The 57671-nt window shown below is 71.6% G+C and carries 45 protein-coding genes (1 of these 45 running past the window's edge); 20 read left to right on the top strand and 25 right to left on the bottom strand.

The features are described 5' to 3' along the window. From ACIBCK_RS18945 to ACIBCK_RS18930, 4 genes are all read right to left on the bottom strand, one after another. Positions 1-236, bottom strand: the 5' portion of a protein-coding gene (locus tag ACIBCK_RS18945; RefSeq protein WP_030360404.1) for an RNA polymerase-binding protein RbpA. Its footprint begins 139 nt before the window's first position; the window shows 236 of its 375 coding nt (coding positions 1-236); it begins with the start codon at positions 234-236; its stop codon lies beyond the left edge, outside the window. Between the two features lie 256 nt (positions 237-492). Further along, positions 493-1845, bottom strand: a complete 1353-nt coding sequence (locus ACIBCK_RS18940) for an MFS transporter (RefSeq protein WP_399391626.1) — start codon at positions 1843-1845, stop codon at positions 493-495. A gap of 49 nt (positions 1846-1894) precedes the next feature. Next, entirely contained in the window at positions 1895-2662 is a 768-nt protein-coding gene (locus ACIBCK_RS18935) for a glycerophosphodiester phosphodiesterase (RefSeq protein WP_399391624.1), read from the bottom strand. Continuing rightward, a complete protein-coding gene (locus ACIBCK_RS18930; protein ID WP_399391622.1) occupies positions 2659-3378 on the bottom strand; it encodes a YitT family protein in 720 nt (239 codons plus the stop codon). The genes ACIBCK_RS18935 and ACIBCK_RS18930 overlap by 4 nt, the downstream gene beginning before the upstream one ends. A 64-nt stretch (positions 3379-3442) precedes the next feature. On the opposite strand from ACIBCK_RS18930, the gene ACIBCK_RS18925 reads away from it, so the two are divergent. Then, the gene (locus ACIBCK_RS18925) at positions 3443-4942 is read left to right on the top strand and encodes a PLP-dependent aminotransferase family protein (RefSeq protein WP_399391620.1); all 1500 of its coding nucleotides are present in this window, start codon (positions 3443-3445) and stop codon (positions 4940-4942) included. Positions 4943-5107: 165 nt separating this feature from the next. Here the strand turns inward: ACIBCK_RS18925 and ACIBCK_RS18920 are convergent, their stop codons facing one another. Both ACIBCK_RS18920 and ACIBCK_RS18915 read right to left on the bottom strand, forming a co-directional pair. Next, on the bottom strand, positions 5108-6739 hold the full coding sequence (locus ACIBCK_RS18920; RefSeq protein ID WP_399391618.1) for a hypothetical protein: 1632 nt from the start codon (positions 6737-6739) through the stop codon (positions 5108-5110). Between the two features lie 45 nt (positions 6740-6784). Next, complete coding sequence (locus ACIBCK_RS18915) at positions 6785-6979, bottom strand: hypothetical protein (protein ID WP_160503705.1); 195 nt, start codon at positions 6977-6979, stop codon at positions 6785-6787. A 295-nt stretch (positions 6980-7274) separates the two neighbouring features. On the opposite strand from ACIBCK_RS18915, the gene ACIBCK_RS18910 reads away from it, so the two are divergent. From ACIBCK_RS18910 to ACIBCK_RS18890, 5 genes are all read left to right on the top strand, one after another. Beyond that, positions 7275-7667 (top strand): ankyrin repeat domain-containing protein, encoded by a 393-nt coding sequence (locus ACIBCK_RS18910; RefSeq protein WP_399391616.1) that lies wholly within the window; start codon positions 7275-7277, stop codon positions 7665-7667. Between the two features lie 302 nt (positions 7668-7969). After that, a complete protein-coding gene (locus ACIBCK_RS18905) occupies positions 7970-9388 on the top strand; it encodes a HEAT repeat domain-containing protein (RefSeq protein WP_399391614.1) in 1419 nt (472 codons plus the stop codon). A gap of 110 nt (positions 9389-9498) precedes the next feature. Next, entirely contained in the window at positions 9499-10629 is a 1131-nt protein-coding gene (locus tag ACIBCK_RS18900) for a glycosyltransferase family 4 protein (protein WP_399391612.1), read from the top strand. Then, complete coding sequence (locus ACIBCK_RS18895) at positions 10626-11963, top strand: glycosyltransferase (protein WP_399391610.1); 1338 nt, start codon at positions 10626-10628, stop codon at positions 11961-11963. The genes ACIBCK_RS18900 and ACIBCK_RS18895 overlap by 4 nt, the downstream gene beginning before the upstream one ends. After that, entirely contained in the window at positions 11960-12814 is an 855-nt protein-coding gene (locus tag ACIBCK_RS18890; RefSeq protein WP_399391608.1) for an SGNH/GDSL hydrolase family protein, read from the top strand. Before ACIBCK_RS18895 ends, ACIBCK_RS18890 begins: the two co-directional genes overlap by 4 nt. Positions 12815-12835: 21 nt before the next feature. Here ACIBCK_RS18890 and ACIBCK_RS18885 read toward each other — a convergent pair whose 3' ends face one another. The 5 genes from ACIBCK_RS18885 to ACIBCK_RS18865 are packed head-to-tail and all read right to left on the bottom strand — an operon-like array spanning position 12836 to position 17234. Then, positions 12836-13705, bottom strand: coding sequence for a biotin-dependent carboxyltransferase family protein (locus ACIBCK_RS18885; protein ID WP_399391606.1), 870 nt, complete (start codon positions 13703-13705; stop codon positions 12836-12838). Further along, positions 13702-14337 (bottom strand): allophanate hydrolase subunit 1, encoded by a 636-nt coding sequence (locus ACIBCK_RS18880; protein ID WP_399391604.1) that lies wholly within the window; start codon positions 14335-14337, stop codon positions 13702-13704. The genes ACIBCK_RS18885 and ACIBCK_RS18880 overlap by 4 nt, the downstream gene beginning before the upstream one ends. Further along, the gene (locus ACIBCK_RS18875) at positions 14334-15110 is read right to left on the bottom strand and encodes a LamB/YcsF family protein (protein ID WP_399391602.1); all 777 of its coding nucleotides are present in this window, start codon (positions 15108-15110) and stop codon (positions 14334-14336) included. Before ACIBCK_RS18875 ends, ACIBCK_RS18880 begins: the two co-directional genes overlap by 4 nt. A 34-nt stretch (positions 15111-15144) precedes the next feature. Beyond that, positions 15145-15921, bottom strand: coding sequence for a putative hydro-lyase (locus ACIBCK_RS18870; protein ID WP_399392274.1), 777 nt, complete (start codon positions 15919-15921; stop codon positions 15145-15147). An 11-nt stretch (positions 15922-15932) separates the two neighbouring features. Further along, positions 15933-17234 (bottom strand): MFS transporter, encoded by a 1302-nt coding sequence (locus ACIBCK_RS18865; protein WP_399391600.1) that lies wholly within the window; start codon positions 17232-17234, stop codon positions 15933-15935. A gap of 194 nt (positions 17235-17428) precedes the next feature. Between ACIBCK_RS18865 and ACIBCK_RS18860 the strand changes: the two genes are divergently transcribed. The 4 genes from ACIBCK_RS18860 (at position 17429) to ACIBCK_RS18845 (ending at position 25613) form a co-directional block, all read left to right on the top strand. Then, positions 17429-18133 (top strand): GntR family transcriptional regulator, encoded by a 705-nt coding sequence (locus ACIBCK_RS18860; protein WP_399392273.1) that lies wholly within the window; start codon positions 17429-17431, stop codon positions 18131-18133. 80 nt (positions 18134-18213) lie between these two features. Continuing rightward, complete coding sequence (locus ACIBCK_RS18855) at positions 18214-19740, top strand: hypothetical protein (RefSeq protein ID WP_399391598.1); 1527 nt, start codon at positions 18214-18216, stop codon at positions 19738-19740. Between the two features lie 55 nt (positions 19741-19795). Further along, complete coding sequence (locus tag ACIBCK_RS18850; protein WP_367039777.1) at positions 19796-20689, top strand: hypothetical protein; 894 nt, start codon at positions 19796-19798, stop codon at positions 20687-20689. An 85-nt stretch (positions 20690-20774) separates the two neighbouring features. Beyond that, a complete protein-coding gene (locus ACIBCK_RS18845) occupies positions 20775-25613 on the top strand; it encodes a hypothetical protein (RefSeq protein ID WP_399391596.1) in 4839 nt (1612 codons plus the stop codon). 3 nt (positions 25614-25616) lie between these two features. Here ACIBCK_RS18845 and ACIBCK_RS18840 read toward each other — a convergent pair whose 3' ends face one another. The 5 genes from ACIBCK_RS18840 to ACIBCK_RS18820 all read right to left on the bottom strand — a co-directional run bounded on the left by ACIBCK_RS18840 (position 25617) and on the right by ACIBCK_RS18820 (position 32575). Then, the gene (locus ACIBCK_RS18840) at positions 25617-26744 is read right to left on the bottom strand and encodes an aromatic ring-hydroxylating dioxygenase subunit alpha (RefSeq protein ID WP_399391594.1); all 1128 of its coding nucleotides are present in this window, start codon (positions 26742-26744) and stop codon (positions 25617-25619) included. 13 nt (positions 26745-26757) lie between these two features. After that, positions 26758-27912, bottom strand: coding sequence for an N-methyl-L-tryptophan oxidase (solA, locus tag ACIBCK_RS18835; RefSeq protein ID WP_399391592.1), 1155 nt, complete (start codon positions 27910-27912; stop codon positions 26758-26760). Between the two features lie 37 nt (positions 27913-27949). Then, positions 27950-30424, bottom strand: a complete 2475-nt coding sequence (locus tag ACIBCK_RS18830) for an FAD-dependent oxidoreductase (RefSeq protein ID WP_399391590.1) — start codon at positions 30422-30424, stop codon at positions 27950-27952. Beyond that, positions 30421-31506: an S-(hydroxymethyl)mycothiol dehydrogenase gene (locus ACIBCK_RS18825; RefSeq protein ID WP_399391588.1), complete on the bottom strand. Its 1086-nt coding sequence runs from the start codon at positions 31504-31506 to the stop codon at positions 30421-30423. The genes ACIBCK_RS18830 and ACIBCK_RS18825 overlap by 4 nt, the downstream gene beginning before the upstream one ends. Before the next feature lie 214 nt (positions 31507-31720). Further along, the gene (locus tag ACIBCK_RS18820) at positions 31721-32575 is read right to left on the bottom strand and encodes an IclR family transcriptional regulator (RefSeq protein ID WP_399391586.1); all 855 of its coding nucleotides are present in this window, start codon (positions 32573-32575) and stop codon (positions 31721-31723) included. Between the two features lie 190 nt (positions 32576-32765). On the opposite strand from ACIBCK_RS18820, the gene ACIBCK_RS18815 reads away from it, so the two are divergent. Together ACIBCK_RS18815 and ACIBCK_RS18810 are read left to right on the top strand one after the other, a co-directional pair. After that, on the top strand, positions 32766-33086 hold the full coding sequence (locus ACIBCK_RS18815) for a bifunctional 3-phenylpropionate/cinnamic acid dioxygenase ferredoxin subunit (protein WP_399391584.1): 321 nt from the start codon (positions 32766-32768) through the stop codon (positions 33084-33086). Beyond that, entirely contained in the window at positions 33083-34240 is a 1158-nt protein-coding gene (locus ACIBCK_RS18810) for an NAD(P)/FAD-dependent oxidoreductase (RefSeq protein WP_399391582.1), read from the top strand. Before ACIBCK_RS18815 ends, ACIBCK_RS18810 begins: the two co-directional genes overlap by 4 nt. A 136-nt stretch (positions 34241-34376) precedes the next feature. On the opposite strand, the gene ACIBCK_RS18805 is transcribed toward ACIBCK_RS18810, so the two are convergent. Next, positions 34377-34838 carry a hypothetical protein gene (locus ACIBCK_RS18805; RefSeq protein ID WP_399391580.1) on the bottom strand — a complete coding sequence of 154 codons (462 nt, stop codon included), beginning with the start codon at positions 34836-34838 and terminating at the stop codon, positions 34377-34379. Positions 34839-35291: 453 nt separating this feature from the next. On the opposite strand from ACIBCK_RS18805, the gene ACIBCK_RS18800 reads away from it, so the two are divergent. The 5 genes from ACIBCK_RS18800 to ACIBCK_RS18780 are packed head-to-tail and all read left to right on the top strand — an operon-like array spanning position 35292 to position 43446. After that, on the top strand, positions 35292-38300 hold the full coding sequence (locus ACIBCK_RS18800; protein WP_399391578.1) for a nitrate- and nitrite sensing domain-containing protein: 3009 nt from the start codon (positions 35292-35294) through the stop codon (positions 38298-38300). Continuing rightward, entirely contained in the window at positions 38297-38737 is a 441-nt protein-coding gene (locus ACIBCK_RS18795; protein ID WP_399391576.1) for a roadblock/LC7 domain-containing protein, read from the top strand. The genes ACIBCK_RS18800 and ACIBCK_RS18795 overlap by 4 nt, the downstream gene beginning before the upstream one ends. 9 nt (positions 38738-38746) lie before the next feature. After that, positions 38747-39151, top strand: a complete 405-nt coding sequence (locus tag ACIBCK_RS18790) for a DUF742 domain-containing protein (RefSeq protein WP_399391574.1) — start codon at positions 38747-38749, stop codon at positions 39149-39151. Positions 39152-39176: 25 nt separating this feature from the next. Then, on the top strand, positions 39177-42860 hold the full coding sequence (locus ACIBCK_RS18785; RefSeq protein ID WP_399391572.1) for a hydantoinase B/oxoprolinase family protein: 3684 nt from the start codon (positions 39177-39179) through the stop codon (positions 42858-42860). Then, positions 42841-43446, top strand: a complete 606-nt coding sequence (locus ACIBCK_RS18780; RefSeq protein WP_399391570.1) for a GTP-binding protein — start codon at positions 42841-42843, stop codon at positions 43444-43446. Before ACIBCK_RS18785 ends, ACIBCK_RS18780 begins: the two co-directional genes overlap by 20 nt. 83 nt (positions 43447-43529) lie before the next feature. On the opposite strand, the gene glpK is transcribed toward ACIBCK_RS18780, so the two are convergent. The 5 genes from glpK to ACIBCK_RS18755 all read right to left on the bottom strand — a co-directional run bounded on the left by glpK (position 43530) and on the right by ACIBCK_RS18755 (position 48763). After that, complete coding sequence (glpK, locus tag ACIBCK_RS18775; protein ID WP_399391568.1) at positions 43530-45050, bottom strand: glycerol kinase GlpK; 1521 nt, start codon at positions 45048-45050, stop codon at positions 43530-43532. 14 nt (positions 45051-45064) lie between these two features. Continuing rightward, positions 45065-45820: an MIP/aquaporin family protein gene (locus tag ACIBCK_RS18770; RefSeq protein ID WP_399391567.1), complete on the bottom strand. Its 756-nt coding sequence runs from the start codon at positions 45818-45820 to the stop codon at positions 45065-45067. A gap of 403 nt (positions 45821-46223) precedes the next feature. Beyond that, on the bottom strand, positions 46224-47414 hold the full coding sequence (locus tag ACIBCK_RS18765) for a lipid-transfer protein (RefSeq protein ID WP_399391566.1): 1191 nt from the start codon (positions 47412-47414) through the stop codon (positions 46224-46226). Further along, positions 47411-47875, bottom strand: a complete 465-nt coding sequence (locus tag ACIBCK_RS18760) for a Zn-ribbon domain-containing OB-fold protein (protein WP_399391564.1) — start codon at positions 47873-47875, stop codon at positions 47411-47413. Before ACIBCK_RS18760 ends, ACIBCK_RS18765 begins: the two co-directional genes overlap by 4 nt. Positions 47876-47956: 81 nt before the next feature. Further along, positions 47957-48763 (bottom strand): M15 family metallopeptidase, encoded by an 807-nt coding sequence (locus tag ACIBCK_RS18755; RefSeq protein WP_399391563.1) that lies wholly within the window; start codon positions 48761-48763, stop codon positions 47957-47959. 85 nt (positions 48764-48848) lie between these two features. Here ACIBCK_RS18755 and ACIBCK_RS18750 point away from each other — a divergent pair, with 85 nt between their 5' ends. Next, on the top strand, positions 48849-49382 hold the full coding sequence (locus ACIBCK_RS18750; protein ID WP_399391561.1) for an NUDIX domain-containing protein: 534 nt from the start codon (positions 48849-48851) through the stop codon (positions 49380-49382). On the opposite strand, the gene ACIBCK_RS18745 is transcribed toward ACIBCK_RS18750, so the two are convergent. Beyond that, positions 49373-51739, bottom strand: a complete 2367-nt coding sequence (locus ACIBCK_RS18745) for a glycoside hydrolase family 31 protein (protein WP_399391560.1) — start codon at positions 51737-51739, stop codon at positions 49373-49375. The two genes, ACIBCK_RS18750 and ACIBCK_RS18745, sit on opposite strands and share 10 nt — an antisense overlap. A 214-nt stretch (positions 51740-51953) precedes the next feature. Here ACIBCK_RS18745 and ACIBCK_RS18740 point away from each other — a divergent pair, with 214 nt between their 5' ends. Together ACIBCK_RS18740 and ACIBCK_RS18735 are read left to right on the top strand one after the other, a co-directional pair. Beyond that, positions 51954-53936 carry an acetoacetate--CoA ligase gene (locus ACIBCK_RS18740; RefSeq protein ID WP_399391558.1) on the top strand — a complete coding sequence of 661 codons (1983 nt, stop codon included), beginning with the start codon at positions 51954-51956 and terminating at the stop codon, positions 53934-53936. Between the two features lie 75 nt (positions 53937-54011). After that, positions 54012-54902 carry a hypothetical protein gene (locus ACIBCK_RS18735; protein WP_399391556.1) on the top strand — a complete coding sequence of 297 codons (891 nt, stop codon included), beginning with the start codon at positions 54012-54014 and terminating at the stop codon, positions 54900-54902. A 58-nt stretch (positions 54903-54960) separates the two neighbouring features. Here ACIBCK_RS18735 and ptsP read toward each other — a convergent pair whose 3' ends face one another. Beyond that, a complete protein-coding gene (gene ptsP / locus ACIBCK_RS18730; RefSeq protein WP_399391554.1) occupies positions 54961-56631 on the bottom strand; it encodes a phosphoenolpyruvate--protein phosphotransferase in 1671 nt (556 codons plus the stop codon). A gap of 76 nt (positions 56632-56707) precedes the next feature. Further along, positions 56708-57157 (bottom strand): PTS glucose transporter subunit IIA, encoded by a 450-nt coding sequence (locus ACIBCK_RS18725; RefSeq protein ID WP_399391552.1) that lies wholly within the window; start codon positions 57155-57157, stop codon positions 56708-56710. Positions 57158-57671: the final 514 nt, after the last annotated feature.

The following is a 57671-nucleotide window of genomic DNA, read 5'->3' as shown; positions in this document are numbered from 1 at the left end:
GCAGGCTTCCCCTTCTTCTCTTCAGGTCCGTCGCCGTCTACGAGGAGTGCCTGGGCCCCGCAGACCTTGCACTCCCACTCCGGCGGAATTTCCGCCTCTACCGAGAAGGGCATCTCAAAACGATGTCCGTTCTGGCATGCGTACTCCACGGCCTGGCGCGGAGCCAAGTCGATGCCGCGGTCGGTCTCGTAGCTGGTCACCACGAGGCGCGTGCCGCGAAGAGCTCGCTCACTCATGAATCGTGCCTCCCGGGCTTGTCGCCCACAGGACAGGTGTCGCTGTCGTCGTCATCCGGTCAACGTCCGGTCGGCGGTAAAGATTCCCGTTAAGGGTCATGCGTCGCCGTCGTATGCCGCCCCTTGTTGTACCCACCAGCGCCCGGTATGTCACATCTGACAGAGGATGTCACCCTGCGTTTCTGAATCTTCAGCGCGCAGTAACGGTCCGCCTGGTAAGCCAAACGCGTACACTACCGCCCTTTGGCTTCAGTTGCTAAATCCTGACGGGTACGGAATTTCCCGCGTCGCGGATCGCGCGCCGTACGGGTACCCGCGCGAGCAGGACGAAACCGATCACGAAGAAGGCCACGAGCGAGACAATCGCGTCCCGGTAGCTTCCCGTGAGCTGGTACGTGAGGCCGAAGATCAGCGGCCCGAGCCAGGCCATGCCGCGATCGCTGATCTCGTACGCCGAGAAGTACTCGGCCTCCTTGCCCGCGGGCACCAGATGCGAGAACAGGGAACGCGAGAGCGCCTGCGAACCGCCGAGCACCAGACCGATCCCCGCGGCGAGCACGAAGAACCACACCGGCGCGCCTGCGGGCAGGAAGAACCCGGCCCCGATCGTCACCGTCCACGCCACCAGCGAGCCGAGGATGGTCCGTTTGGCGCCGTACGTCCGTGCGAGGCGCCCCATGGCGAGCGCGCCCGCCACCGCGAGCACCTGTACGAGGAGGACCGCGACGATCAGCGTGGACTGGTCGAGGCCGAGTTCCTCGGAGCCGTAGACGGACGCCTGGGAGATCACCGTCTGCACGCCGTCGTTGTAGACGAGGTAGGCGAGCAGGAAAGACAGGGTGTGCGGATGGCGGCGCATGTCGCGCACGGTCGCCGCAAGCTGCCGCAAGCCGCGGGCCGACGCCTCCGAAGGCGGCGCCTTGCGGTCACGGAGCCGCCGTAGCGGTACGAGCGTGAACGCGCCCCACCACACGCCGGCCGACGCCAGACAGATGCGCACGGCGGTCGACTCCGAGACACCGAAGGTGTCATGGCCCAGGAACAGGACCAGATTCGCCACCAGGACGAGCGCGCCCGACGCGTAACCGAACGCCCATCCGCGCGAGGAGACCGCGTCGCGCTCCTCAGGAGGGGCGATCTGCGGCAGATAGGAGTTGTAGAGCACCATCGAGACGGCGAGCGAGGCGTTGGCGACGATCAGCAGGAAGCCACCGAGGAGATAGCGGTCGCCGTCCAGGAAGAACATGCCCGCCGTCGCCGCGGACCCCAGGTACGCGGCCACCGCGAGCAGCGGCTTCTTGCGGCCCGTGCGGTCGGCGGCGGCGGCCGCGAGCGGCATGACGAAGACCGACATGAGCACCGACGCGGACACCGCGTACGCGAAGAAGGACCCGGCGCTGACCGGGATGCCCAGCGGGTGGACGTATCCGTCGCCGTCCGCGGCCGACTTGGCGATCTCCGTCAGGTACGGGCCGAGGAACACCGTCAGGACGCTCGTCGAGTAGACCGAGCACGCCCAGTCGTAGACGTACCAGCCACGCTGCTCCCGCCGTCGCCCGGCGGTGCTCTCGTCGGCCGGTCGCGCTGCCCGCACGGTGTCGGTGCCCACCCGTGCCCCCTTGCTGGTTCCCCGTGGTCCGCTGCCGCCCCGGAGGCGGTCAGGCCCAGGCTCCCCGGTCCTTCAGCACGTCGCGCAGCGTCTCGATGTGATCAGAGATGATGCCATCTACACCGAGATCGAGAAGAGCGGCCATGCGTTCGGCGTCGTTGACGGTCCATACGTGCACCTGAAGCCCGCGCGCGTGGGCCGCGCGGACGAAGCGGTGGTCCACCACCCTGATGCCGCCGTGCCTCTCGGGCACCTGCGCGCACACCGCGGAGCGGCGTACGACGGCGGGGACGCCGTACGAGTGCAGGCGCAGGGCCGCCACGCCCCGCGTACCGAACGAGGTGGCAAGGCGCGGGCCCGCGAGTCGCTGGGCGCGAGCCACGCGGGCCTCGGAGAACGAGCCGACGCACACGCGGTCCCAGGCGCCGGAGCGGCGCAGCAGGTCCAGGAGCGGGAGCAGGGCGGGCTCGGCCTTCACGTCCACGTTCCAGCGGACGTCGGGGAAGGACTCCAGGAGCTCTTCGAAGAGGGGCACCGGCTCACTGCCCGCCACGCGCGCGTGGCGCACGTCGCTCCACGGGAGGTCGGCGATCTGCCCGGCCATGTCCGTCACCCGGTCGAGCGTCGCGTCGTGGAAGGCCACGAGGCGGCCGTCCGACGTGGCGTGCACATCCGTCTCGATGTAGCGGTACCCCAGGCCGACCGCGCGCCGGAACGCGGCGGCGGTGTTCTCCAGGCCCTCCGCCGCCCCGCCCCGATGGGCGAAGGCGAGCGGGCCGGGGTGATCGAGATAGGGATGGCGTACGCGCGTGGTCACCGCTGCAGTATCGCCTGCTCCGGTTGACCGCCGGCGGCCACGATGCCTCCCCCGGATGGAGCGGGGGCGGCGAAGAAGCGCAGGAAGAACTGGGCCAGTGGGCCGATCGCCAGCGCGTAGAGGACCGTTCCGATGCCCACCGTGCCGCCGAACGCGAAGCCGGTGGCCACCACGGCCACCTCGACCAGCGTCCGCATCATCCGGATCGAGCGGCCGGTGCGCTGATGCAGGCCCGTCATCAGGCCGTCCCGGGGTCCTGGCCCGAACTTCGCCGCGATGTAGAGCCCGGTCGCCAGGCCGTTCAGGACGATGCCCGCCATGAGGAGCGGGATGCGGGCGCCGAGTCCGTGCGCCTCCGGCATCAGCGCGAGGGTGCCGTCCATCGCCAGGCCGACGACGAAGACATTGGAGACCGTGCCCAGGCCGGGGCGCTGCCGCAGTGGGATCCACAGCAGCAGGACCGCGGCGCCGATGAAGATCGAGACGACGCCGATGGACATCCCCGTCAGCTCGGCGAGGCCTTGATGCAGCACGTTCCACGGTTCGAGGCCGAGCCCGGCGACCACCAGGAGCCCGGAGCTCGCGCCGTAGAGCGCCAGGCCGGCGTACAGCTGGATCAGCCTGCGGGTGAGGTGCGGCCTGGACGGCTTCGGCGGCTTCGGCGGCTTCGGTATGGACAAGGTGTGCCCCCCTGCTGGTGATGTGGCCTGACGCATGACACTCTGTGGCTCGTAAAGGGATGCCAACCATGGCCAATTCCAGGAAGGTGGACTGGGAATCGTGGCTCAGTGGACTTCGGCGATGGGCGCCACACAGCTCGCCCGGCTGCTCGCCTCTCAGCAGACGCGCCCCGCGGGGCCCGGCTCTCGCCGCCCGCCCGCCTACCGCGCCCTCGCCGACGGTATCCGCATGCTCGTCCTCGAAGGCCGCGTCCCGGTCGCCGCGCGGCTGCCCGCCGAGCGCGAGCTGGCGGTGGCGCTCGCCGTCAGCCGGACCACGGTCGCGGCCGCGTACGAGGCGCTGCGGAGCGAAGGCTTCCTGGAGTCGCGTAGGGGAGCGGGCAGTTGGACCGCCGTCCCGGCGGGCAATCCCCTTCCCGCGCGCGGGCTCGAACCCCTTCCGCCCGAGGCGCTCGGCTCCATGATCGACCTGGGCTGCGCGGCGCTGCCCGCGCCGGAGCCCTGGCTCACCCGCGCCGTGCAGGGCGCCCTGGAGGAACTCCCTCCGTACGCGCACACACACGGCGACTTCCCTGCCGGGCTGCCCGCGCTGCGTCAGATGCTCGCCGAGCGCTACACCGCGCGCGGCATCCCGACGATGCCCGAACAGATCATGGTCACCACCGGCGCGATGGGCGCCATCGACGCGATCTGCCACCTGTTCGCACCGCGCGGTGAGCGCATCGCCGTCGAGTCCCCGTCGTACGCCAACATCCTTCAGCTGATGCGCGAGACGGGCGCCCGTCTCGTCCCCGTCGCCATGTCCGAGGGGCTCGAGGGCTGGGACATGGACCGCTGGCGCCAGGTGCTGCGCGACGCGGCGCCCCGGCTCGCCTACGTGGTCGCGGACTTCCACAACCCCACGGGCGCCCTCGCCTCCGAGGACCAGCGACGCAAGCTCGTCGACGCCGCGCGCTCCGCGGGCACGGTCCTCGTCGTCGACGAGACCATGATCGAGCTGCAGCTCGACGACGACCTGGCGATGCCGCGCCCCGTCTGCGGCTTCGACCCGGCCGGCTCGACCGTCATCACCGTCGGCTCGGCGAGCAAGGCCTTCTGGGCGGGCATGCGCATCGGCTGGGTACGGGCCGCGCCCGACGTGATCCGCAGCCTGGTGTCCGCCCGCGCGTACGCCGACATGGGCACCCCCGTACTGGAACAGCTCGCCGTGAACTGGCTCCTGTCCACCGGCGGCTGGGAGTCCGCCGTGCAGGTGCGCAGGGCCCAGGCCCGCGAGAACCGCGACGCACTGGTCGACGCCGTCCGCCGCGAGCTGCCGGACTGGGAGTTCGCCGTACCGGCGGGCGGCCTCACCCTGTGGGCGCGGGCCGGCGGCCTCTCCGGCTCCCGCATCGCCGAGGTGGGCGAGCGGGTCGGCGTCAGGGTCCCGTCAGGGCCGCGCTTCGGCGTGGACGGAGCCTTCGAGGGGTACGTGCGGCTGCCGTTCACCGTGGGAGGCGCGGTGGCCGAAGAAGCGGCGGCGCGCCTGGCCGCGGCTGCCCGTCTGGTGGAGACGGGCGCGGGCACGGGGGTGGAGACGCCGCGGGCCTTTGTGGCCTGAGTGCTGGGGGGTGCGGGAGGCGTCAGCTCTCGGTGGGGACGGGCTCTGGTTGTGCGCCCGGTTTGGTGGCTGGGGAGGAGTTCCGTCGCCTGGCCGCGGCTGCCCGTCTGGTGGAGACGGGTGCGGGCCTTTGTGGCCTGAGTGCTGGGGCGGGTGCGGGAGGTGTCAGCCTTCGGCGGGGACGGGCTCCGGTTGCGCGCTCGGTTTCGTCGGCGCGGTCTCGGCGTCCGTGTCGGTCTGGGTGGGTGGCTCGGTCTCGGTGCCGGTGCTCGTTTCGGCGTCGGCCGGGGTGCTTCGCGCGGGGAGGAGATCCGTCACCGCCTGCCGGTGCGCCTCGCTCGTCGCGTCGTCGTACGGGTCGGGCGTCGCGGGTACCTGGAGCCGGTGCACCTGGCCCGTGCCGAGGCGGGCGTACCCGCGGCCGGGCGGGACGTCGGACGTGGGCGTCGTGCGGGGCGGCACCCCGAGGATGTCCTCGACCTGGTCGAGCGTCGTGGGGCCGAGGACCACGCGCGCGCGTGTGTGCTGACGCACGGGGTCGCTCAGGGAGTCCAGGCTGTCGAACTGGTCGGCCACGACGACCGTGACGTTGGCTGCCCTGCCGTGCCGCAGGGGCACCTGGAGGAGCGACTGCGGGTCCTTGCGGCCGTCCGCCGCCGCAAGGTGACCGAGCACGCTGGGGCGGTCCATGAGAATCCACAGGGGGCGCTTGGTGTCCTCCGGAGCGGGGTGGCCCGCCTGCCGGGCGCGGTTGGCGGAGATCAGGCGCCGCTCCGTCTCGTGCGCCGCCCACTCCAGGCTGGCCAGGGCGCCGGCGAGCCCGCACTCGATGGCCAGGACGCCGTCACGTCCGGTCAGGCAGGCGTAGTCGCCGATGCCGCTGCCCTCGATGATCAGGACGTCGCCGTGCAGGAGAGCTTGCAGGGCGATGGAGCGCAGCAGGGTGGTGGTGCCGCTGCCGGGTTCACCGACCACCAAGAGGTGCGGTTCGGTGGAGCGGGGGCCGGTGCGCCAGACGACGGGGGGTACGTCGCGCTGTGCGTCGCCGTCCGCCACCGGGAGGGTGCGCTGGACGCCGGTGGGGTCGGTGAAGCCGAGCACGGTCTCGCCGGGGGCCGTGACGAACCGCTGGGCGGCGATGTCGGTGGGCAGCGGGGGCAGCACGTTCACCGTGAGCTGGTTGCCCTCCTCGTCCCACTCGAAGTGGTACTCGCGGCCGCGGCCCGCCTTGGCGTGCAGCAGCTGCTCGATCCGGGTGCGGGACTCGGCCTCGCCGTCCGTGAAGTACGCGGGGTAGCGCACCACCAGATGGGAGACACGGCCGTCGTCGTCGAACTCGTACGACGTGAGGGCCTTGTCCCACTCGCCGCCGTGCGCGAAGAGCGGCGCCGGGTCCTCGGGGACCGAGAAGTACGGCACCAGCGCTTCGTAGAGGGACTGCAGCCGTCCGGTCTGCGCCTCGTCGGGGCCGGTGGGGGCCGGCTCCGTGCGTTCCCGGCCGGTCCACGCGGCGGCCGCCATCAGGCAGATGGCGGCGAGCAGCATGCCGTACGGCATGAGGGCCACGACCAGGACGACGGAGGCCACGAGGAACAGGAAGGGCCCGCGCTTGTCCTTGGGGGTGTCGACCCACTTGCGCCGCCCGGCCGCTGCCAGCCGGCGCAGTCCACGAGTGATCGTGATCAGTGGGTGGAGGACGTCGGTGGCGCTGTCGGCGGCCGACCGCGCGAACTCCCGGCTGCGGGCGATCGAGGCGGTGCCGTTGCTCAGGATGCGGGGGAGGGGGCGCCGGGCCACGTCAGTCTCCAGTTGGTGCGAACGTACGACAGGGAGGAGGGGGCGTCAGAACTTGATCCCGCCGAGGAGGCTCGCCAGGCTCGCGCTGCCGGCCTTGATGCTCGGGGCGATGGCGGTGCCCGCCATGAAGAAGCCGAAGAGCGCGCAGACCACCGCGTGGGACGCCTTGAGGCCGTCCTTGCGGAAGAACAGGAAGACGATGATGCCGAGCAGCACGACGCCCGAGATGGAAAGGATCATGACGGTTCTCCTGGTTGGTGGGGACAGTCACCATGAGTTGTTCCAGGTTCACAGCATGTATCCATACGATAAAAGGTGCAAATGGGGGAATTTTCCAGAATTTCCCTCGAATGGAGCAGGCTACTGAGCCGCCCGAGCACGGGTTCGGAGTGCGTCCGGGCCCCTTCGTGATCTTTGCCGCGGGCGCGCCCCGTCATGTACCCGCACGGGCAGTACCCTGTCGATTCACTCGTACGGCTGCACTCGGCGCCGTACGACCCCCGAGTCACCCCGCAGTCGAAAGGCGGTCTGGTCCATGAGCGAAGCCCCCGACCCGGAAGTCGTGGAGCTGGCGACCAAGATCTTCGATCTGGCGCGCCAGGGCGACACCGCGGCCCTCGCCGCGTATGTGGACGCAGGCGTTCCGGCCAATCTCACGAACGACAGCGGCGACTCGCTCGTGATGCTCGCCGCCTACCACGGGCACGCGGACGCCGTCCGGGCCCTCCTGGAGCGGGGCGGTGACGCCAACCGTGCCAACGACCGGGGGCAGACACCGCTCGCCGGTGCGGTCTTCAAGGGCGAGGAAGCGGTGATCCGGGCGCTCCTCGACGGAGGAGCGGATCCGGCCGCGGGCACGCCGTCGGCGGTGGACACCGCCCGGATGTTTGCCAAGACGGAGCTGCTCGAGCTGTTCGGGGCGCCCTGAGCCGGGTACCTGACCAGCAACAACGGGGGCGCTGGAAATGTGGTCGCGGCGGATTGAACCGCTGGGTCATCATGACGACGTGATTCACGGACGCGACGGCGGGGCAGGAGTTGCCGCACCGCGTGGACCGTGAGCGGCCCGCCCCCGGACCTCCCGTCCGGGATCCCTACGGGCCACCGACGAGAGGCAGAGGAAGATGGTCTACAGCAAGCAAGAGACGGCGGGCGGCCCGACGTGTTGGCGCACGGCCAGGTAATTCACGATTCCCGGTTGCGTCGACGCTTGATGTGAGGCTGTTTCCCATGTTCGATCCGGTCATAGCGCCCAGCGGTACGCTGCTCGGCCTGCTGCAGCGGGGCCGCGGCGACGGCACGCTGCACGCACTCACCGCACCCCGCTCCGAGGCGCTCGCCGCCCTCGAGACCTGCGTGCTCCACGATCCACGCCACGACTGGCAGGTGGAGAACCGCTCCCTGTACTACGCCAGGCTCTACCTCGATCTCCGCGGCGGGATCGAGGAGATCGAGCGGCATCTATTCGATGCCGAGGACGTCCTGAACACGGACGAGTCACGCACCGGCCTCGCCCTCGCCGTCCTTGGCCACCTCGCCTCGTACGGCAGGCACGACGCCCTCGAACTGCTGCGTCGGTACGCCGCGTTCGGCGCCAACTGGGCCTGGGCCCTGGACGAACTGGCGCTGCGAGACGACGACGCGGGCCTGCGAGCCCTCGCGGTGCCCGTGCTCGCCAGATTCTCCACGGACGCCGAGGGCGAGGCCGAACTGGCCGCCGCCGTGCGCGACGCCTACGAACCCCGGCCCTGGCGGCTGTGGGAAGAGGACCCGCGGGAGGGCATCGGAGCCCGTGTGCGCGCCGCGCGGGAGCAGGGTTCCTTCGACCGCTGGCAGCGACAGATGCGACCCTCGGGGCCGCGCCCCGGCTGGAGCGTCCAAGCCGTCTTCGACTGGGCACAGGAAGGGCTCGAACGCGGCGCCGTCCTGCATGTGCCCGCCGCCCGCTGCCTGAGCGCGGTCGCCGGGCCCGACGACCGCGCCGAGATTGTCCGGGCCGCCCGCGACGGCTCCGACGGGGCACGCGGCACGGCCCTGCGCTACCTCGCCGATGCGCACGATCCCGAGGTGTTCGACCTGATCGAGCACGCGGCCCAGAGCCCCTCTCGGACCGCCGCGGACGCCGCGACCGAGGCCTTCGAACGGATGCGCAGCATCGCCGCCGTGGAACGGGCCCGCCGCGGGGCCCAGCGGCCCGACGCGCTCGGCGCCGCCGCGGGACGGGTGCTCGCCTGCAGGGGCGGCGCCCAGGACAGCAAGCTCGTACTGGCCGCACTCCGGGAAGCCGTCCGAGGCGAAGGCCCGGACGCGCCGACCCTCTGGACGCTCGTCGACGGCGCCGGACGGCTCGGCATCGCCTGCGCGGCCCCCGTCCTTCGCCACGTCTACCGCGAGACCGCCTCCTCCCACCTCCGTGGCCGCGCCGCCCGCGCGCTCGCCGCCACCGACCCCTCCTTCGCGGCCGGATTCGCCGTCGAGTGCCTGTGGGACTGCGAGGAGTCCACCCGCGAGGTCGCCGCACGGCACGCGGAGACCGGCGACGCGCGCGTGGTCACCCAGCTCAGAAGGCTCGCCGCGGACCCCGCCGAGGAGGACGAGGTACAGACCGCGGTCCGCAGCAGAATCGACCCCGACGCGGCCGAGGTGTAACCGGCGCGCCCCGGGGCGGGGCGCGTGCGGAGGGCAACGCTCATGGGACGTTCCTCGCCAGGAAAGATCCACGTTGACGTGACCACGCCCCGCACGACGACAACACGGGTATGCGTGTCGTCATCGTCACCGAATCCTTCCCTCCCGACGTCAACGGCGTGGCGCACTGCGCCCTGCAGACCGCCCGCCGGCTCGCGGCGCTAGGTCACGACCCCCTCGTCATCGCCCCGGCCCCCGCGGCCGGGGCGGACGCCGCAGCCGACGCCAGTGCGCCCTGCCCCGTCATCCGCGTCCCCTCCCTGCCCCTTCCCGGATACCCGCAGGTCAGGGTGGCACTGCCCAGCCGCCGTCTGTCGGCGGCACTGAGCGCGCACCGGGCCCAACTCGTCCACCTGGCCAGCCCGTTCGTCCTCGGCGCACGCGGCATGGCGGCCGCCGCGCGCCTCGGCGTACCCGCCGTCGCCGTCTACCAGACGGATCTGGGCGGTTACGCCCGTACGTACATGGGGATGGGCGAGGCCACCGCCTGGCGCCGCATCCGAGCCGTTCACGCCGCGGCCGACCGCACTCTCGCCCCCTCGTCCGCAGCCCTGCGCGATCTCGTGACGCACGGGGTGCCACGAGTGCGGCTGTGGCCGCGCGGTGTCGATACCGATCGCTTCGGGCCCGCCCTCAGGGACGAGGCCGTACGCCGTGAACTCGCGCCGAACGGTGAGCTGATCGTCGGCTACGTGGGGCGGCTCGCTCCCGAGAAGCAGGTCGAACTCCTCGCCGGAGTGAGCGCCCTGGAAGGCGTGCGGCTCGTCATCGTCGGCGACGGCCCCAGCGAGGGTTCGGTCCGGGCGGCGCTGCCCGGCGCCGTCATGCTGGGGCGCCGCACCGGGAGCGAACTCGCCCGGATCTTCGCCTCGTTGGACCTCTTCGTGCACACCGGCCCCTACGAGACGTTCTGCCAGACCGTGCAGGAGGCCATGGCCAGCGGAGTGCCGGTGATCGCCCCCGCCGCCGGCGGACCGCTCGACCTTGTCGTCCCCGGCCGCACCGGGGTCCTGGTACCGCCCCGGGACGCCCTGGCGGTGCGTGACGCGGTGTGGGCGCTTGCCGCTGATCCGGGGCTGCGTGCGGCGTACGGGAGGGCCGGGCGCGCGGCTGTCGAGGGGCGGACCTGGGGAGCGGTGGGCGAGCAACTGGTCGGCCACTATGCCGAGGTGCTCGCTGCGCGGACGGCGGTGGCGGCATGAGGGCGGCTCTGTACAGGGAGGCCACGATCCGGCCCGGCGGGCCGCGTTCCGAAGCGTTGCGCATCGTGCGGCTCGCGAACTTCGTCGCTCCCTCTTCGGGTGGACTGCGCACCGCGTTGCGGGAGTTGGGGCGCGGTTACCGCGCGGCCGGGCACGAGCCCGTGCTGATCGTGCCCGGTGAGCGGGCCGGGGTCCGCGACACCGACCAGGGCCGCGTCGTGACCCTGCCGGGCCCGATGCTGCCGGGAAGCGGCGGCTACCGCGTCCTCACGGACCGCCGCAGGGTGGCCCGGGTCCTCGAACGCCTCGCCCCCGACCGCATCGAGGTCTCCGACCGCACGACCCTGCGCTGGACCGGGGCGTGGGCCAGGCACCGCAGGATCCCGGCCGTGATGGTCTCCCACGAGACGGCACACGGTGTGCTCGGCTCCTGGGGCGTGCCGCAGCAGGCGGCCCTGCGTGCCGCCGATGCCCTCAACTCCCGTACCGCGCACGCCTACGCGCGCGTGGTGTGCACCACGGAGTGGGCCGAGCGCGAGTTCGTCCGTGTCGGGGCGCGCAACGTCGTCCGCGCACCCCTGGGCGTCGATCTCGTGGGCTGCCGGCCGGGGCTGCGTGATCCACGCGTGCGTGCCCGCCACGCGCGCGAGGGCGAGGTGCTCCTTGTGCTGTGCTCCCGGCTGTCGGTGGAGAAACGGCCGGGCATGGCGCTCGACGCCCTGGAGGCACTCCGTGGCCGTGGTGTTCCGGCGGTCCTTGTCGTGGCGGGTGACGGGCCGCTGCGGGCCCGTCTCGAACTGCGGGCGCGTGAGCGGCGGTTGCCGGTGACGTTCCTGGGGCACCTCACGGACCGCGCGGCGTTGGGCGCGCTGCAGGCCTCGGCTGACGTCTGTCTCGCGCCGGGCCCCTGCGAGACGTTCGGGCTTGCGGCCCTGGAGGCGCTGGCGTGCGGAACGCCGGTGGTGGCCAGCGCGTCGTCGGCGCTCCCGGAGATCGTGGGCGGCGCGGGCGCGGTGGCGGCGGACAGCGGCGCGGCGTTCGCGACCGCCGTCCAGGCTCTCCTGGCCCGCCCGGAGCAGACCCGCAGGGAGAGGGCACGCGCGCGTGCGGAGTGTTTCGGGTGGGAAGGGGCGGTCGCGGCGTTCCTCGGGGCGCATGAGGCATTCGTGGGTGATCCTGGCGGTGGGCAGGCGCCCCGCAGGGCGATCGGGGCCTCCCCTGCTGGATCGGAGCCGAGGCCTTGGGGAAGGGTGGGCACACCCCGGGTGCCGGGCGCCGATTCGCCAGGCGGAGGGGCTTTCGAGGCGGCGCCCCCCGAAGGGCGTGTCTCATGAAGCCGCTGAGTTTCGTAGCCCTTGGCGACTCCCTCACCGAAGGCATCGGGGACCCGGTGGAGCAGGAGTGGCGAGGCTGGGCCGCGCTCCTCGCCGCGGGGCTTGCCCCGCCTGAAGCGGGCGTCGGGTTCCACAATCTTGCTGTCAGCGGGTCCCAGACCGGAGACGTGCTGGAGCGTCAGCTCCCCGCGGCGCTGGAGCTGCGCCCCGATCTGGTCTCCGTGATCGTCGGCGTCAACGACACCCTTCGCTGCACGTTCGACATCCGCGCCGTGGCCGCGCGGCTCGACGAGATCTACGGCGCCTGCGCTCAGCAAGGCGCCCAGCTGCTCACCGCCTGTCTGCCCGACCCGGGGGCCATGCTCGGCCTCCCGGGCGCGCTGGCCCGCCCACTGGCCCGGCGGCAACGCACGGTCAACGCCGTCGTACACGCGCTGTCCGAGCGGTACGGCGCCGCCCATCTGCACCTCGCGCAGGACGAGTGGGTGGCCGACCGCACCCTGTGGAGCGCGGACCGGCTGCACCCCGGTGAACGGGGTCACCGCCTCGTCGCCGCCCGCTTCCACGCGCTGCTGGCGGCGCGGGGCCTGGCGGCGGGCAGTCCGCCGTCGTGCGAGCCCCAACTGCCTTCACCCACCCGGTCGGCGAGCCTGCTGTGGCTGGCCACCGCGGGGACCGGCTGGGTGGCGCGCCGGTGCACCGATCTGCTGCCCCAGCTGCTCACCCTCGCCGCCGACGAGGTACGGCATCAGGTACGGGGCAGCAGCGCCCGGCTCGACCTGAGCGCCACCCACGCGGTGACGGCGGCCCTCGCCGCGCTCACCGCGGCCGAGCAGCCGGAGGCCGCGTAGCAGAGGAGGCCCCGAGGGACATCAACGCCGTGCCGCCGGGACGAAGCGCACCGGCGTCCCCGGCACCGCCTGGGCCGCCCCGGCCAGATCCGCCTCCCTGACCACCGCGATCACCGGGTAGCCCCCGGTCGTCGGGTGGTCGGCGAGGAACACCACGGGCCGGCCGTCCGGAGGCACCTGGACGGCGCCGAGCACCATGCCCTCACTGGGCAGTTCATCGGTGAACGCCCGCTCCAGGGAGGGCCCTTCGGTGCGCAGTCCGATGCGGTTGCTCGCCGACGACACCCGGTACGCGCGCGTGGTCAGCGTGCGCAGGGCCGAGGGCGTGAACCAGTCGGCGCGCGGTCCCGGCGTCACCCGCAGGACCAGCTCGCGGGGTGGCGCGGGGTGCGGGACGGCGTCCACGCGCGCGTGGGGCGCACGATGCCGCCCCAGAGGGATGACGGTTCCGTCCGCGAGCGGCGGTGGGCCGAGCCCGGAGAGCAGGTCCGTGGAGCGGCTGGCGAGCACCGGTTCGACGGCCACTCCGCCGCCGAACGCGACATAACCGCGTACCCCGGAGACGGCCGCTCCGACGTCGAGCAGCGCACCCGCAGGGACCCGCACGGGGGCGCCCCACGCCACCGGGCGGCCGTCGACCGTCACCGGACAGGGCGCCCCGACGACCGTCACCGTCACCGCGCAACGCGGCCGCACGGAGCAGCCGTTGAGCGTGGTCTCCAGGACGGCCGCGTCGGGAGAGTTGCCGACGAGGCGGTTGGCGAGACGGGCCGCGGCCGGGTCCAGGGCCCCGGAGCGCGGCACTCCCAGGTGGGCGTGCCCGGGGCGGCCCTGGTCCTGCACGGTGGTCAGGGCCCCGGCCCGCACGACGGCGAAGGCACGGTCCGTCATCGTTCCTCCGGCCCGTGGGCTTCGGGCAGCGGAACGAAGCGCACCCGCACCCCGGGGGTGAGCAGCGCGGCGGGCACGCGCGCGTGGTCCCACAGCACGGCATCGGTCGTGCCGATCAGCTGCCAGCCACCGGGCGAGGAGCGCGGGTACATCCCGGTGTACGACCCCGCCAGAGCGACGCTGCCGGCCGGGACACTCGTACGGGGTGTGGCCCGGCGAGGCACGTCGTAGCGCTCAGGCAGCCCGGTGAGATAGCCGAAGCCGGGCGCGAACCCGCAGAACGCGACCCGGAATTCGGCCGCCGAGTGAATGCGCGCCACCTCCGTCACCGGCACACCCCAGTGCGCTGCCACGTCCGCCAGATCAGGCCCGTCGTAGCGGACCGGGATCTCCCGTACGTCCTCCGCGCGCGCCGACAGCGGCGGAATCTCCAGGGCGGCCAGCTCCGCGCCGACGCGGCCGGGGTCGTCAAGGCCGTCCAGGAGCACCGTGCGGGCCGCGGGCACGATCTCCCGGACGCGGATCAGGCCGGCGGCCCTGCGGCGCAGCAGCTCGGCGTGGAGCGCCTGCGCCTCGTCACCGTCGGCGAGTTCCACGAGCAGCGCCAGGTCGCCGACCGGAAGCACCCTCACGCGAAGGCCTCCACCCGCACGCCCGCGGCTTCGAGGCGTCCCCGGACCTCCCGGGCCAGGGCCACCGCCCCCGGGGTGTCGCCGTGCAGGCACAGCGAACGCGCGCGGACATCGATGCGCGTGCCGTCCAGGGCGGTGACGGCGCCGAACCGGGCCATGCCCACGGAGCGTTCGACGACGGCGTCCGCCTCCGTGATGACGGCACCCTCACGGCCGCGCGGCACGAGCGTCCCCTCCGGGGTGTACGCCCGGTCCGCGAACGCCTCGGTGACGACGGGCAGTCCGCCCTTGCCCGCCACCTCAAGGAAGCGCGAACCGGGCAACCCGAGTACGGGCAGCGCGTCATCCGCCAGGAGGACCCCCTCGACGACGGCGCGGGCCTGCTCCTCGTCGTGGACGACGCGGTTGTAGAGCGCGCCGTGCGGCTTCACGTACGACACGCGCGTGCCGGCCGCTCGGGCGAAGACCTCCAGGGCGCCGATCTGGTACGCCACTTCGGCCGCGAGCTCATCGGCCGGTACGTCCATGGAGCGGCGTCCGAAGCCCGCCAGGTCGCGGTAGGAGACCTGCGCGCCGATCCGTACCCCGCGTTCGGCGGCCATCTCGCACACGCGGCGCATGGTGGTCGCGTCCCCCGCGTGGAATCCGCAGGCCACATTGGCGCTGGTGACGACGGAGAGCAGCTCCTCGTCGTCGGTCAGGCGCCAGCGGCCGAAGCCCTCACCGAGGTCGGCGTTCAGATCGATCACGGCGTCGGCCGGGGGTTCCGTCATCTACGTAGGTCTCCTGTTCTGCTCGGGGGCCCTCTCAGGCCACCCGGTACTGCTCGTCACGGGCGTCGGTGATGAACATCTGGCCCGGCGCGTGCGTGATCGCGAACGGCGGCCGCGAAGCCATCACCGCGGCCTGCGGTGTCACTCCGCATGCCCAGAACACCGGGATGTCACCGTGCTCGGCGGTCACCGGATCACCGAAGTCGGGCCGGGCCAGATCGTCGATGCCGAGCCCGGCCGGGTCCCCGCAGTGCACCGGACTGCCGTGCACGGCGGGCAGCAGGGAGGTCTCCCTGATCGCCGCCGAGAGGTGCTCGGGCGGCACGTGGCGCATCGACACCACCATGGGACCGTGCAGCCGCCCCGCCGGGCGGCAGGGGCGCGCGGTCACGTACATGGAGACGTTGCGGCCCTGCTCGACATGGCGCATCGGCACGCCGGACTCCGTCAGCGCCCACTCGAAGGTGAAGCTGCAGCCGATGAGGAACGACACCAGGTCCTCCCGCCACCGGTCGACGACGTCCGTGGGTTCGTCGGCCAACTCGCCGTCCTCCCACACCCGGTAGCGCGGCAGATCCGTCCGCAGGTCGGCGTCGGGGGCCAGGGGAGTGGTCCAGGAGCCCGCATCCGTGACGTCGAGCACCGGGCAGGGCTTCGGATTGCGCTGACAGAACAGGAGCATGTCGTACGCCCAGTCGGCGGGCACGGCGATCAGATTGGCCTGGGTGTGACCGGCAGCCCAGCCCGCGGTCGGTCCGCTCGTGCCCGAACGGAAGAGCGCGCGGGCCTCCTCGGGGCGCTGCGATGCCATGGTGGAGAGGCTCACACCAGCTCCTTCCCACGCGTCTCGGGCAGCCCGAACAGCGCGAGCACGGCGATGGCGTAGCCGATCGCACCGAAGACCAGCGCGCCGCCCACGCCCCAGCTGTCGGCCAGGAAGCCCACCATGGTGGGGAAGACGGCGCCCACGGCGCGACCGGTGTTGTACGTGAAGCCCTGGCCCGTGCCGCGCACGGCGGCCGGGTAGAGCTCGCTGAGGAACGAGCCGAAGCCGCTGAAAATGGCCGACATGCAGAAGCCGAGCGGGAAACCGAGCACAAGGAGAAGGCCGTTGGCCCCGTCGGGGATGTTCGTGTAGGCGAGGATGCTGGCCGCGGAGAGGAACGCGAAGAGCGTGATGTTGCGTTTGCGGCCGAGGATGTCGGTGAGATAGCCGCCCGCCAGATAGCCGATGAAGGCTCCGGAGATCAGGAACGTGAGGTACCCGCCCGTGCCGACCACCGTGAGCCCGCGTTCGGTCTTCAGGTACGTGGGCACCCAGGTGGCGAGGGTGTAGTAGCCGCCCTGTACGCCGGTGGACAGCAGCACCGCGAAGAGCGTGATGCGCAGGAGGCCGGGTTTGAAGATCGCGGTGAACGACCCCTTGTCCGCGCTCTTCTTGCGCTCCTCGGCCGCCTCCGGGGCGTCGTGCACGTTGCGCCGCACGTAGACGACGAGCAGGGCGGGCAGCGCGCCGGTCCAGAACATCACACGCCAGGCGATGTCCTCGTCGAGGAACTGGAACACCACGGTGTAGACGACCACCGCGAGTGCCCAGCCGACCGCCCAGGAGCTCTGGATCGCGCCGAGCGTGCGGCCGCGGTTCTTGGCGGTGGCGTACTCGGCGACCAGGATCGCGCCGACCGCCCACTCGCCGCCGAACCCGAGGCCCTGGAGGGCGCGGAAGACCAGCAGAGTCTCGTAGTTGGGCGCGAAGCCGCAGGCGACGGTGAAGACGGCGTACGTGATGACCGTGATCATCAGTGCCTTGACGCGGCCGATCCGGTCGGCGACGACTCCGGCGACCGCGCCGCCTATCGCGGAGACGACCAGCGTGACCGTGGTGAGCAGGCCGGTCTGGCCGCTGTCCAGGTTGAAGTACGCGGCAAGCGCGACCATGGTCAGCGGCAGCGTGAAGTAGTCGTAGGAGTCGAGGGCGTAGCCGCCGAAGGCGCCCGCGAAGGCGCGACGGCCGCGCGGGCCGAGAGCGCGCAGCCAGCCGAACGCGCCGTTGTCGTCGGGGGATTCGCCGTCCACGGGGCGGGTGTCGTTCGACACGGCCTGGGGCGGTGGGGGAGTGCTCATGGGCACCTCGCAGGAGGGGGACGGAGGGTGCGGAGCGGGCAAGGGGTGGGACTCGGGCAGGGCGTGGGACACGGGCGGGGACCGGGCCGTGCTCGACAAGGTAGAGGATCGTTGAACGATCCCTCAATACCCATGTTGTCTCGTTCTTGTATCTGCGATTGAATCCGGTCATGACCGAGGGGATGGCTCAGGGGATGGCCGACGCGAGCGGACTGGCCGACGACCGTGCGCTTCTGGGGCGGACCAGCACCGCGGAGCGGGTCTCGGACATCCTTCGGAGCCGCATCGCCGAGGGGTACTTCCCGCCGGGAGTCCGCCTGTCGGAGGACAGCATCGGCGGCGCGCTCGGCGTCTCACGCAACACGCTGCGCGAGGCCTTCCGTCTTCTCACCCACGAACGGCTGTTGGTCCACCAGCTCAATCGCGGGGTATTTGTCCGAGTTCTCACGATTGAGGACGTGGAGGACATTTACCTCACCCGGCGTCTTGTGGAGTGCGCGGTCGTCCGCGGCCTCGGCGATCCGCCCTTCGCGCTCGACGGACTCGCGAGCGCCGTCGCGGACGGCACGAAGGCGGCCCGCGAGCGCAAGTGGAAGGGCGTCTCCACGGCCAACATCCACTTCCACCGGGAGCTGGTCGCGCTCGCCGGGAGCGCCCGCACCGACGAGGTGATGCGCAGCGTCTTCGCCGAACTACGCCTGGCCTTCCACGTGGTGGACGATCCGCGCCGACTGCACGAGCCGTACCTCGTACGCAATCGGCAGATACTGCAGACCCTCCAGGGAGGGGATGCCGCGGAGGCCGAGCGGCTGCTCGCCGTCTACCTGGACGACTCGCGCCGCGGCCTCGTCGAGGTCTACGGCCAACGCGTCGCGGAAGGCGAGCGGGCGTCCTCCTGACGGTCGGCGGGCAGCGGAAGCGCGCTGTCAGATCTGCGCCGTTTCGACCGTTGTCAGACCGAGGATCTAGTCTGTGCACCGTGACTTCGCCTGCCGTTACGGACACCGCTCCGCCCCAGCTCAGCGCGGGGCCGAGACCCGCTCTGGGCCCGGCCGCCGACGAGGGCCTGGCGCGGCGGCTGCGCGCGCTCGCCTGCACGGCGCCGCTGCACGACCTGGACGTGCGCAAGGCCAACCTCGCGGGCGAGTACTCGGTGTACGCGATGGCGGAAGTGGCCCTCTCCGCCATCGACCTCGTCACACTGAACATGGACTTCGACACGGGCGCCGACCACGAGCAGATAGTGGCCAGACTGCTCCCGCGCGTCGGAGCCCAGGCCCCCCGGCGTCCCGTGGCCGAGCACGAGCGCGTCGCCCGCTGGGTCCTGGAGAACCTGATCAACGTCGGCAGCGTCGACCGCGGCTTCCGCGCCGTGTACGGCACCTTCGCGCCCGACGGCACCTATGTCCGCAGGGACTACGACTTCAAGCTCATCGAAGAAGTGCCCGGGTACGGCGGGGGTGTCTATCTCCGTACGACGGACGAGGCGGTCAACGTCCTCGTGGGCGCCCTCGACACCGACGTCACGAGCGCCCAGATCGCCGCCGAGGTGAAGCTCGAGGTGCTCATCAACCGCGGCCGCCTCGCCGACGCCCAGCTCGCCGCGGAACAGGCGCGCTATCGGACGGTGCAGTATTCGGAGACGCTCCGCAGGGCCCTGGACGCGACCCGGCGCAACGTCCGCGCGGTCGACTGGCTCCAGGCGGTCCCCGACATGATCGCGGAAGCGCTCGACCACGTGGCCGACCGCTACCGCCACGAGAACGCGATCCTGACGAACATCCGCAAGGCACGCGACGAGTCCGAGGACCCCGAGCACAAGCGCCGCGCCGCCGAGCTCGTCGACATCGTCAAGGACTGCATCCGCCGCCACACACAGCTCCAGTCCCGCCTCCTCGAAGCGGGCCCGCTGTTCCGCGCCGAGCAGGACCGCCAGGCCTTCGCGGCCCCCACCTCACGGACCGGCCTCGATCTGTACGGCCAGCTCCTCGCCCCTCTCCTGCCGCTCCCCGTCGAGCAGGCGAGCCGCGTGACCGGCGCGTTCTTCGCGCGCGGGACGGGACTGCGCACCCCCGTCTCCGTACGCGTCGGGGACCTGGTGGACATACTGCTCACGCCGCCGCAGGAGCGCGAGCACCTCGGCATGGAGATGCCCGAGCCCGACCTCATCGCCACCCCCGACGACAGCCGCTTCAGCGATGAGCAGCTCGCCGACGCCATGGAACTGCTCGACCTGCCCGCCGACGCGCCCCGGCGCCTGTCCGGACTGCTCGCCGACGCACGCCGACGCGACACCGAACTGCCGTATCTGGTCGCCCTCCTCGCCGTCCACGCCGCGAGCCCGCCGGTCGGCACCGCCTACCGCCAGGGTGAGGAGAAGCTCCTGTTCGCCGTGGACGACGGCACCGAACTCGACGACCCGGAGTTCGGCGGCGCCGACCTCATCGTGGGCATGGCACTGCTCGACGCCGCCGGCATGGCGGCCGGCCGGACGGAGGCCGCGTGAGCGCTCCCGACACCCGCACGACTCGCACGTACGACCGCCGCAAGGAGCACAAGCCGTGACCGAGCACCCCGCAGAGCACGCCGCGTGGGGCGAGCCGGAGGCCTCGGCGGCGCCCGCCGCGAGTGCCGCCATCACCCCGGCCGACGCCGCCGACGCCGCGCGCCTCGTCGCCTTCGGGCTCCAGCCCAAACTCCAGCCCGCCCGCGACCAGGAGTACGCCGAGCTGCTGCGCCGCTACCGCGAGGACCCGCCGTTCGCGCGGCTCGCCGACGCCGTGGCCGCCGGGCTCGGGCTCGTCGTCCTTGAGGTGTCCCCGCGCGCGGGGATGGCCGTGACGGCCGCCGAGGACTCCGTGTTCGCCGTCCGCATGGGCGACTACGCACGCCGTACGGCCGCCGACTCCACCGACCGCTTCCTGCACGGCCTCGCCCATCTCGCCGTCGCCGCCCTGGCGTTCCCCCGCCCCGAGGACCTCGCCGACGACGGATACATCGGCCGGGTCACGGTCAACGGCGTCGACGCCTTCGTACGTCAGGCCTGCCACCGCCTGGAGGAGCGCGCCGAGGAACAGGGCGAGAACTCCGACCCGCAGACCGACGCCCCCGGTCTGGAGGCCGCCTGGCGGATCTGGGCCCGGCGCAGCTCGACGGGGGCCACCAAGGACGCCCGCCGTCTCGCCGGGTCGACCACCGGGATCATCGGCAAGGCCGTCGCGTTCCTCACCGACTCCGGGTTCCTGCAGCGCACGGGCGACGACTCCGGGGGCACGTACCGCACCACCGCGCGCTATCAGCTGCAGGTGCGCGACATGGCGGGCGGCGCCGCCATGGCCGAGCTCCTGGAGCTCGGCATCGTGCCCGTCACGGACGGGTCCGCGACCCTGTTGCCCCCCGAAGACACGGACGACCTGGAACTGGCCGCCGACGCGGGCCTGCCCTTCCACTCCTGAACGCACTCCTGAAGGCGCCGACTTCCTCGACGTCACCCCGCAACTTCCTGCTGTTCCGCACGACTTACGACGAGAGTCCGCCGCCATGTACGAGCTGTCCCGGGTCCGCCTCTACTCCATCGGCCCCGCCGGTGCGCGCTACGCCGACACCGTGCTTGACCTGCGGGGCGTCGGCGCGGAAGTGCCCGACCCCGCGCCCGCCCAGGCGGAGTTCTTCGAGGACGAGCCGGTCGGCCCGCCGCGCCGCCCGGCGCCCGCGGGCGTGCTCTTCCTGGAGAACGGCGGCGGCAAGTCCGTCCTGCTGAAGCTGATCTTCTCGGTGATGCTGCCGGGCCACCGGAACACGCTGGGCGGCGCCAGTTCCGGAGTGCTGCGCAAGTTCCTCCTCGCCGACGACTGCGGGCACGTGGCCCTGGAGTGGCAGCACACGCTGACCGGTGAGTGCGTCGTCGTCGGCAAGGTCAGCGAGTGGCGCGGACGGCAGGTCTCCAACGACCCGCGGAAGTTCGCCGAGGCGTGGTACTCCTTCCGGCCCGGACCCGGCATGAGCCTGGACTCGCTGCCGGTCGCCGAATCCACTGCCGTACGGCCCTCCGTGGAGGGCGCGTCGGGCGCCCAGGGGCGGCGGCGCACCATGAAGGGCTTCCGCGACGCGCTGACCGAGGCGGGCAAGGCGTATCCCCACCTCGAAGTGCACTGGGAGGAGATCCATGACCGCTGGAACGAACACCTCGGCGACCTGGGCCTCGACCCCGAACTCTTCCGCTACCAGCGGGAGATGAACGCCGACGAGGGCGAGGCCGCGGGCCTCTTCGCGGTCAAGAAGGACTCCGACTTCACCGACCTGCTGCTGCGCGCCGTCACCGACACACGCGACACGGACGGCCTCGCCGACCTCGTCCACGGCTTCGGCAACAAGCTGGGCCGCCGCTCCGAACTCATCGCCGAACGGGACTTCACGGCGGGCTCCGTCGATCTGCTCGGCAGGATCGTCGACGCCGCGGACACACGCTCACGCGCGCGTGACGTGCACACCGGAGCCGAGCGCCGCACGCGCGCCCTCGCCCGCCGCCTCTCCGCGCGCGCCGTCGCCGAGCGGAACAAGGCGGGGGAGCTCGCCGAGCGGGTCACCGCCGCCGCGCAGACCGTCACCACGGCGGAGGAAGCACGCGGCAGGTCCGCGCTGATCTCCGCCGAACTCGCCTTCCGGCACGCCTCCTTGGCGCTCACGGTCGCGGAGAAGGCCGCCGCCGCGCAGCGCCGCGAGCTGGCCGACGCGCGTCAGCTGCACTCCGCCTGGCAGGCCGCCGAAGCCGTCCTGCGCCACCGCGCCGCCGCCGACCGCTCCGCGCGCGTGGCCTCCGCGATCCTGGAGGCCGAGCGGGACGCGGCGCCCGCGCTCGCCGCCCGCTCCAAGGCGGCGGCCGACCTCGTCCGTGTCCTGCACACCGCGGCCGAGGGCGCCGAGTCGCTCGCGAACGAGGAGGAGGAGCGCTCGGCCGCGCTCCAGGAGACCGGCGAGGCCGCACACCGCGACGCCACCGTCGCCGCGACCGAGGCGCAGCGCGCCCGCAGCGAGGCCGGACACCTGCGCCAGCGCCTCACCGAAGTCGAGCAGGAGACCGCGGAAGCGGTCCGCGCCGGCTGGCTCGACGACACCGCCCCGGACGCCGACCCGGCGCGCGCCGCGCTGGCCGCGAGCGACGCCGAGAAGACCGCGGCGGCCGCCTGGGACACCGCCCGCGAGACCTCCCTGCGCGCCGCCGAACACGCCAAGGAGGCAGCCGCAGCCGAGGCCCGCGCCGAACTCACCGCGGCGCGCGCCTCGGACGCGGCGGACGCGGCCGAGCACGCGTACGACGCCGAACGCCGCGCCGCGGAGTCGATCGCCGAGGACGAGCGCCTCGCCGAGCTGCTCGGGCTCCCGGGGGCCGTCTGTCAGGGCGGGGTGCCGCAGCCACGCCGGGGGGCGGGCGAGGAGGCCGATGGGGCCGCTGGTCCGGGTGAGGCAGCCGGGGGAGGATCGCCGGGCGACGCGGCAGCGAGGGGCAGCGCTGCCGGTGATGGCGCACGGGCCGGCTCCGGAGACGGAGCAGGCCGCACCGTCACGGAGACCTCCGGCTCCGCCGCGCGCGCCGGATCTGCCCCTGGAGCAGGCCCCCGCACCGCAACCGGCACCCGCCCCCTGACCGAAGGTCCCCTCTCCCTCACGGAGTTGGACCGCAACGCCGACGACCTCCGCACCCTCCTCGACGACGGGGTCGCGTCCGCCGAGCGACAGCTCTTCGAACTGCGCACCGCCGCGGCCGACGACTCCCGGATCCTGGGCGCCCTCGGCGACGGCGGCCTCCTCCCGCCGGGGCCCGACGTCCTGGCCACCGTCGAGTTCCTCGGCGAGCACGGCATCCCCGCGCTGCCCGGCTGGCGCTACCTCGCGCAGGCCGTCGACCCCGCCGACCACGCGCGCGTGCTCGCCGCAAGGCCCGAACTGGTCGACGGCGTCGTCATCACCGACCCCGCGACGCACGCACGCGCCCGCGAAGCCCTCGCCGGCGCCGCCCTGCTGCCCCGCTCGGCCGTCGCCGTCGGCACCGCTGCCGCCCTCCTCGCCCCGACCCCGGGCGAGGACGTACAGGGCGGTGACGTTTTCCTCGTCCCGCCGAACCCCGCCATGCACGACGAACACGCCGCCGACGAGGAGCGCACGGCTCTGCGCGCACGGGCGGCGCAGCGCGACGAGGAGATCCGGGCGCTCGCCCTGCGCCTCACCAAGGACCGCGAGCTCGCCGCGCGGCTCGCCTCCTGGCGCGGCGGCTGCCCGGCCGGACACATCGAAGAGCTGGCCACCGCCGCACGCGGTGCCCGCGCCTTCGCCGAAGAGGCCGAAGCCGAACTCGCCGAGGCCCGCACGGTCCGGGCCGAGGCCGACGAGGAGGCGGCCGAGGCGGCACGCGCGCGTGACGAGCGGCAGGAGGCCGCCCAGCGGGCGCGGCGCGTCGCCGACGCACTCGCGGGGCTCGCGTTCCGCCTGCGCGAGCGCGCGGGCTGGCAGACCAAGTTGCGCGAACTCGCCGATGACGCCGTCGAGTCGGAGGCCCGCGCCCAGACCTGCCTGGACCGCGCCCGCGCCGCGGACGAGGACCGGCGCTCCGCACAGCGCGCCGCCGACGACGCCCGCCGCACGGCCCGCGCCCTGCGCGCCGAGCGGGCCGAGATCGCCGGCGCCCCCGAGGACCTGCCCGAGGACACCAGCGCCCCCAAGTCGTCGCTGCCCGCCCTCCGCGAGGCCTACCGCGCCGCGTCCCAGCTCTACGAGAAGGTCGGCGTCGGCGCCGACCTGCGCGCCGAACAGGCCCGCGCCGAGAGCGACGAGAGCAGCGCCCTCGCCGAGCTCGACCGCCTCAGCAACAAGGTCCGCACCCGCGCCGCCCTGCTCCTTGAGGGCACGGACGGCTCCGACGGCCCCTCCCGGCAGGCCGCCTCCGCCCGCGCCGAGGCCCAGGTCCAGCTCATCGAGACCCGCGCGTCCGCCGCGAGCGAGCAGCTCGGCAGGCTCCGCGGCGAGGCCGAGCGGCTCGCCCCGCAGGATGACGCCGACGTTCACACCCAGCTCCCCGAAGACCTCGTCCCCGCCGACGCCGAGCACGCGCAGGCCCTCCTGCGCACCGCCACCGGTGAACTGGCCGCCCACACCGAGGCGTTGAGCCGGGCCAAGGACGCGCACGCGACCCTCCTGCACGCCCACCGCGCCACCGAGGGCGCGGCCGGCGGCTTCGACGAGACAGCGGCTCTCCTGCGCGACCTGCTGCGCGAGCAGCACCAGGACAGCGAGGGCGCGGCGGCCGGCGAAGAGCCCGAGCCCTACCCCGGCTCCCTAGAAGAGGCACGTCAGTCCGCGTCCGAGGCCCGGCGCTCCCTGCGCGGCTGCGCCGCCGACCTCTCCGCCGCCGAGGCCGCCGTCCGCGAGGCCAGCGACATCCTCGTACGGCACGCGAATTCGACCCGCTACGAGCAGGTGCGCACCCCGGCCCGCCAGCAGATCCGTGAACTGCCCGCGTCCGCCCTTCCGGAGCACGCCAAGAAGTGGGCCGATGCCTTCGCGCCGCGCCTGCGCGTGCTCACCGACGAGCTGGAGCAGCTGGAGCGCAACCGCGACAGCATCGTGGACCGGCTGCGCGGGCTCGTGGAGTCCTCGCTCGCCACGCTCCGTTCCGCACAGCGCCTCTCGCAGCTGCCCGAGGGCCTGGGGGAGTGGTCGGGCCAGGAATTCCTGCGCGTCCGTTTCGACGAGCCCGACCAGGCGACGCTGACCGAGCGCCTCGGCGAGGTCATCGACGAGGCCACACGGGCCGCCGTCAAGAAGAACTCCGACATGCGGCGGGACGGAATGTCCTTGCTGCTTCGGGGAGTTCAGGCCGCCCTGGAACCGCGGGGCATCGCCGTGGAGATCCTCAAGCCGGACGCAGTGCTGCGCGCCGAGCGCGTGCCGGTCGGACAGATGGGCGACGTCTTCTCCGGCGGCCAGTTGCTCACCGCGGCCATCGCCCTGTACTGCACGATGGCCGCCCTGCGCAGCAACGACCGGGGCCGCGACAAGCACCGGCACGCGGGCACGCTGTTCCTCGACAACCCCATCGGCCGCGCCAACGCCACGTACCTCCTGGAGCTCCAGCGGGCCGTGTCGGACGCGCTCGGTGTGCAGCTGCTGTACACCACCGGCCTGTTCGACACGACGGCGCTCGCGGAGTTCCCGCTGGTCATCCGGTTGCGGAACGACGCGGACCTGCGTGCGGGCCTGAAGTACATCAGCGTGGAGGAGCACCTGCGGCCGGGCCTGCCGCAGCAGGACCCGGCCGAGGAGACCGTGCACGGCGAGATCACGGCGACGCGCATGTACAAGCGCCCGGCCGCCACGACCTCCTAGGAGCTAGGCGAGCCGGCCGGCCAGCCATTCGTGGAAGACACCGATGTGATGCTCGGTCGGCACGAGCACCCCGCCCGCGCGGTAGGCGCGTGACGCCATCGCGGGCTGGGTGCGCTCGCAGGCCTCGAAGTCCTGTTCGTTGACCCGGTGGAAGAGCTCCACCGACTTGCTGAGGTCGACGCCGGACGCGACGACCTCGGGTGCGTAGAGCCAGTCGCACTCGACGACCGTGCGATCCTCGGCCAGCGGGAACATCCGGTGCAGGATCACATGGTCGGGGACGAGGTTGATGAAGACGGTCGGCTTGATGGTGATCGCGTAGTAGCGGCGGTCCTGGTCCTCGGCGACCTCGGGGAGACGCTCGAAGCCCGCGCTGCCGTCGACGGTGAATCCGCTGACCTCCTCACCGAACGACGCGCCGTGCCCGACGTAGTACTGGGCGGCGAAACCGTCCGCGAACTCCGGCAGTACGTCGGTCAGTTCGGGGTGGATGGTCGCGCAGTGATAGCACTCCATGAAGTTCTCGACGATCAGCTTCCAGTTGGCGCGCACGTCGTACGTGACGCGTTGGCCCAGGGCAAGCGACTCGGTTCCGTAGCGCTCGATGGACGCGGTGTCGCCCAGGCGCTCCACGGCGGCGCCGATGACGGACTCCTCGAAGGACGGCGGTTCGTCGGCCAGGCACACCCACACATAACCGAGCCACTCCCGCAGAGCGACCTTGACCAGGCCGTACTCGGTGCGATCCACGTCGGGCATCTTCACCAGGTTCGGCGCGGCGATCAGCTTGCCGTCGAGGTCGTACGTCCATGCGTGGTACGGGCATTGGAGCGCCCGGCGCACCTCACCGGACTCCTGGGTGCACAGCCGGGCACCGCGATGCCGGCAGATGTTGAGGAAGGCGCGCAGCTGCCCGGAGCGGGAGCGGGTGACCAGAACGCTCTCTCGGCCGACCTGGACCGTGCGGAAGGCGCCGGGTTTGTCGAGGTCGGCGGCGCGCACCGCGCAGAACCAGAGCGATTCGAAGACGCGTTCCTGCTCCTGCCGGAAGATCTCGGGGTCGGTGTAGAAGTGGCCCGGCAGCGTGGTCATCAGGCTGGCGGCGGACGGGGCCTCAGGGGTCGTCGTCACGGTGGCGTACTCCTCAAGCGGGCGCGGCGGCAAGGCGGCTGGGGTCGAAGAGCTCGATGGGGTGGTCGGTGGTGCCCCGCAGCGCGAGATCGGCGACGATCTCGCCGACGACCGGCACGAACTTGAAGCCGTGCCCGGAGAACCCGGCCGCGACGGTGACCGACTCCGGGTGGGCCGGGTGGCGGGTGATGACGAAGTGCTCGTCGGGCGTGTTGGAGTACATGCAGGTCGCGGCCTTGAGGAACTGTCCAGGCAGGGAGGGGATATGGGCGCTCATGTGATCCGCCATCGCGCCGATCTCGTGCTCGTGGACCGTGCGCTCGATGTTCTCGGGCGTGCAGGGCGTGCCCTTGCGGAAGAAGGCGACCTTGGCGCCCAGGTCGGGGCCATCGATGGCGGGGAAGCCGTAGACCTGTGTGTCGTCCGCGTCCTCCCAGATGTAGATCGGGTGGTTCTGCGGCAGGAAGGGCCGCACGCCGCCGGTGGGCTGGAACCAGTACATGACCTGCCGCTCGATGGTGAAGGGCACCCCGATGTCGGTGAGGAGCTGCGGCGCCCAGGCGCCGGGACAGATGACCAACTGCCCCGCGGTGTAGGTGTCCTCCGGGGTGTGCACGCGCACGCCGTCCCGGTAGGGCTCCCAACGCGTCATCGGTTCCTCGAAGTGCAGATCGGCGCCCTGCCGCGTGGCGAGCTGCAGATGCGAGGCGACCGTGTTCTCGGGGCGGACGAGCCCGGCCCGCGCCTCGTAGAGCGCCACCTCGTCGTCGCGCGGGCTGAGCGTCGGGAAGCGGCGGCGTATCTCGGGGGCGTCGAGCATGTCGTGGGGGAGGTCCCACTGCCGCGCGGAGAGCAGCGAACCGGACACGGTGCGGCTCTCGGGCCGGCCGATCATCACCCCGCCGCACAGGACGGATATCTCGCGGCCGGTGTCCCGCTCCAGGCGCGCGTACAGCTCGTACGAGCGCAGGAGCAGGGGAACGTACGCCGGGTCCTCGAAGTAGGACTGCCGGATGATGCGTGAACCGCCGTGGCTGGAGCCGCGGTTGTGGACGGGCCCGAACTTCTCCAGACCGAGGACACGGACGCCGCGCGCGGAAAGGTGGTGGGCGGCGGCGCTGCCCATGCCGCCGAGACCGATCACGATCACGTCATAGGTGGGGGACACAGGGCTTCCTCCAGAGCGCTGAGGGGGCTTCGACCGGCTACCGGCGGATGCGGGTCATCTTCGGGTCGAACAAGGGCTCTTCGGCGACCGTCGCGGGCACCTTCTCGCCGAAGTACTCGACGTGCACACCCGCGCCCGCCTCCAGCGGCGGCAGCCACGCGTAGGCGACGCATCGGCCCAGCGTGTAGCCGTACGAGGCGCTGGTGACGTACCCGGCGGGGACTCCGTCGACATACACGGGCTCCTTGCCCAGGACCACGGCGGCCGGATCGTCGAGCAGGAGTGCGGTGAGCTTCCGGGAGGGGGACGCGGGGGAGCCGAGCTGTTCGAGCGCGGCACGTCCCACGAAGTCGCCCCGGTCCATGCGGACGGCGAAACCGACGCCCGCCTCGTAGGGGTTGTGTTCGGTCGTCATGTCGTGGCCCCAGGCGCGGTAGCCCTTCTCCAGGCGCAGGCTGTTGAAGGCCGAACGCCCGGCCGCGATCACGCCGTGCTCCTGTCCCGCCGCCCAGAGCGTGTCCCAGAGCCGCAGCCCGGTGTCGGCGGCCGTGTAGAGCTCCCAGCCCAGCTCACCGACGTACGAGAGCCGCATCGCCGTCACCGGGACGTGCCCGATGTACGTCTCCTTGGCCCGGAAATAGCCGAAGCCCTCATGCGAGAAGTCGTCGCGGGTGAGCGGCTGCACGAGGTCGCGGGCGAGCGGGCCCCAGACCCCGATGCAGCAGGTGCCGGACGTGATGTCCCGCAGGTGGACGTCGTCGGGGGCGTGGCGCAGGAGCCAGTCGAGATCGGCCGGGCTGTTGGCGCCGACCTGGAAGCGGTCCGTGGCGAGCCGGGCCACCGTGAGGTCGGACCGGATGCCGCCCGCCGCGTCCAGGAGGAGGGTGTACGTCACCGCGCCGGGCTTCTTGGCCAGGTTGTTGGAGGTCATGCGCTGCAGGAAGGCGAGCGCTCCGGGCCCCGTCACCTCAAGGCGGCGCAGCGGCGTCATGTCGTAGAGCGCGACCTTCTCGCGGGTCGCCTTCGCCTCCGCGGCCGCGATCGGCGACCAGTGGCGGGCCGACCAGGCGTCGCGTCCGGGGACCTCGACGCCCGCGAGGAGCGGGGCGTTCGCCTCGTACCAGTGCGGGCGCTCCCAGCCGCCGCCCTCCAGGAATACGGCTCCCAACTCCTGCTGCCGGGCGTAGAAGGGGCTCACGCGCAGCGGCCTGGGGTGCTCCATGGGCTGGAGAGGGTGGAGTACGTCGTAGACCTCGACGAACTGCTGGGCGCCGCGGTCGGCCACGTACGCGGGGGAGCGCTGGGCGTCCTCGAAGCGGGCGAGGTCGCAGTCGTGCACGTCGACGGAGGGCCGCCCGTCGACCATCCACTCGGCGACCGCCTTGGCCACGCCCGCGGAGTGCGTCACCCACACCGCCTCGGCCAGCCAGAAGCCGCGCAGCGCACGGGACTCGCCGAGGACCGGCATGCCGTCCGGGGTGAAGGAGAAGACGCCGTTGAAGCCCTCCGCGACAGCGGTGTCGCGCAGGGCGGGCAGCAGCCAACCGCAGTCCCGCCAGCTTTGCGCGAAATCCTCCTCGGTGAAGGGGTACGAGGACGGAATGTCCGGTGTGTCGTCGTACGCCGGGACGGTGAACGCGTCGACGGGCAGCGGGCGGTGGGCGTACGAGCCGATGCCGATGCGGTCGGTGTGCTCGCGGAAGTACAGATCACGGTCCTGGAAGCGGAGGATCGGCTTCGAGGCTTCCGTGCGCGGGTCGTTGACGCCCGCGAGCTCGGGGAGGGGCTCGGTCGTGGCGTACTGATGGGCGAGCGGCAGCAGGGGGATGTCGACGCCGGCCATGCGACCGATCACCGGACCCCAGAAGCCCGCCGCCGACACGACGTGGTCGGCGGGGAACGTGCCCCGGTCGGTCACGACGGCGGTGACGCGGCCCTCCTCCTGCTCCACGCCACTCACGGTGTGCCGGTCGAGGAAACGCGCGCCACGCGCGCGTGCCCGGTCGATCTGCGCACGGCAGGCGAGCACGGCGCGAGCGAGTCCGTCGTCCGGGGTGTACAGGCCGCCGAGCACGTTGTGTTCGTCGATCAGCGGCCACATCTCCTTGCACCGGGCGGGGCCGACCAGCTCCGCGCGGATGCCCCACGAGGCGGCGTACCCGGCCTTGCGGTGCAGTTCGGCCCAGCGCTCGGGCGTGGTGGCGAGTTCGAGGCCGCCGACCGGGTTGAAGCAGGACAGGCCGTCCACTTCGAGGGCCCCGAACTTCTCGACGGTGTACGACGCGAACGAGGTCAGGGTCTTGGAAGGGCCGGTCTGGAAGACGAGGCCGGGGGCGTGTGAGGTCGATCCGCCGGGCGCGGGGAGCGGACCCTGTTCGAGGACCGTGACGTCGGTCCAGCCGCGTGCGGTGAGTTCGTCGGCGAGCGAGCAGCCGACGATGCCGGCGCCGATGACGACGACGCGGGGCGGCCGGTGCTCCCTGTCGGGAGCGGGCACGGATGTGGTGTTCACAGGACCACCACTGAACGAAGGACCTCACCGCGGTGCATCCTGCCGAACGCCTCCTCGACCCGGTCGAGCGCGATGGTCTCGGAGACGAAGGCGCCGAGGTCGAGCCGGCGGTTGAGGTACTGGTCGACGAGGATGGGGAAGTCCCGCGTCGGCAGACAGTCCCCGTACCAGGAGGACTTGAGGGCGCCGCCGCGCGAGAACAGGTCGACCAGCGGCAGATCGATCCTCATCTCCGGATCGGGCACACCGACCTGCACGAGCACACCCGCGTGATCACGCATGTAGAAGGCCTGTTTGTACGTCGACGGGGTGCCGACGGCGTCGATGGCGACGTCGACCCCGAAACCGCCGGTGAGTTCGCGGACGGCTTCGACCGGGTCCGTGCCGCGGGAGTTGACGGTGTGCGTGGCGCCGAACCGGGTCGCCCCGTCTAGCTTGGCCTCGTCGATGTCAACGGCGATGACGCGGCGCGCGCCCGCCAGCGAGGCACCGGCGATCGCGGCGTTGCCGACGCCGCCGCAGCCGATGACGGCCACGGTGTCGCCGCGGCCCACCTGGCCGGTGTTCACGGCGGCCCCGTAGCCGGCCATCACTCCGCAGCCGATGAGCCCGGCGGCCTCGGGGCGGGCCGCGGGGTCCACCTTCACGGCCTGTCCTGCGGCGACCAGGGTCTTCTCGGCGAAGGCGCCGATGCCCAGGGCTGGGCTCAGGGGGGTTCCGTCCAGGAGGGTCATGGGCCGGGCGGCGTTGCGTGAGTCGAAGCAGTACCAGGGGCGGCCCCGCAGGCAGGAGCGGCAGGCTCCGCAGGGTGCCCGCCAGGCGAGCACGACGTAGTCGCCGGGCGCCAGATCGGCGACATCGGCGCCGATCGCCTCGATGGTGCCGGCGGCCTCATGGCCGAGCAGGAACGGGAAGTCGTCGTTGATCGCGCCCTCCCGGTAGTGCAGATCCGTGTGGCAGACCCCGCAGGCCTGCACGGAGACGAGTACCTCTCCCGGTCCGGGATCTGGCACGACGATCGTCTGCACCTCGACGGGTGCGGCCTTCTTCATGGCGACGACGGCACGGACCTCGTGTGGCACGGCCAGACTCCTCTGCTGTTGCGCACTGCACGACGGGTTGCGCTATGAGAGACATACTGAGAACGCCATCAAGAGGCCGTCAAGGGGTGGGAGTTAACCCTTGGCAAATCAGCTGCGCACAGCGAAACGCCACCGACACAAGACGAGGGCGGAACCGGCTGAACCGGTTCCGCCCTCGTGCTCCGTGTGTGCCGGCAGGTGTGGTGACCGTCGGTCAGAAGCCGTAGCCCATCCGCCGCGACAGCTCCACGGCCGCGGCGACCGTGCGCTTGGCCAGCTCGGTGAGGCGGTCCTCCGTCAGGCGGTACACGGGCCCCGAAGCGCTCAGCGCCCCGATGACCTTGCCGTCGTGCGCACGCACCGGCGCCGCCACGGCGGCAAGACCCACCTCCAGCTCCTCCACGGCGATGGCGAAGCCCTGGTCGACGACGGCCTCGAGATCGCCGCGCAGCGCGGCCGTTCCGGTCACCGTGTGTTCGGTCAGACGCGGCAGCGTTCGCGCTATCAGGCCCTCGCGCAGCGTCGTCGGCAGATGCGCGAGGAGGATCTTGCCGCTGGAGGTGGCGTGCAGCGGGGTGCGCCTGCCCAGCCAGTTCTGCGCGGTCACGGACGCGGGGCCACGGGCCTGCATGATGTTGACCGCTGCGTCGTCGTCCAGGATCGCGATGTTGACCGTCTCGCCCAGCTCGTCGGCGAGGTCGCGGCAGACGGGGCCGCCCTCCTGGGAGATGTCCAGACGCACTGCCGCCGCCCCCGCGAGGCGCAGTACGCCGGCCCCCAGGAAGTACTTCCCGCGGTCCTTGGCCTGGCCCACGAGACCCCGGTTCTCCAGGACGCCGAGCAGCCGGAAGGCCGTGGACTTGTGCACCCCCAACTCGTCGGCGATCTCGGTGACCCCGGCCTCGCCGAGCCGGGCGAGTATCTCCAGGACGCTGACCGCGCGGTCCACGGACTGGACGGAGGCCGGGGCCGCTTTCGGCTGCTTCTCGCGGGTCTCCTCGGCCTCGTTCCCGGCCTCGTTCCCGCGCGGCTCCCGGTTCTGATCAGGCTGTTTCCGTGTGCCGGTCATATCTCAACTCTCACCACCTCGCGGCCTGTTGAAGCCGCATCTTCGGGAAGCCCTTGACGCGGTGGGCACCCCAGTCGGATTCTGTTGCGTATAGCGCTCCCTCGTGCGCCATACGAAACATGATGTTACCGAAGGGTCCTGGACCGAGAAGGTGTCAGGACCGGGCCGAGAGAGATCAAGAGGGGGGCCCATGATTACCGTCTGCCGCCTTGAAGACCTCCCCGCGGGCGAATCCGTCCGTGTCGACACCACACCTCCCATCGCGGTGTTCAACGCCGACGGCGAGATCTACGCCATCGACGACACCTGCAGCCACCAGGACGCCTCTCTCTCCGAGGGCTGGCTCGAGGGCTGCCTGGTGGAATGCCCGCTCCATGCCGCCTCATTCGATCTCCGCACCGGGCGGCCGACCTGTCTGCCCGCCCGCCGCGCCGTGCGCACCCACCGGGTGAGCGTCGACGACGGCACGATCTACGTCCACCTCGTGGCCGAGGAGGGTTCCGCAGCATGAGGACCATCACCGTGGTGGGCGCCTCGCTCGCCGGGCTCTACGCTGCCCGCGAGCTGCGCGCCCAGGGATACGACGGGCGGCTCGTGATCATCGGCGACGAGCCCCACCCACCGTACGACAGGCCGCCGCTCTCCAAGGACTTCCTCATCGGCAAGGCCGACGAGGACCAACTCGCCCTGTCCGACGACGAGGAGAGCGACGAACTCGCCGCCGAGTGGCTGCTCGGGGTGCGCGCCCGAGGCCTCGACCCGCGGGGCCGCACCGTCGTCCTGGAGGACGGCAGGACCGTCGCGAGCGACGGAGTGGTCATCGCGACCGGCGCCTCCGCGCGCCGGCTGCCCGGGCCCTCCCTGGCGGGGATGCACACCCTGCGCACCCTGGACGACGCCCGCGCCCTGCGCGCGGAGCTGGCCGTGGGGCCGCAGCGGGTCGTGGTGATCGGCGGCGGATTCATCGGCGCCGAGACCGCTTCCTCGTGCGTGGCGCTCGGGCACGAGGTGACGGTCGTGGAGGCCGCCCCGCTGCCTCTCCTGGCGCAACTGGGCGCGGACATGGCGGCCTTCTGTGCCGGACTGCACGCACGCGGGGGAGCGGAGCTGGTGACCGGCACCGGCGTCGCCGCCCTGCACGGCGAGCGGGCCGTACACGCGGTGGAGCTGGCCGACGGCCGTCTGCTCCCGGCCGACGTGGTCGTCGTCGGCATCGGGGCTACCCCCAACACCGGCTGGCTCGCGGGCTCGACGCTCGCCGTGGGTGACGGTGTGCTCTGCGACGACGGCTGCGTCACCGGCCTTCCGCATGTCGTCGCCGTGGGCGATGTCGCCCGTGTGGGCGGCGCGCGTGCCGAGCACTGGACGAGCGCCACGGAACAGCCCCGCGTCGCCGTGCGCAACTTGCTGGCCGGTCATACCGCCGAGACCGTACGCCCGCTGCCGTACTTCTGGTCCGATCAGTACGGCTCCCGCATCCAGTTCGCCGGCCGACGGCACGCCGAGGACACCGCGCGCCTCCTCGAAGGCTCCCTGGACGAGGGAAGCTTCCTCGCCGCGTACGAGCGGGAGGGGCGCACCACGGCGGTCCTCGCGGTGGACCGGCCGAGGCCGTTCATGCGGATGCGGCGCGGCTTGCTCACGGAGGCGCCGGTCGCGGCGTGACCGCCGGGAGGGCGTCTGCCGGAAGCGTGTCTGCCGGGAGTGCCCTTGCGGGGCACGCGTCTGCCGGGAGCGCACCTGTTGCGCGCGTGCCTGCCCGGAAGCGCACCCTCCGCGCACGCGTCTGCCGCAACCGCACCTAGGAGTGCGACAACTGCCCTGCCGCGCCACGCCGTCGTATGCGTTCGTCGCTCCGCCCCGCCGTGCGGGCCTGGCGACGGGCCCGGCGCCGTTCGCGCCGCAGCTGACGCGCGGTGCTGCTCGGCACCGACACCACCCCGTGCCGCTGGTTCCACACCTGTCGAGTGACCCACACGTCCAGGACGCCCCACGTGGCGACGACCGTGCTGGCCACGCTGCTGAGCACCATCGGGAAGGACAGCCAGGATCCGGCCAGCGCGCACAGGAAAGCCGTCATCGCCTGTATGAGGGTCAGCGCGACAATGAGCACGGCGCGCACCGCGGCCGTACGCACCGGATCGGGCAGGCGTCGTCTGCGCGCCGGCTCCTCGACCCACAACTCCCTGCGGTCCTCGCCTGACTGACGCCTGGATGTCTCCTGCTCATCCTCGGCCGTCCTCTGGCGCTCTGCCGTGCCCATCAACTGTCACTCCCCCGATGCCCCACGGGCCGCTCGATGAGATGCCGGCGGATCCGACTCTCCAGTGGCTGCCCGGTATACGCGGCTTTACGCCACCTGATGACGGCATGCGGGCCTCTGCTGCCCGCTGTCCCTGCCCCCACGTCCCCAACTCCCGTACAGAAAGACGATCGAGAGCCCGGGAAGATTCCCAAGCGTTCGGAAAAGCGAAGAGATCCGGCCAACTGGGCACCAGGGCACAGCGGACTGTGCCGAGTGGCATGTGCCACACGCGGGATGCAATCTCCTGAATTGGAGGGACAACTGGTGACGTCCCTTTTGCGTCACGGCTGAAATCCGTCCGGACGTGCCTTCGAGTTACTCCTGTGTCAGTAGTAGGCTCACGCCGTTTGTTGACGCACATGTGTGCCCCTGGCCATAGCGCGGCCGCAGGGGGTCGATCTGGGGGAGGCCATGCGCTTTCGCGGGAAGTCCATCCGCCGGAAGATCGTGGCATTGCTGCTGGTGCCGCTCATTTCCCTGACCGCGATGTGGGGTTTCGCCACCTACCTCACCGGCCAGTCGGCCAAGGACCTCGTCGACGTCGCCAATGTCGTCGAGAAGATCGGCTACCCGATCGAGGACACCGCCCGGGTCGTCCAGCAGGAACGTCGCCAGACCCTCGTCTACCTCGCCGACCCCCGCGCCTCCGACGCGCTCGCCGCGCTGCGCCGCAGCCAGACGGCCACCGACAAGACGGTCACCAAGGTCGTGGAGAACGCTGAGCATCCGGACGTGCGGGACGAGGTCACCGGACCCTCGGCCGACCGGCTCGCCTCGCTCCTCGACTCCCTCGACGGCATCGAGTCGCTGCGCCGCACGGTCGAGGAAGGCACGATCACCCGCGCGGGCGCGCTGAAGATGTACACGAAGCTGATCGACCCCTGCTACGGCTTCCTGATGTCCCTGCACGGCCTCGACGACGTGAAGATGGACCAGCAGGGCCGGGCGCTCGTCGGCGTCACCCGCGCGCGTGAACTGCTCTCTCGCGAGGACGCGTTGCTCGGTTCCGCTCTGGTCGCGCGCCGGCTCACCAAGGCCGAGATCCGGGAGATCTCCGACCTCAGAGCCCAGCGCACGCTGCTGTACGAGGTCAACCTCGCGCAGCTGCCGGAGGACGAGCGCGCCGGGTACGAGCGGTACTGGAACGGCGCCGAGACGACGGAGCTCAGGTCGGCCGAGAAGGCCGTCATCGAATCCTCGCCCGGGACCCCGCGCGCCGTCACGTCGGCGCGCTGGGACGCCGCTTCGGGCAAGGCGCTCAAGGATCTCGCCGAGCGTGACAAGGCGGCGGGCGACCGCTTCCAGGAGCGCGTCGAGCCGGTGGCGGTCGGCGTGATCGTGCGGGTCGTCGTCGCGGGCGTGTTCGGTCTGCTCGCGCTCCTGTTCTCGGTCTTCATGTCCGTACGCATCGGCAGCAGCCTTATCCGTGACCTGCGCCGACTGCGCCTGGAGGCCCATGAGGCCTCCGGCGTCCGGCTGCCCGGCGTGCTGCGCCGCCTGGCGGCGGGCGAACAGGTCGACGTGGAGACCGAGGCACCGCGCCTGACGTACGAGAAGGACGAGGTCGGCCAGGTCGGCCAGGCCCTCAACACCCTGCAGCGCGCCGCCGTCGAGGCCACCGTCAAACAGGCCGACCTGCGCCGCGGCGTCTCCGAGGTCTTCGTCAACCTCGCCCGGCGCAGCCAGGTGCTCCTGCACAAGCAGCTCACCCTGCTCGACACCATGGAGCGCAGGACCGAGGACACGGACGAACTCGCCGACCTCTTCCGCCTCGACCACCTCACCACGCGCATGCGACGGCACGCCGAGGGCCTCGTGATCCTCTCTGGCGCCGCCCCGTCCCGTCAGTGGCGCAAGCCCGTCCAGCTCATGGACGTCGTGCGCGCTGCCGTCGCCGAGGTCGAGGACTACGAACGCATCGAGGTGCGCCGTCTGCCGCGCATCGCCGTCACCGGGCCCGCGGTCGCCGACCTCACCCACCTGATGGCCGAACTCCTGGAGAACGCCACGGTGTTCTCGCCCCCGCACACCGCGGTGCAGGTCCTCGGGGAGCACGTCGCCAACGGCTTCACCCTGGAGATCCACGACCGGGGCCTCGGCATGGCCGCCGACGCGCTCCTCGACGCCAACCTCCGCCTCGCGGAAACACCGGAGTTCGAGCTCTCCGACACCGACCGCCTCGGCCTCTTCGTAGTGAGCCGCCTCGCCCAGCGCCAGCGCGTACGCGTTTCCTTGCAGCCCTCTCCGTACGGCGGGACCACCGCCGTGGTGTTCATCCCGGAGACGCTGCTCACGGACGACGTACCGGACACGAACGGCATCGGGTTCCGTCTCGACCGGCCGCAGCCCAAGGAGGCCGTGGGCCGCGACGCCGCCGGCGACAAGCAGGCCGCGCTCGGTCAGGTGCCCGTACAGCTGCCGGGTCTGCCCGCGTCCGTCCTCGACGGTCCCGTCGAGCTGGAGGCGCCGGTCGGCATGGCCGGCCTCGACCCCTTCCCCGGCGCGCTCGGCGACCTCGACGACGCCGACAGCGAGCGCGGCGGACTCTTCCGCCCGCGCCGCCGCATGGCCGGGGTCCAGGGGGACGAACAGCACCAACAGGCGCGCGACGAGCGGGAGACGGGCGAGCGCGAGCCCACCCACCCGGACGCCCTTCCCTCGCGGGGCAGCGGGAACGGCAACGGAAACGGCAACGGAAACGGCAACGGAAGCGGCTTCGGCGCCCACGACGACGACCCGGCCCCCGCAGACCCCGTGCAGCTGCCCCGCCGCAGGACCCCGAAGCTGGTCTCCTCCCACGGCCGCCCCGTGACGCACAACAGGCCCCGTGGCGCCGCTGAGGACGACGAAGCGGCACCGGACCGCCCCGAGCGCCCCGAGCGCCGTGAGGCCCCCGTGGGGCGCCCCCAGGGCGGCGCCGTGGACCGCGACCGCGACAGCGGCCGTCCCGCGGCCGAGCCCATCGACCTGCCGCGCCGCCCCGAGCCGCAGTCCGCCTGGCCCGACCTCTCCCCGCCGCACCGCGACGTCACCGCGGCCGCCACCCCGCCGGACCTCCCACGCCGCAGCCGACGCACGGAGTCCCGGCGCACGGAATCCCCGCGCACGGAGTCCCCGCGCACGGAGACCGCGCGTACGGAGTCCCAGGCGCCCGCGCCCACCACCGCACCCGGCGGGCTGCCCCGGCGCGTCCGCCAGGCCAATCTCGCCCCGCAGTTGAAGGACGGACCGGACCAGCGCACCGAACGCGACGCGGCCCCGGCCGCGACCAGGCCGGAGGAGCGCGACGCCGACGAGGTACGCAGCCGGATGGCTTCGCTCCAGCGTGGCTGGCAGCGTGGTCGTGAAGAGAACGCCGCGGGCGAAGACGCCCATGACGGCACAGCACCAGGAACGACATCTGAGGGGGACGGTCGATGACCGCACCGAAGGCCGACGCACGCATCGCCAACACCGGGGCAACGAGGGAGCTGAACTGGCTCCTCGACGACCTGGTGCAGCGGGTCGCGAGCATCCGCAAGGCGCTCGTGCTCTCCGGCGACGGCCTGCCCACCGGCGTATCGCAGGACCTGACCAGGGAGGACAGCGAGCACCTCGCCGCTGTCGCCTCCGGCTTCCACAGCCTCGCCAAGGGCGTGGGACGCCACTTCGAGGCGGGCAGGGTCCGCCAGACGGTGGTCGAGCTCGATGACGCGTTCCTGTTCGTCACGGCCGCGGGCGACGGCAGCTGCCTCGCCGTCCTCGCGGACGCGGACTCCGACGTAGGTCTGGTGGCGTACGAGATGACGCTGCTGGTCAAGAGGGTGGGTGTGCATCTGGGTACGGCGCCGCGCACCGACCTGCCCACGGGAGGGTAGCGGGAGGGTATGAGCGAAGACGGCACAGGGATACAGGGGACGCCTCGCTGGTTCGACGACGACGCCGGGCCCGTGGTGCGGCCGTACGCGATGACGCGCGGCCGGACCAGCAGCCCGGCCCAGCACCGCCTCGATCTGATCGCGGTCGTCATCGCGGAGGCCCGTGCCGGCGACCCGGAGGCGGACAGGACGCTGTCTCCGGAGCACGTGGACATCGTCGGGCTCTGCCGTGACAGCCCCCAGTCGGTCGCCGAACTGGCGGCCGAACTGGACCTTCCCATCGGCGTGATCCGCGTACTCATCGGCGATCTCGTCGACGACGAACTGGTGCACGTGACACGTCCCGTACCCCCTGCGGAACTGCCGGACGAGAGTATTCTGCGCGACGTGATCAACGGCCTCCGGGCGCTCTGAACAGCGCGGAAGCGGGGAGTGAGACGTGACTGGCTGGCAGTTCTGGGTCGACAGGGGCGGCACCTTCACGGACATCGTCGCCCGGCGTCCCGACGGGAGTCTGCTCACGCACAAACTCCTGTCGGACAACCCGTCCCGCTATGCCGACGCGGCCGTCGCGGGCATCCGTGAACTCCTGAACGCCGCCCCCGGCGCCCCCGACGACACGGCGGACATCCCCATCGACGTCGTCCGGATGGGCACCACCGTCGCCACCAACGCCCTCCTGGAGCGCAAGGGCGAGCCGACCGCCCTGGTGATCACCCGCGGCTTCGGCGACGCCCTGCGCATCGCCTACCAGAACCGCCCCCACATCTTCGCCCGCGAGATCGTCCTGCCCGAGCTGTTGTACGACCGGGTCATCGAGGCCGACGAACGGGTCACCGCCGAGGGCGAGGTCCTGCGGGCGCCCGACCTGGAGCAGCTCGCCGGGCCGCTGCGCGCGGCCTACGAAGACGGCATCCGGGCCGTCGCGGTGGTCTGCATGCACAGCCATCTGCACCCCGCCCACGAGCAGGAGATTGCCGAACTGGCCGTACGTACCGGCTTTCCGCAGGTCTCACTCTCCAGCGAGGTCAGCCCGCTGATGAAGCTGGTCCCGCGCGGCGACACGTCGGTCGTCGACGCGTATCTGTCGCCCGTCCTGCACCGCTACGTCCAACATGTCGCCGACGAGCTCAGCGGCGTGCGGCTGATGTTCATGCAGTCGAACGGCGGCCTCACCGAAGCGGGCCAGTTCCGCGGCAAGGACGCGATCCTCTCCGGACCCGCTGGCGGCATCGTCGGCATGGCCCGCATGTCGCAGCGTGCGGGCTTCGACCGCGTGATCGGCTTCGACATGGGCGGCACGTCCACGGACGTGTCGCACTACGCGGGCGAGTACGAGCGGGTCTTCACCACGCAGATCGCGGGCGTACGGCTGCGCGCGCCGATGCTCGACATCCACACCGTCGCGGCGGGCGGCGGCTCCGTCCTGCACTTCGACGGCAGCCGCTACCGCGTGGGTCCCGATTCGGCGGGCGCCGCTCCGGGCCCGGCGAGCTACCGAGGCGGCGGCCCGCTCACCGTCACCGACGCCAACGTCGCGCTCGGGCGCATCCAACCCGCCCATTTCCCCCCGGTGTTCGGACCTGACGGTGATCAGCCGCTCGACGAGACACTCGTCCGCGACCGTTTCACCGAGCTGGCCCACGACATCAGGGAGCGCACCGGCGACGACCGCACTCCGGAGCAGGTCGCCGAGGGCTATCTGCAGATCGCGGTCGCCAACATCGCGGCCGCCGTCAAGCGCATCTCGGTCCAGAAGGGCCACGACGTCACCCGCTACGCGCTCACGACGTTCGGCGGTGCGGGCGGCCAGCACGCCTGCATGGTCGCCGACTCGCTCGGCATCCGCACCGTCCTCGTACCGCCCATGGCGGGAGTGCTCTCCGCGCTCGGCATCGGCCTGGCCGACACCACGGCGATGCGCGAGCAGTCCGTGGAGGCCCGCCTCGAACCGTCCGCGATGCCCCGCGTCCTGAAGACCGCCGACGACCTGGAGGAGGCCGCCCGCGCCGAACTCCTCGCCGAGGACGTGCCCGAGGACCGCATCCGCATCACACGCCGCGCCCAGCTGCGCTACGACGGCACCGACACCACACTCACCGTGGAACTCACGGAGCCGGACAGCATGACCCGCGTCTTCGAGGAACTCCACCGCACCACCTACTCCTTCACCCTGGAGCGCCCCCTCGTCGTCGAGGCGCTCTCCGTGGAGGCCACCGGTCTCACCGAGCAGCCCGACCTCTCCGCGCTCACCGGTGACACGCGCCGCGGCACTCCGGAGACCGTCAGCCTGCACACGGGCGGCACCTGGCGCGACGTACTCCTGCACCGCCGCGACGAGCTGCCGCCCGGCGAGAGCGTCGAGGGACCCGCGATCATCACCGAAGCCGGCGCCACGACGGTCGTGGACGACGGCTGGCAGGCCGCCATGACACCCGAGGGGCACCTGGTCATGGAACGTGTGGCGGCGCCCGAGGGTTCCGCCGCGAGCACCGAGGCCGATCCGGTCCTCCTCGAAGTCTTCAACAACCTCTTCATGTCGATCGCCGAACAAATGGGCGCCCGCCTGGAGTCCACCGCCCAGTCGGTCAACATCAAGGAGCGTCTCGACTTCTCCTGCGCCCTCTTCGACCCGGACGGCAACCTCGTCGCCAACGCCCCGCACATCCCGGTGCACCTGGGTTCGATGGGCACCAGCGTGAAAGAGGTCATCCAGCGCAGGGGCGGCGGCATGCGGCCCGGGGACACCTACGCGGTCAACGACCCCTACCACGGAGGGACCCACCTCCCGGACGTCACCGTCATCACACCGGTCTTCGACACCCCGGGGGAGCGGGTCCTGTTCTACGTGGCGTCGCGCGGGCACCACGCGGAGATCGGCGGCATCGCACCCGGCTCCATGCCGGCGAACAGCCGCACGATCGAGGAGGAGGGCATCCTCTTCGACAACTGGCTGCTCGTGGAGGGTGGTCGCTTCCGCGAGGACGAGACCCTGGGCCTGCTCACCGACGCCCCCTACCCCTCCCGCAACCCGGCGACCAACCTCGCCGACCTGCGCGCCCAGATCGCCGCCAACCAGAAGGGCGTCGACGAAGTCGCCCGCATGATCGAGAACTTCGGGCTCGACGTCGTCCAGGCGTACATGCGCCACGTGCAGGACAACGCCGAAGAAGCGGTACGCCGGGTCATCGACGCTCTGGAAGAGGGCGAGTTCGCCTATCCGACCGACTCGGGGGCCGTCATCAGGGTCCGTGTCTCGGTCGACCGCGAGTCCCGCTCGGCGACCATCGACTTCACCGGTACGTCCCCCCAGCTGGCCACGAACTTCAACGCACCCTTCGCGGTGGTCAATGCCGCCGTCCTGTACGTCTTCCGCACCCTGGTGGCCGAGGACATCCCGCTCAACGACGGCTGTCTGCGGCCCCTGCACATCATCGTGCCGTCCGGCTCCTTGCTCGCGCCCGAGCCGCCCGCGGCCGTCGTCGCCGGGAACGTCGAGACCTCGCAGTCGATCACCGGAGCCCTCTACGGGGCCCTGGGCGTCCAGGCAGAGGGCTCCGGGACGATGAACAACGTCACCTTCGGGAACGACCGCCATCAGTACTACGAGACGGTGGCCTCGGGCTCCGGGGCGGGCGACGGCTTCGACGGGGCGCCCGTCGTCCAGACCCACATGACCAACTCCCGGCTCACCGACCCCGAAGTCCTCGAATGGCGCCTGCCCGTGCTCCTCGAGGAGTTCGCGGTGCGCGGGGGCAGCGGCGGCGCCGGCACGTGGCGCGGCGGGGACGGTGCGGTGCGCCGCATCCGCTTCCGCGAGCCGATGACGGTCTCCACGCTCTCGCAGCACCGCACAGTGGCGCCGTACGGCATGGCGGGCGGCAGCCCCGGAGCGCTCGGCAAAGGCCGCGTGGAGCGCGCCGACGGCGGTGTCCAGGTGCTGGACGGCAGCGACTTCGCGGACGTGGGCCCCGGCGACGTACTCGTGATCGAAACCCCGGGCGGCGGCGGATACGGCCCGGCCCCGCGCGACACCACTGACCCCACTGACCCCCCTGTCACCTCTGGTGCACGAGACACCACTCATCCAGGAGAAGCGAGCGATGATCTTCAAGCGTTCTGAGCGCGGCAAGGCCCCCGTCGAGCCGGTGACGCTGAAGATCCTGGTGGCCGGCGGCTTCGGCGTGGGCAAGACGACCCTCGTGGGCGCCGTCAGCGAGATCAAACCGCTGCGCACCGAGGAGTTGCTCAGCGAGGCCGGCCGGCCGGTGGATGACACCAGCGGCGTCTCGGGCAAGCACACCACCACCGTCGCCATGGACTTCGGGCGCATCACGCTCCGCGACGACCTGGTCCTGTACGTCTTCGGCACCCCGGGCCAGGACCGCTTCTGGTTCCTCTGGGACGAGCTGGCCACCGGGGCCCTGGGCGCCGTGGTCCTCGCCGACACCCGGCGTCTGGAGGACTGCTTCGCGGCCGTCGACTACTTCGAGCGCCGCTCCATACCCTTCGTCGTCGGCGTCAACTGCTTCGAGGGCGCGTCGCGTTACCCCGCCGACGCCGTGCGCCAGGCGCTCGACCTCGACCCCGGGGTTCCGGTGCTGATGTGCGACGCGCGCGAGCGGCAGTCCGTCAAGGAAGTACTGATCGGAGTCGTCCAGCACGCGATGGAAGCCGCGGCCGCGGCCAGGGAGCCCGCGACCACGTGAGGGCTTGACCGCGTGCACGGTCACGGCCCGTACCCCCGCCGACCGGGGTACGGGCCGCGGTCATCCTCGGCGCGACTCCCGGCTCAGCCCGCGCCGTCCTCGTGCCAGCCGAAGCTCCGCTCCACCGCCTTGTGCCAGTTGTGGTACTCGCGCTCACGCGCCTCCGAGTCCATCACCGGCGTCCACTCGACGTCCTGCTGCCAGTGCGCCTTCAGCTCGTCGAGGTCGTTCCACACGCCGGTCGCGAGACCGGCGGCGTACGCGGCACCCAGACACGTCGTCTCGGAGACCTTCGGCCGGATCACCGGCACCCCGAGAACGTCCGCCTGATGCTGCATCAGCAGATTGTTCTTGGTCATGCCGCCGTCCACCTTCAGGGTCCGCAGCTGCACCCCGGAGTCCTGGTACATGGCGTCGACGACCTCGCGGGTCTGCCAGCTGGTCGCCTCCAGGACGGCGCGCGCCAGATGCGCCTTGGTCACGTAACGAGTGAGGCCGGTGACGACACCCCGCGCGTCGGAGCGCCAGTAGGGCGCGAAGAGACCGGAGAACGCGGGGACGATGTACGCGCCGCCGTTGTCCTCCACGCTCGCGGCCAGGGTCTCGATCTCGTCGGCGCTGCGGATGATGCCGAGCTGGTCGCGGAACCACTGCACAAGGGCGCCGGTGATCGCGATCGCCCCTTCGAGGCAGTAGACGGGCGCCTCGGAGCCGATCTTGTAGCCCATGGTGGTGAGCAGCCCGTTCTTGGAGGCGACGGGCCGGTTACCGGTGTTGAGCAACAGGAAACTTCCGGTCCCGTACGTGTTCTTGGCCGTCCCCGTGTCGTAACAGGCCTGCCCGAAGATGGCCGCCTGCTGGTCGCCGAGAGCGGAGGCGACCGGCACTCCGGCGAGCTGCCCGACGGCTGTGCCGTAGACCTCGGCCGACGACCTGATCTCCGGCAGGACCGCCTCGGGGACGTTCATCGCGGCCAGGATCGACTGGTCCCACTGGAGGGTGGCCAGGTTCATCAGCATGGTGCGCCCGGCGTTGGTGACGTCCGTGACGTGCACGCCGCCTTCGGTACCGCCGGTGAGGTTCCAGATGAGCCAGGAGTCGATGGTTCCGAACGCGATCTCGCCGCGCTCGGCGCGCGCCCTGAGCCCCGGTACGTTGTCGAGCAGCCAGGCGGCCTTGGGCCCGGAGAAGTAGCTCGCGAGCGGCAGCCCGGTCTGCTCCCGGAACCTGTCCTGGCCGTCCGCGCCGCCCAGTTCGTTGCAGAGGGCCGACGTCCGGGTGTCCTGCCAGACGATCGCGTTGTGCACGGGTTTGCCCGTGGCGCGGTCCCACAGGACCGTCGTCTCACGCTGGTTGGTGATGCCGAGGGCGCTGAGCTGGTCGGCACGGAGCCCGGCCTTGGCGATCGCTCCCGCGACCACGGCCTGCACCTTGGACCAGATCTCGGTGGCGTCGTGCTCGACCCACCCCGGCTTCGGAAAGATCTGGCGGTGTTCACGCTGGTCGACGGCGACGATCTCGCCCGCGTGATTGAAGATGATGCAGCGGCTGGAGGTGGTGCCCTGGTCGATGGCGGCGACGAACTTCTCGGAGTTGTCCGGCATGGCTACCCCTAGCGTCAGAAGGCTACGTTGTAGATGAGACCTGCGAGCGCCCCGCCGATCAGCGGCCCGGCCACGGGGATCCAGGCGTAACTCCAGTCGGACGTGCCCTTGTTCGGGATCGGCAGGAACGTGTGCACGATGCGCGGGCCCAGGTCGCGGGCCGGGTTGATGGCGTAGCCGGTGGGCCCGCCGAGCGAGAGGCCGATGCCGACGACCAGGAACGCCACGATCAGCGTCTGCGTTCCGGACTCGCCGAGCCCCTCGGTGAGCCCGAAGGCGAGGATGGGCAGCACCAGGGCGATGGTCGCGATGATCTCCGTGACGAGGTTGGCGGCCGTGTTGCGGATCTCCGGGATGGTCGAGAAGACGCCGAGCGTCGGCGTCGGCTCGTGCGCGCTGGTCAGCTTGTCCTTCACGTTCCGGGAGACGTTGGCGTTGAACTGCGCGTAGTACACGAGATACGCCAGGACGGCGCCGAGCATCGCGCCGACCATCTGCCCGAGCAGATAGATCCAGACCTTGCCCCACTCCCCGGTGTCGATGGCGATGCCGAGTGTGACCGCGGGGTTGAGGTGACCGCCGGAGAGCGGACCCGCGGTGTACGCGCCGGCGAGCACGCCGAAGCCCCATCCGAAGGCGATGACGACCCATCCGGAGGCTTTCGCCTTCGAGTGGTTCAAGGTGACGGCGGCGCACACGCCGGCGCCGAAGAGAATCAGGATCGCGGTGCCGATGATCTCACCGACGAAGATGTCCCCATTCGAGTACATGGCGGCTCCTAGGGCCTCGCCCGGGGCGGTGGCCCCGGTACTCCGTGCTGGGTGCGTTCCACGACTACTGCCTGGCCGTGCCCGGTGACTTCAGCCGAAGGCAGGGGTGTCCCGCGCCCCGCCCGGCTTCCATGGCGAGCGTGCCGTCGCAGTCGCATCGCCCAGAGGGGGATGACCCGCTGAACAGGCCGTTCGTGCAGACCTTCGCGCGTACAGGGGCCCTGAATGGCGCGGAGCCGAAGTGCGGCGATGCCGACTGACACCGGAAGTGTTCACCGGTGGTGATGGAGCGTCAAGGTCGCGGACGGCAACGGTTAACCGGCGTGTGCCCTTCCCTCGCGAGCCCCCGCGAGGCGGCCGTGGTCTTCCACCGCGACGAGCGGGGGAGAGCCGGTGAAAGCGCTCAGCGCACCGCGACGACCGAGGAGCCGTGCCCGAAGAGCCCTTGGTTCGCGGTGATCCCCGCACGCGCCCCCGTGACCTGACGCGCTCCCGCCGTGCCCCGCAACTGCCAGGTGAGCTCGCATACTTGGGCGATGGCCTGGGCCGGTACGGCCTCTCCGAAGGAGGCGAGTCCCCCGCTGGGGTTGACCGGTATGCGCCCGCCCGGAGCGGTCGCCCCCTCTCGCAGCAGCTTGGCCCCCTCGCCCTCGCCGCAGAGCCCGAGATCCTCGTACCACTGCAGTTCGAGCGCGGTGGAGAGGTCGTAGACCTCCGCCAAGGAGAGCTCGTCGGGCCCGATGCCCGCTTCTTCGTACGCCGCGTGCGCGATGGAGGCGCGGAAGGTCCCGTCGGCCGGCGCCACGGCGGCCGCGGAGTCCGTCGCGATGTCCGGCAGGTCCAGGACGGTGGTCGGGTAGGTGGGTGTCACCGTGGACACCGCTCTGATCCGCACCGGGTCCGCCGTGCCGTGCCGCCGCGCGAACTCCATGCTGGAGAGCACGAGCGCCGCCGCTCCGTCGGAGGTCGCGCAGATGTCGAGCAGCCGCAAGGGGTCGGCGACGACGGCCGACGCGGCCACCTCTTCGGCGCTGACGGTCTTGCGGTAGCGCGCGTTCGGATTGAGCGCACCCGCCGCCGCGTTCTTCACCTTGACCTGGGCGAAGTCCTCCAGAGTGTCGCCGTGCACCGCCATCCTGCGGCGCGCGTACAGGCCGAAGTACGTGGGGTTGGTGGCGCCGAGGAGCCGGAACCGCAGCCAGTCCGGGTCGTCGTTCCGCTCCCCTCCGGCCGGCCGGAAGAACCCCTTGGGCGCCGCGTCGGCCCCGACCACCAGGACGACGTCGGCGAGGCCCGCCAGGATCTGCGTACGCGCCGTATTGATCGCCTGGGCCCCGGACGCGCACGCCGCGTACACGCTCGCGACCCGCGCGCCCTGCCAGCCGAGCGCCTTCGCGAAGGTCGCCCCGGCCACGTACCCCGGATAGCCGCCGCGCACCGTGTCGGCGCCGACGATCGAACCCACGTCGCGCCAGTCCACCCCGGCGTCGGCGAGCGCCGCGCGGGCCGCCGCCGTGCCGTACTCGATGAAGCTGCGGCCCCACTTGCCCCAGGGATGCATACCTGCACCGAGCACCGCTACCTCGCTGGTCATGCGCCCACCCCCACCGGCCGCCAGTACCACGTCGTCGCTGCTTCTTCCTCGTCCCCGCCACCCTCGCCGGCCCCGTCGAGCACCCCGGGGACGACCTCCACCTCCATGCCGACCTCCAGATCGGCGACGGTGACCCCCGGGACCGACTGGCCGAGCACCACCATCCGCTCTGCCTCCAGCTCCACAGCGATCAACGCGTAGGGCTCCCACGGAAGTTCCGGATCCGACACATAGGGCGCGGGAGGGCGATAACGGCTGTCCGTGTACGACCACACGCGTCCCCGCGGGGAAAGCGGCACCTCGTCGAGGTCACCGCCCGCGCAGCCGGGATTGCGGCAGAAGCCGTCCTCGCGGGGGAAGAAGACACACGCGCAGGCCGAGCAGCGCGTGCCCAGAAGACGGAACTTGTCTCCCTCCCCGGCGAACCATCCGGTCACTACGGGAGTACGCGTATGCGGCAAGGCTCCTCCACGACACTGGATCTGACGGAACGTCAGAAGTGTGCCACGGGCAACCGGATCCCGTCAGTAGCCCGGCACCCGCTACTTCCCCTGCAGCGAGCGGCGTGCCACGGGGAAGTCGAAGTACGTGTCAGGGAAGAGCTCGGGCTTGTACGTGAAGTGCCACCACTCCTCGGGCAGGTTGACGAACCCGACCTTGGTGAGCGCGCCCCGCAACAGATCACGGTTGGCGCGCTGCTTGCCGGTGATCCGGGGATCGTCCGTGTGCGAGAGGGTGTCGAAGCAGTCGAACCCCGTCCCCATGTCCACGGAGTTGTCGGGGAAACGCTCACCCTTGGGCCCGAAGCAGGGCGTGAGGGGCTCCCCGGGGATGTACGGACGCGTCGGCAGTGCGGGCAGCTTCACCACCGTCAGATCGAGTGTCGAGCCCCGGCTGTGCCCGGACTTCGCCGCGATGTAACCGTCCTCGAACAACCGCGACTTGTCGACATGGGGATAGAACTCCGCCTTCATGCGCACATCGCCGAGGTCCTCGGCCCAGCGCACGAACTGGTCGACCGCCCGCTGCGGCCGGTAACAGTCGTACACCTTCAGGGAGTAGCCCTTGCGCAGCAGCGTGCGCTGGGCCTTGTGCAGGGCCTTCGCCGCGGGCTCCGTGAGGATGCACATCGGCTTCTTGTAGCCGTCGATGGGCTCACCCACGAAGTTGTGCGGCGTGAGGTAACGCATCTCCTGGATGATCGTCGGGTCGACGTCGCGCAACGCCACGAACCCATCGGGAGCCTTGGGTTCGGGCTTGGCGTGAGCGGTCGAGGGAGCGGCGGCCACGGCGGCGAGAGCGGTGGCGGTGACGGCGAGATTCCGCACCGCGGCGGTGAGTCCTGTCATGAACCCTGCATCTATCAGCATCCGGTCCCGGAGGGAAAGACCGCCCCCCGGAGCGACCGGACAGTGATCGGATACAGTCCGCGGCGTGTCCGCCACCCAGCACCACGCCGAACCCGTACCGGGCTCCCACTGTTCGAGCTGCGGGACGCCCTACGGGGACCACCTTTCCGCCTGGCCCCGCACCTGCCCCGCCTGCGGCACGGTGGCCTACCGCAATCCGCTGCCCGTGGCGGTGGCACTGCAACCCGTGTACGACACCAAGGGCACCGCCCTTGTCGTCGTGACCCGCACCATCGCCCCCGCGCGCGGGGCAGTGGCCCTGCCCGGAGGATTCATCGACGACCGGGAGGACTGGCGTGACGCCGTCGTCCGCGAGCTGGCGGAGGAGACCGGCATCAGCGCGGCGAGCCGGGACGTCCGCCTCGCCGACGCGCTCAGTGCACCCGACGGCTACCTGCTGCTCCTCGGTCTCCTGCCCGAACGCCCGGTGGCCGAGCTGCCGGACCCCGCCCCCACGGGCGAGACCGAAGGCTGGCACCTGCTGTACCGCCCCGCCGAACTAGCCTTCCCGCTGCACACCTTGGCCGCGCGCGCCTGGTTCGAAGGGCGCTACGTCTGAGGGCCCACGCCTCCCCGCACCGTCACCCGCAGCCCGGCCTCGCCCGCGTCCCCGCCCTCCCGCTCGACCACAACCCGCTTGCCGACCCACCGCGCGGCGAACCGCTCGATCTCCGGCTGCTCCCACCCGTCACCCGCGTCCCGCACCACCAGGCCGCCTCCCGTACGCCCCGGGGCCGGCGCCCACACCTCCAGCTCGAGCCCACCGTCGGCGCCCCGCACCGGAAGCACCGCACCGGCCCGCGCGAGCACCGGGATCCGCGACAACGGAGCCTCCAGAAGCACCCGGGCAGGCCCCTCATACATCTGGCCGGTCACCGTGTCGTACCAACGGCCCGCCGGCAACCGAACCGTACGGCGGACAGCTCCCGGCTCCAACACCGGCGCCACCAACAGACAGTCCCCGAGCAGAAACGCGTCCTCGCAGTCACGCAACTCCCGGTCCTCCGGACTGCCCCACCACAGCGGCCGCACATACGGCGCTCCCGTACGCCGTGCCAGATGCGCGAGCGTCACGAAGTACGGCAGCAACCGGCGGCGCTCGACGAGCGCCACGCGCGCGTGCTCCAGGACTTCGGGCCCGAACTCCCAGGGCTCCCTGCGCCCGGCCCGCAGCGCGGCATGCGTACGGAACAGCGGCAGACACGACCCGAGCTGGAACCACCGCAGATACAGCTCGGGCGACGGACTGCCGTCGAACCCGCCCACATCAGGACCCGAGTACGGCACGCCGCACAACCCCAGACCCAGGACCAGCGAAAGCGACGCCCGCAGTCCCGGCCACCCCGTGGCCACATCCCCCGACCACGTGCCTCCGTAGCGCTGCATACCCGCCCACCCGGAGCGCGAGAACAGGAACGGCCGCTCCTGGGGGTGCAGTTCGGCAAGGCCCTCGTACCCGGCACGCGTCATCCCGAGGCCGTACACGTTGTGCGCCTCGCGATGGTCACCGCCGCGGCCCTCCAGGGCGTGCCGGGCCGAGCGGGGCAGTGTCGGCTCCCCGAACGCGGCGAAGGACACCGGCTCGTTCATGTCGTGCCAGAAACCCGCGAACCCCTGGGCGAGCCGTTCCTTGTAGAGGCCACCCCACCAGGCCCGCACCCGAGCGCTTGTGAAGTCCGGATACACCGCCTGCCCCGGCCAGACGACCCCGTGCACCGTCCGCCCCGCGGCGTCCCGCACGAAAGCGTCCGTCGCCCGGCCGCTGTCGTAGACCTCGTTGCCCGCCTCCGCCTTCACCGCCGGATCGACGATCGACACCAGGCGCACACCGTCCCTGAGCAAGTCGTCGGCCAGCTGCGGCAAATGGGGATAGGTCTCCTTGTCGACGGTGAACACCTGGTGTGCTTCGTAGTGATCGATGTCCAGATGAACGGCGTCCAGCGGCAGCCCCCGCTCCCGGTACCCGGCTGCGATGCGCCGCACCTCCCACTCACTGCCGAAGCCCCACCGCGCGTGATGGTGCCCGAGCGCCCACGCGGGCGGCAGCGCGGGCTGCCCGGTGAGCGAGGCCCAGGTGTGCAGCACGCGCGCGGGGGTGCCCACCATCACCCAGCACCGCAGCGGCCCACCGTCCATGCGCACCTCGGACGAACCCGCCCTGTCGTGCCCCGACCCGGCGCCCTCCGCGCCCTCGCGCAACGCCACGGTGCCGTCCCACGTGTTGTCGTGGAACACCAGATGACAGCCGATATCGGCCACAACGAGCTGTACGGGCATGGTGATGTACAAGGGGCCGTCGCCAGGCCCGAACGAACGCCCGGGATCGGTGTTCCACAGGCGGTACGTGCCGTTCCGCAGCCGCGGCCCCCGAGCGCGTCCCCCAAGTCCGAAGAACCGTGCGTCCGCCGCCACTTGCGAGCGCTGCAGCCAGCGCACGGCCCCGTCCTCCGTCTCCCACCAGCGGGGCGGCAGATCACGGCGCAGCATCAGACCGCCCGGCGTCCGCAGCTCCACAGTGCCGAGCCGCGAGACGACCACCGTCGCCCGCTCCGACACCACCCGCCAGCCGCCCTCCTTGTCCGGCTCCAGAACGGCCCGCGGGTCGGCCTCCGGACTCCCGCTGACGAGCGCGTACGAAGGATCGGGCTCCGCACCGTCCCAGCCCCAGAAGACGGCCCCGCCCGTCGTGACCCGCACCCGCAACTCGGAACGGGCGAACCGCACCACACCACCCCCGGGCCCCGGCTCCACCCCCGTCACCGGACCGGGCACCCGCGCGCGCTCGACACCCCGGGGAGCGAGCCCCGCCGCGTCCACCCGCCGCCTGCGCCAAGAGGACCGCACCGCACGCAACCCCTGCGCCGTACCGACCAAGCTGACCGCCTTCATCGAACGCACCAGGTCACGACCGTTCATGCTGCTCACCCTGCCACCGAAAAAGCCGCGCATGGGCATCGTTCAACTGCCGTTCACCTGGGGTGAGGGCACATATGCGCCACGCCGACTGTGTGAGGCACACCCTGGTGTCGAAATCGATCACGTGGCATCGTCCCTGTCAGCCGTGTCGCGCGCACGACCAGCACGCGCGCACCACACACGCATACGACGCGTAGAGCCCGGGAGCCGACCCATGTCCTCAGCGAACCCCTCACCGCTCTGGCAGCCCGACCAGGAACGGATCGCCGCCGCGCAGATCACGCGGTTCCAGGCATGGGCGGCCGAACGCCACGGAGCACCCGCCGCCGGCGGCTATGCCGCCCTGCACCGCTGGTCCGTGGACGAGCTGGACACGTTCTGGAAAGCGGTGACCGACTGGTTCGACGTGCGGTTCTCGACGCCCTACGCGCGCGTACTCGGCGACCGCTCCCTGCCGGGCGCCGAGTGGTTCCCCGGGGCCACGCTCAACTACGCCGAACACGCCCTGCGTGCCGCCGAGGACCCCGCGCGCACGAGCGACCCGGCTCTCCTCCACGTTGACGAGACCCATGAGCCCGCCGCCGTGACCTGGGGCGAGCTCCGCCGCCAGGTGGGCTCCCTCGCGGCGGAGCTGCGCACCCTGGGCGTGCGCCCCGGGGACCGCGTCAGCGGATACGTCCCCAACATCCCGCAGGCCGTCGTCGCCCTCCTGGCGACCGCGGCCGTCGGTGCCGTCTGGACCTCATGCGCCCCGGACTTCGGCGCACGCAGCGTCCTCGACCGCTTCCAGCAGGTCGAACCGGTCGTCCTGTTCACCGTGGACGGCTACCGCTACGGGGGCAAGGAGCACGACCGCCGCGACGCCGTCGCCGAGCTGCGCCGCGAACTGCCCACCCTGCGCGCCGTCGTCCACATCCCGCTGCTCGGCACCGAAGCCCCCGTAGGCGCCCTGGAATGGGCCGACCTCACCGCATCGGACACGGCACCCGTCTTCGAGCCGGTCCCGTTCGACCACCCCCTGTGGGTGCTCTACTCGTCCGGCACGACGGGCCTGCCCAAGGCCATCGTCCAGTCCCAGGGCGGCATCCTCGTCGAACACCTCAAGCAGCTGGGCCTGCACTGCGACCTGGGCCCCGAGGACCGCTTCTTCTGGTACACGTCCACCGGCTGGATGATGTGGAACTTCCTCGTCTCCGGCCTCCTCACCGGCACCACGATCGTCCTCTACGACGGCAGCCCCGGCTATCCCGACACCGGCGCCCAGTGGCGCATTGCCGAACGCACGAAGGCCACCCTCTTCGGCACATCGGCGGCGTACGTCATGGCGTGCCGCAAAGCAGACGTACACCCGGCCCGCGACTTCGACCTCTCCACCGTCAAATGCGTGGCCACCACAGGCTCACCGCTCCCGCCCGATGGATTCCGCTGGCTGCACGACGAGTTCGATCAGACCCCCGGCGGCCTGTGGATGGCCTCGGTCAGCGGCGGCACGGACGTCTGCTCCTGCTTCGCCGGAGCCGTACCCACCCTGCCCGTCCACATCGGCGAGCTCCAGGCCCCCAGCCTCGGCACCGACCTGCAGGCCTGGGACCCCCAGGGCAAGCCCCTCATCGACGAGGTCGGCGAACTCGTGGTCACCAACCCGATGCCCTCCATGCCGATCCGCTTCTGGAACGACCCGGACGGCAGCCGCTACCACGACAGCTACTTCGATACCTATCCCGGCGTCTGGCGCCACGGCGACTGGATCACCGTGACCTCGCGCGGCTCGGTCGTCATCCACGGCCGCTCCGACTCCACGCTCAACCGCCAGGGCGTCCGCATGGGATCGGCCGACATCTACGAAGCCGTCGAACGCCTCCCCGAGATCCGCGAATCCCTCGTCATCGGCGTCGAACAGCCCGACGGCGGCTACTGGATGCCCCTGTTCATCCACCTCGCCCCCGGCGCCACCCTCGACGACGGCCTGCGCGACCGCATCAAGCAGACGATCCGCGCCCAGCTCTCCCCGCGCCACGTCCCGGACGAGGTCATCGAGGTCCCGGCCATCCCGCACACCCTCACCGGCAAGCGCATCGAGGTCCCGGTCAAACGCCTGCTCCAAGGCACAGCCCTGGACAAGGCGGTCAACCCCGGCTCGGTGGACAACCTCGACCTCCTGCGCTTCTACGAGGAACTGGCCCGCAAACGCTCCTGACTCCCGGCCCGCGGCCGTTGTCAGTGCTCCCCATTACTCTGAGTGAGCATTGATCGACGTACCGCAGGGGGAATCATGGCTCGCACGCACACGACCATGCGACGCGCACTACGCCGCGAAGTCGCCGGCACCATCGGCCTGTTGGCCGACGAGGACGACTTCGCGGCGATGCGCCGCTACCGCACCTTCACCTTCGACGACCACACGACCTACCTCCGGCAGGCCGAAGGCCTCCTCAGGTCACTCGCGTCCGACGGCGGCCACACGGCCATCGCCCTCTTCGACCCCGAGGAGTACGCGGAATACTGCGCCGAGACCGGCCTCGACCCCGACGCCCCGGCCAGCCGCACCCGCTTCACCGCCGAACTCGCCACCACCGGCCCCACCGTGCCGTACGACGGCCAGCCCCTCGCCGAACTCCTCCCCGACCTCGTCGACGAGGCGGTCCGCCGGGCCACCTGGGAGTACGCCACGATGCTCCTGGCCCGCCTGGGCTCCTGTGCGGTCTGCGGCGACGACATCGGCCGAGCCGCCTTCAACCGCGCCTCGGACCTGCTCGTCCAGCTGCTCGACACATCGAGTCCCGGCACCCGGCACCTCGTCTGCAGCGTGCCCGCCGCCCAGGAGACGCTCCTCGCCGCACTGCACGCGGCACAGGACACCGAGGGCAACGCCGAACTCGACGAGACCGAAGCCCTGGAGTTCACCACGGTCCTCGCGGTCGGGATCGCCACGCACAGCGCCGCGGGCGTGGTGATGCGCACCACCGCGGACGGGAAACACGACCGCGTCCAGGGCTGGCGCCTGCACGGCGAGCGACTGCTGCCCCTCACCGCCGCCGAGGTCTTCGACGCCTACTGCACCGACGCGGTGTCAGGAGACCTCGTCGCCCCTGAATCGGGCGTCGACTATTGCGCCGCACCGATCGTCGGCGACGACCATCCCGGAGGGGGCCACCGCCACTGAACGCCGAGGGGCGCCCCACCCGCACGGGATGGAGCGCCCCTCACACACCTGGTTCCGGCTACTCGCCGGACAGAACCGCCTGCGCGGCCTTCCGGGCTTCCTCGGCGCTGTCCGCGGCACGCGCGGCGGACGCCGCACGCTCGCACTGAGCGAGCGTGTACTTGCCCAGCGTCGCTCGCACGTAAGGAATGGACGCCGCACCCATCGACAAGGAGGTGACACCGAGACCGGTCAGCACACACGCGAGCAGCGGGTCGGACGCCGCCTCGCCACACACACCACAGCTCTTGCCCTCGGCCCTTGCCGCCTCGGCGGACAGCGCGACCAGGTCGAGCAGCGCGGGCTGCCACGGGTCCTGGAGCCGGGACACAGCGCCCACCTGACGGTCGGCCGCGAAGGCGTACTGCGCGAGGTCGTTGGTGCCGAGCGACAGGAACTCGACCTCCTGGAGAATCGAGCGCGCCCGCAGAGCGGCCGACGGAATCTCCACCATGGCACCGAACTTGGCCTGCAGTCCCGCCTCGCGGCACGCGTCGGCGAACGCCTTGGCGTCGATACGGTCGGCGACCATCGGCGCCATGACCTCGAGGTAGACCGGCAGCCCCTCGACGGCCTTGGCCAGCGCCGTCAGCTGCGTACGCAGCACATCGGGGTGCTCGAGCAGCGACCGCAGCCCGCGCACACCCAGCGCCGGGTTCGGCTCATCGCCGGGCGTCAGGAAGTCGAGCGGCTTGTCGGCACCGGCGTCGAGCACACGCACGACGACACGGCCCTCGGGGAAGGCCTCGAGCACCTTGCGGTACGCCTCGACCTGCTTCTCCTCCGACGGCGCCTTGGTGCTGTCGTCGAGGAAGAGGAACTCGGTGCGGAAGAGACCGACACCCTCGGCCCCCGCCTCCACGGCGGCCGGCACATCGGCGGGACCGCCGACGTTGGCCAGCAGCGGCACCTTGTGCCCGTCGGAGGTCGCACCGGGGCCGGTCGACGCGGCGAGCGCGGCCCTGCGCTCGGCGGCCGAGGCCTCCAGCTGGCTCCTCTTCTCCGCACTCGGCTCGACGAAGATCTCACCGGTGCTGCCGTCCACGGCGACCACCGTGCCCTCGGCCAGCTCACCCGCACCCGGCAGAGCGACGATCGCCGGCACACCGAGCGCCCGCGCGAGAATCGCGCTGTGGCTGGTCGGCCCGCCTTCCTCGGTCACGAAGCCGAGCACCAGCGTGGGGTCGAGCAACGCCGTGTCCGCAGGCGCGAGGTCGCGCGCGATGAGGATGTAGGGCTCGTCGCTGTCCGGAACACCGGGCATCGGAACGCCCAGCAGACGGGCGACGATTCGATTCCGCACGTCATCGAGGTCGGCGACACGACCGGCCATGTACTCGCCGGCGCCCGCGAGCAGCTCGCGGTAGTGGGAGAACGCGTCGTAGACGGCGCGCTCCGCCGAGCTGCCGACGGTGACGCGCCGGTCGACATCGGCCATGAGCTCGGGGTCCTGGGCGATCATGGCCTGCGCCTCGAGCACATGCTGTGCCTCGCCACCCGCCAGATGACCACGCGCATTCAGGTCGGCGGCGACAGCTTCCACAGCCTGGCGAGCACGCCCCTGTTCGCGCTCGGCCTCCTCCGCGGGAATCTGCTTGGCAGGCGGCTCAAGCACCGCCGTCCCCATGTGCCGAACCTCGCCGATCGCCACTCCGTGGCTCACGCCGACGCCTCGCAGCGTTGTCTCCATTTCACCGTCTCCGATAGAGCGACGGGCCCAGCCGCCGCGGTGTATGTCGTGCCGGCCGTCAGGGACGGCGATGACGTCACTTCCAGCTGAAGAGAGCGTCCCCAGCCTTTACGTCGCCATCCTCCACGAGGCCGGAGAGGGACTCGGCAGTGGCCTCCAGGGCCACGATCGGGCAGACCGGGGACTTGCCCGCTGCCTCGACGGCCGCGGGGTCCCAGCGCACGATGGACTGACCGCGCTGCACGGTGTCACCCTTGTTCACGAGCAGCTCGAAGCCCTCGCCGTTGAGCTGGACGGTGTCGATACCCAAGTGGGTAAGGACGCCGTGACCCTGGTCGTCCACGACGACGAAGGCATGGGGATGAAGCGAGACGACGATGCCGTCGACGGGGGCGACAGCCACGGAGGGCTCACGCGCGGGGTCGATGGCCGTGCCGGGCCCGACCATCGCGCCGGAGAAAACGGGGTCCGGTACTGCAGACAGCCCGATGGCGCGTCCGGCAAGCGGGGACGTCACGCTGGTCATGGCAAGCCTCCCAGGGGGTGGAGATACGTAGCCGCCGTCACTACCTGTCCTGGACGACGCACTGTTCAGAAGGGTAAGTCATAAAAAGTCCCGGTTCCGCGCGAGAGGTCCCGGATGACTGAGTAGAGGCACTGCACAAACGATTTGCGCCTGCCCCAACAGCCGATGTACAGTCGTAGTCCTGCCTGAGGCGAGCGACGCGGTCAAGCGTCCGGACTCGGCGGCATCTATCAAGTCAGATCCTAATCCCTGGGTCCGCTTCTGCGTGCTCGCAGATGAGTGGTCAGGGAGTCGAGAAAGGCCTGATAGAGTTTGGACTCGCCGGAAAGGGAAACGCGAAAGCCGAAAGGCGGGAGCGGGAACCGGAAAGGCGCCGAGGAAATCGGACACGAAAGAGTCTGATAGAGTCGGAAACGCAGGACAGCAAGACAAAATGAAACACCGAAGGGAAGCGCCCGGAGGAAAGCCCGAGAGGGTGAGTACAAAGGAAGCGTCCGTTCCTTGAGAACTCAAC

The sequence above is a fragment of the Streptomyces sp. NPDC051218 genome (assembly GCF_044455475.1).
Classification (GTDB): Bacteria; Actinomycetota; Actinomycetes; order Streptomycetales; family Streptomycetaceae; genus Streptomyces.
This window is presented reverse-complemented; position numbering and strand designations above follow the sequence as displayed.

Coding starts and splice junctions, on each gene's coding strand:
- ACIBCK_RS18930 (WP_399391622.1), bottom strand. CDS start 3,378: ATGCGTCAGGCCACATCACCAGCAGGGGGGCACACCTTGTCCATACCG.
- ACIBCK_RS18915 (WP_160503705.1), bottom strand. CDS start 6,979: ATGATCCTTTCCATCTCGGGCGTCGTGCTGCTCGGCATCATCGTCTTC.
- ACIBCK_RS18910 (WP_399391616.1), top strand. CDS start 7,275: ATGAGCGAAGCCCCCGACCCGGAAGTCGTGGAGCTGGCGACCAAGATC.
- ACIBCK_RS18905 (WP_399391614.1), top strand. CDS start 7,970: ATGTTCGATCCGGTCATAGCGCCCAGCGGTACGCTGCTCGGCCTGCTG.
- ACIBCK_RS18900 (WP_399391612.1), top strand. CDS start 9,499: ATGCGTGTCGTCATCGTCACCGAATCCTTCCCTCCCGACGTCAACGGC.
- ACIBCK_RS18895 (WP_399391610.1), top strand. CDS start 10,626: ATGAGGGCGGCTCTGTACAGGGAGGCCACGATCCGGCCCGGCGGGCCG.
- ACIBCK_RS18890 (WP_399391608.1), top strand. CDS start 11,960: ATGAAGCCGCTGAGTTTCGTAGCCCTTGGCGACTCCCTCACCGAAGGC.
- ACIBCK_RS18885 (WP_399391606.1), bottom strand. CDS start 13,705: ATGACGGACCGTGCCTTCGCCGTCGTGCGGGCCGGGGCCCTGACCACC.
- ACIBCK_RS18875 (WP_399391602.1), bottom strand. CDS start 15,110: ATGACGGAACCCCCGGCCGACGCCGTGATCGATCTGAACGCCGACCTC.
- ACIBCK_RS18870 (WP_399392274.1), bottom strand. CDS start 15,921: ATGGCATCGCAGCGCCCCGAGGAGGCCCGCGCGCTCTTCCGTTCGGGC.
- ACIBCK_RS18865 (WP_399391600.1), bottom strand. CDS start 17,234: ATGAGCACTCCCCCACCGCCCCAGGCCGTGTCGAACGACACCCGCCCC.
- ACIBCK_RS18860 (WP_399392273.1), top strand. CDS start 17,429: ATGGCCGACGCGAGCGGACTGGCCGACGACCGTGCGCTTCTGGGGCGG.
- ACIBCK_RS18845 (WP_399391596.1), top strand. CDS start 20,775: ATGTACGAGCTGTCCCGGGTCCGCCTCTACTCCATCGGCCCCGCCGGT.
- ACIBCK_RS18820 (WP_399391586.1), bottom strand. CDS start 32,575: ATGACCGGCACACGGAAACAGCCTGATCAGAACCGGGAGCCGCGCGGG.
- ACIBCK_RS18815 (WP_399391584.1), top strand. CDS start 32,766: ATGATTACCGTCTGCCGCCTTGAAGACCTCCCCGCGGGCGAATCCGTC.
- ACIBCK_RS18810 (WP_399391582.1), top strand. CDS start 33,083: ATGAGGACCATCACCGTGGTGGGCGCCTCGCTCGCCGGGCTCTACGCT.
- ACIBCK_RS18805 (WP_399391580.1), bottom strand. CDS start 34,838: ATGGGCACGGCAGAGCGCCAGAGGACGGCCGAGGATGAGCAGGAGACA.
- ACIBCK_RS18800 (WP_399391578.1), top strand. CDS start 35,292: ATGCGCTTTCGCGGGAAGTCCATCCGCCGGAAGATCGTGGCATTGCTG.
- ACIBCK_RS18795 (WP_399391576.1), top strand. CDS start 38,297: ATGACCGCACCGAAGGCCGACGCACGCATCGCCAACACCGGGGCAACG.
- ACIBCK_RS18790 (WP_399391574.1), top strand. CDS start 38,747: ATGAGCGAAGACGGCACAGGGATACAGGGGACGCCTCGCTGGTTCGAC.
- ACIBCK_RS18780 (WP_399391570.1), top strand. CDS start 42,841: ATGATCTTCAAGCGTTCTGAGCGCGGCAAGGCCCCCGTCGAGCCGGTG.
- glpK (WP_399391568.1), bottom strand. CDS start 45,050: ATGCCGGACAACTCCGAGAAGTTCGTCGCCGCCATCGACCAGGGCACC.
- ACIBCK_RS18770 (WP_399391567.1), bottom strand. CDS start 45,820: ATGTACTCGAATGGGGACATCTTCGTCGGTGAGATCATCGGCACCGCG.
- ACIBCK_RS18765 (WP_399391566.1), bottom strand. CDS start 47,414: ATGACCAGCGAGGTAGCGGTGCTCGGTGCAGGTATGCATCCCTGGGGC.
- ACIBCK_RS18755 (WP_399391563.1), bottom strand. CDS start 48,763: ATGACAGGACTCACCGCCGCGGTGCGGAATCTCGCCGTCACCGCCACC.
- ACIBCK_RS18745 (WP_399391560.1), bottom strand. CDS start 51,739: ATGAACGGTCGTGACCTGGTGCGTTCGATGAAGGCGGTCAGCTTGGTC.
- ACIBCK_RS18740 (WP_399391558.1), top strand. CDS start 51,954: ATGTCCTCAGCGAACCCCTCACCGCTCTGGCAGCCCGACCAGGAACGG.
- ACIBCK_RS18735 (WP_399391556.1), top strand. CDS start 54,012: ATGGCTCGCACGCACACGACCATGCGACGCGCACTACGCCGCGAAGTC.
- ptsP (WP_399391554.1), bottom strand. CDS start 56,631: ATGGAGACAACGCTGCGAGGCGTCGGCGTGAGCCACGGAGTGGCGATC.
- ACIBCK_RS18725 (WP_399391552.1), bottom strand. CDS start 57,157: ATGACCAGCGTGACGTCCCCGCTTGCCGGACGCGCCATCGGGCTGTCT.